The organism is Paenarthrobacter sp. RAF54_2 (assembly GCF_052113945.1).
In the GTDB taxonomy this organism is placed as follows: Bacteria; Actinomycetota; Actinomycetes; order Actinomycetales; family Micrococcaceae; genus Arthrobacter.
Genome location: NZ_JBFRDV010000011.1, coordinates 56,779 through 113,388, shown reverse-complemented (window position 1 = coordinate 113,388; position 56,610 = coordinate 56,779). Strand labels below are relative to the sequence as shown.

The following is a 56,610-nucleotide window of genomic DNA, read 5'->3' as shown; positions in this document are numbered from 1 at the left end:
CAACTCCGCCTTTTCGGCATCGTCCAGGCCCTCTCCATCACGACGTCGGGCAGCGCGCCACTGGTCGAAGGAACCGCCTGCGAGGGGCGGCGCGAGCTTGGGGTCTTCAGGGATGAGCGTCGGATAGAACGCCTGCGTGTTCATCAGGTACAGCCTGGACTGCTCCGGCTGCCACACATGGCCTGACGCGGCAGGAAAAGGATCCACAACGTGGATGTGCAGTGTGCGGGACTGTGTATCGGTCCGGTTTGCGCGGCTGGTGGCCCCCGCAGCCCAATTCGCGAGCAACCGCTCAAGGACACTTGTGCCCCGGGGGCCGGCCCCAATGAGGGCAACACGATTGATTTGCGATTTAGCCACGCTCAAGCCTAACTTCTGCGTGACTTGCTTCCAGTTGAAAAGTGTTGCTTGGATGGGGCGATGACCACCACAGAAGCTGATCAGACGCCCCTTCCTGACAATGACACGGATCCGGAGACCAAGTCCGGGCCTCGCCATGCTGCGACCATTGCACCCGAACCCACGGATGAGAACGTGTGGTTGGAGGACATTCACGGCGAAGAACAGCTGGCCTGGGTCCGCGAACAAAACGCGCGAACCGAGGATTTGCTGGAGGACACAGACTACGCAGCGGTTGAAGCCGGCATTCTGGAGGTCCTGGACTCGACGGACCGGATTGCCATGGTGAACAAGCGCGGCGATTACTACTACAACTTCTGGAAGGACCAGGAGCACCCCAAGGGTCTTTGGCGGCGAACAACCTGGGAGAGCTACGTTTCCGAGGCACCCGAATGGGACATACTGCTGGATATCGATGCCCTCGCCGCCGCGGAAGGCGTCGAGTGGGTGTTTCATGGAGCCGGGTTCCTCCGTCCTTTGGACGGGGGCACGTACCGCTTCGCGATGCTTTCGCTGTCCCCCGATGGTGGTGACGCCAACCGTCACCGCGAGTTCGACGTCGAATCCCGCACCTTTGTTGACCCTGCCGCTGGCGGATTCGATCTGCCCACGGCAAAAGGCAACGTGAGTTGGCTGGATGCGGACACGCTGCTGGTCTCCAGTACGGCAGAGGGGTTGCCTGCAACCACCTCCTCGTACGCCCGGACCGGCGTGAAACTGCGTCGCGGCCAATCCCTTGCCCAGGCCGAGCGGATCTTCGACATCCCCGAAGACCACATGCTGGCCATCGTGGCCCACGACTCAACCCCGGGCTTCGAACGGACCTTCGCCGTAGATTACATCGACTTCTACAACCGCAATACGTGGCTGCTTCGCGACGACTCGTGGGTTGCGATCGACGCGCCCACCGACGTGAACATCAGCGCCCACCGAGAGTGGCTGATGTTCCGTCCTCAGAAGGACTGGGACGTTTCCGGCGTTACCTACCCAGCCGGTTCCTTGCTCGCCGCGGACTTCGAGGGCTACTTGGCTGGATCGCGGCAATTTGTGGTGCTGTTTACCCCCGATGATCACACGTCGCTGCAGTCATGGAGTTGGACCAAGGACTATCTGCTGCTCAACCTCCTGCGCGACGTCTCTTCCGAAATCAGGGTGCTGGACCCTTCCCGTGTGGATTCCGACGCCGGCTGGGTCGCCACCGTACTGGACGCGTGCCCGCCGCTTCACGACGTCAATGCGTATGCCGTGGACGACGAAGACGATTTCGGGGCGGGAAATGACTACTGGTTGGTCGCCACGGGTTTCACTACGCCCACTACCCTCACCCGCGGCACCCTCAGCGCTGGCGAGGTTCCTTCATCCGGCGTGGCTTCATCCGGCAACCCGACTGCAGGCGTGGCGAGCCAGCATGCGGTGGTAAAGCGTTCCCCGTCGTTCTTCAACGATGGTGACTATGAGGTCCAACAACATTTCGCGGTCTCGGCGGATGGGACCAAAGTCCCCTACTTCCAGGTGGCATCCAAGAACCTGGTCCTCGATGGACAGAATCCTACGCAGCTTTCCGGCTATGGCGGCTTCGAAGTTTCACGCACCCCCGCCTACAGTGGCACCATTGGCAGGGCTTGGCTGGAGCGCCGCACTTCCGCTGCTGCCTTGGCTGACGGTCCCGGCTCGCACACACGCGGCGGCGTATATGTTGTGGCGAACATCCGTGGCGGCGGCGAATACGGACCCTCATGGCACCGGGCCGCGCTGCAGGAAAGGCGGCACCGCGCCTACGAAGACTTTGCCGCCGTGGCACAGGACCTGATCTCCCGCGGCGTGACCAGCCGCCGTCGACTCGGTTGCGTGGGCGGCTCAAATGGCGGGCTGTTGGTGGGCAACATGCTGACCCAGTACCCCGAATTGTTCGGTGCGGTGTCCTGCGGCGTGCCATTGCTGGACATGCGCCGCTACACCAAACTCTCCGCAGGATATTCATGGATCGCGGAATATGGAGACCCCGACGTGCCCGAGCAGTGGGAGTTCATCCGCACCTTCTCGCCATATCACCTGCTTCATGACGGCGTCGAGTACCCCGAAACCTTCATTTGGACTGCGACCTCGGATGATCGGGTAGGCCCCGTCCAAGCCCGAAAGATGGCAGCGCGGATGCAGGCAATGGGTATCCCGAATGTCTGGTTCCACGAGGCACTCGAGGGCGGGCATGCGGGCGCCTCGGACAACAGGCAGGCCGCCGCACTCCAAGCGCGAAGCAACCACTTCCTCTGGCGTGTGCTGGCCGGGAGCAACTGACGTTCCATTTCGATGGCTCGCTGCACGCTATGCCGTGCGAACGGCATGTCCGGCAGCGAGGCATCGAAATGGGCAGCTTATCGAAGGCGGTTTTGCACTGGACGGCACGTTCTGCGTATCCTTGGTGGGCTAGCAATAGCAAATGGAGACGTGCCAGAGCGGCCGAATGGGCTTCACTGCTAATGAAGTGTGGGGCACAACTCCACCGGGGGTTCAAATCCCCCCGTCTCCGCGAATTGGTCCCGGTTTTCGAACCGGGACCTTTTGCGTTTAAGACCCCCTGCTCCGCGAAACCTCCCATAATCAAGCGGTACCACGGGCGTGGCACCCACACGGACCACTCACACCACTTGAGCGGTACAACAAGGCAGTTCCATACGGGCTGACAGACCAAGAGCGGCAGGCTCTTGAGCCTCTGCCACAGACACACCAACAGTTCGACACCACTATCTGACACGAGACTCTCACGTCTTGATAGGCTCCGATCACCAGTCGGGGCCTTTGTCATGCCCCTGGAAGGACCAACGTGACTTCATCTTTGCCGCCCTACAGCCTGCCAATCATTGAGCCGAACGTGGACCTGATGCTGGCGATGTCAATGCTCTTGCCATGGCAATGAATGCGGCGCTTGCTGCTTTGCTCGCTGGCGCGTCGTTTTACCAGCGGACGCTGGCAGCCACAGACGACATGGACGCCCTCAAGTCTGGTGTCTATGGGGTTACCAATGGAAGGATCGCCGAGAGGCTAGGTCTGCCCAGTTCTCGCCCTGGCGCTCTTACTACGGTGTCGGTGGGTAGTTCGGGTGCGCTCACTCGCATCTACCAGTCCATTGAAGTGTCTGGCACCAGACTGTTCCTTCAGTCCCGACTCAGCGGTCTCACGTCAGCATGGACAGAGGTGCCCAGCTCAATATTCTGGCACGACACCGCACTCACCTCGACCGCCGACCTCGCCACGATTGCCCCCGGCGTCTACGTCGTGTCCAATGTAGTGGTCGCCCGCGCGCTAGGTCTGCCACGCGAACGGCCCGGAATCTTCGTGAAGTTCCCCGTCGGCGACGGAAGCATTCAAACGTTCACCTCAATGGAGGATGGCGACGTCGCACCGATTGAGTTCAAACGAGCCCGCACCCTCGCCGGTGCAGATCAGGCGTGGGCGCCAGCCGACGGCGTTGGTTCCAACGATCCCGGTCCCATTCGTCGTTCGATCCTTCAACAGCGGCTAACTGCTCGCAAAGGTGGCCGGATAGGCACCAACGGTAACGGTGCTATTGCCCTCCGCTTCGACGACGCCCCAGTGGAATTTCGTACCAGGGTCCTACCGGAACTAGTAAAGCGTGGACTTCCGTTCACTCGCGTCTCAACCTCAGAGTCGATCTGTGGGACACCGATTGATCCGTCCGAGTTCACGACAATGCAAAAATACTGCATCGAGAGCGGCGGCGAAGTGTGGAATCACGGCTCCAACCATCTCAATGCAACAGGCGACGCAGCCATCGAAACCACCCTGATCGGCGCCCTGCAGACACTCCGGGTAAAAATGCCACGCATTCCGATCGACTGTTTCGCACCCCCAGGCGGCTCGGCCATGTCCTACGACGGGTACATGCCTTCGGACACCATCGCCGGTTGGACCGACACGTACGCAGGGTCACTCATCTCGGCATATCACGCACTCGCCTCCGGGTACTTCATGGATTCCTACTACCGACCCATCGACGGCGTCCTCCGAGACGGCCAAATCCACTACAGCGTCGATTCCTACACCCTCACCGCAGCCAAAACGCTGATTGACCGATCACGGGACTGGAAGGTCGGCGTCGTGATGATGTGGCACTCCAACAACATCGGCTCCCCCGGGTATATGTCTCTGGCTGACTTCACAGCAACCATGGACTACCTCGATGCAGCGCGCGACGCCGGCCACGTCATGGTCCTGACGAAGTCCGGGCTTGCCGTGGCTGACAGCTCCACAAGTCACCGTGACGACATCCTCACCGCAACCTCAGGCAACCCCTACTCGGCAACCATCTTGTACCCGCAGTACCGGCAGAACATACCCGGATCCACGCGCGAGCTCACGGCCACGGTGACGGGCGCTGCTGGAGCAACTGTGACATCGATGGTGGGCGAGTCCACGAAAACCCACACGATCCCGGCCCGTGGCACGCTCCAGCTCAGGCACCCCGCCACGATCCCCAATGATCTAACCAGCCTCAAGGTGAGCATCGACGCGACCACCACCAATGCACACCTGTATGCGGTGTGACCCTTAGGCGGACCAGTGAACGAATGGCTCGCCAGGGCTAGTCTTGGACCTTCACGACGAGGGCCCACTCCTCGTGCAGCCCGTCCACGTCCATGTCCGAATGCACCCAATGATTGTGTGTAAGAAGCGTCCTACATGCGACATTGTCCGGATGAACGAGTGCAGTGACAGTCAGAGACTTGAAGTCCGACGCGTCTTGCGCCAGCTCAATAAGATCGCCTATCACGTGCGTGTACGTCTGTTGTCCGGCGCCCTGCCGAGTGAACAGCAGGTGTGTGGCGAGTACGTAGAACGATGCACGATGGTGTCCATCCGTAGACCCTACGAACCTGGCCCAGGCGACGGATTTCACGAGTTCATACTCATCCAGGTAGCAGATGTGCATTCTCTCCGGATACTTCGCACGGGGGCGAAGGTTGCGAACGATGGATTGGACTTCGATCGCGTACTGCTCTGGATGCGGTGTTCGGCGCTGTTTCGCTTCACGAAAAGGTATGGGACCGCACCAGAATAGGTGTAGGAACTGACGATGCTTATGCTCGGCTTCGACTAGTTCAAGCAAAGGTCTAGCGGCGACGCGGTACGGTGAGAGCTGCAGCTATGTGCTTGCGCTTCTCGATGCGGTGAGGGTCGTTGGTAATGGTATCGACTCTCTCCGCATACTGCTCAGGGGTTTCCCGCGCCGGGCCAACGTCCAGAGAGCGAGCGCGCTGGTGGTCGCATGAGGATGTGTGCGAGTGCTTGTGATCATCATCCCAATCGCTGATATCGCTCATCGTGCACCTCGTCTCGTTAGATCCTGACAGTAGTTGAAAACGCGTGTTACGGCAATGCAACATTCCTCACACGACGCCATGCACGGCGTCGAACCGCTGCCCAATCCGGCCAGCTACGAGCCTTTGAGGATCTGGCTGTATTCGTTGGCAGCCTCCACTGCTTCCAACGTCGACTTGTCGACTTCGGGGATGACTTCCACGACGAAGTCTGTTTCTGGACGACCCGTCATCAGCGCTGCCGCGTCTTTGACCATCGTTTCCACCTGTTCCAGGCGCTTTGCCTGCGTGTAGAGGCCCTGAATTTCGGGTACCTCGATTGCCCACCGGCCGCCGGAGCGCTGAGCTTCATGTCATTCTCCAATTTGCTCGATGAATTTCTTGGCAGTGATCTCGTTGTGGCGGGGAACGGGGACCGACTTTCCGTTGTCAATTCTGTGGACGCTGCGGTTGCTACCCTCGCGGACTAACTCCAGGGGGTAGCTGCGCCACGTCACCCCCGCTTGGCTCCGTGGCTGACTTCCGCGCCAGCGTGCCGGTGCAGGGTCAGGCTGTCCACTGTGCTGACCAGCATGAGGACAGCCATGGCTATGAAGGCCCCCTTGTAGGCCGCCACGTGGTCCGCCCCGAGCACATCCGTTGTCTCGAACAGCCTCAGGAACAAGGCCCCCACGGCGATACCTGCCGCAGCCGCCAACTGTACGAGCGTGGCGGAGATAGCGTTTGCCGAGGGCAGCTGCCCCGGGACGATATCGGCATACTGCACGGACGCGTAAGCGGAGAATCCGATGGATCGGAAGGCACCGCTGAGCAGCAACAGAGCGAAAATCAGGGGCTCGGGTGTTTGGGCATTAAGGAACGCACACAAGGCAAACGTCACGGCTGACGCGAACGATGCAAAGACGAGCACCGGCTTAAACCCGAAGCGCCTTATCAGGGGTGTGGTGGCCGGCTTGATCCCGATGTTGCCCACGAAGACTGCGGCGACCATAACCCCGGCCTTCAAGGGATCCCAGCCAAATCCATCCTGAAACATGAGAGGCAGCAGGAACGGAACCGAGCTGATGGTGAGCCGGTAAATGAATCCGCCCGTGGATGTCGCCCTGAAAGTCCTGGTGCCAAATACGCTGAGGTTGAACAGCGGAACCCTTGCTTTGCTCATCCACCAGACGGCGCCAGCCAGGGACACCACGCCGGCAGTCACCACCACACCAGCCAGCACATTGGATGCGTGTCCACCCAGCGTCTCCAGTCCCACCACAAGGGAACCCACGCCCAAGGTAGTCAGCAACAGGCCAAACCAGTCAAGTCGGCGGTTGGCATCAAATTGAGTCCGCGGAACCAACCTCAGTGCCGCAATGAAGGCAGCCAGGCCGAGGGGCACGTTAATGATGAAGATCCAGTGCCATGACAGGAAAGTGGTGAGCGCGCCGCCAACCATGGGAGCCAAAACGGGGGCAAGGAGGCCTGGCCATACCAAATAGGCGGTGGCGCGGAGAAGCTCGGATTTGGGCGTGCCCCGCAAAACGACCAGAGTGCCCACAGGAACCATCATGGCGCCGCCCACGCCCTGCGCCACCCGACTCAACGTCAGCATGGTCAAGTCGGTGCTTACTGCGCAGAAAAGGGAGGCAATAGTGAACACCGATATCGCCAGGCAGAATATCCTGCGGGCGCCGAACCGCTCGGCAAGCCAACTGCTCAACGGGATCCCCATAGCCACCGTCACTAAATAGGCGGTCATCGTGATGTTGATATCAGCAGGCGCCACCCGGAAATCGGCCGCAATGCTGGGGATGGCCGTGGTGAGGATAGTTCCGTCGAGAAACTCCATGAAGAACGTTGCCGCGACCAGCAGTGCCAGGCGCGGGCGCCAACTTGTTTCATTGGCCGCTTCGACGTCGGTGTTGCTCGGGTTTGTGCTCATGGCTCCGGTCCAAGTCTTGTCTGGTGGCCCGCAGCAGCAGGCGGGCGTGTTTGCTCGATCCTCGTGTTTGCTCGATCCTATAGAGACACCGTGGGAGCGTTCACAACATGACGCTTTTCAGCGCACAACCGCCCTTGAAGCACTACCCCCGTTAAACGTTTCCCAGTTGAGCGTTTCCCGCCAGCGCCCTACGCCGAGTGCGCGCTACCCCGCCTGGGCCAGGGCGAGCGGTAGCACGGCACCTACTCCGGACCGCCTGAGCGCCCTCGCCGCAACGGTCACTGTCCAGCGGCTGTCGATGAGGTCATCCACCAAGAGCACTGGCTGGTCACCAATGCCTGCCAGGGCCTGTGCCAGTTCCGGGCCGACGGCCAAACGGTCCCATACTCCCGCGAGCCTGTAAGCGCTGTTGCCGCCACGTGATCCTGTGGGACCACCGTGCTCTGGCTGCAGTTGACCCAGGTATGGCATCCGCCCTATGCCCGCGATTCCCTGCGCCAGGGAGTCCACAAGTTGTGGCTTGCTCCTTGAGGGAATGCTGACAACGGCTGCCGGGCGCCCCACCCCGCTCCAGGCAGTTCCACCGTCGGCCCCCGACCATTCGCGCAGCACCTGAACGCAGGCCTGCAGCATAGCGGGGTCCACGGCCCTATCGGGTGCTCCGGCGGCAAAGAGCTCGCGGAGCGCACCACCCCAACCCAGGTCTGTCAGCCTTGCCAGGACACGGCCTTCGGAAATGCTTTCGTCCGGCTTGATCTTGCCTTTGACTCCCACACCCAGCCTGTCCATCCCGCTGGGCCACTGGAGCCGCGGTTCCACGGCGATCCCGGCTCGACGAAGCGTCTGGCCTGCTGCATCAACCGCGGCAGCTGCGATGTCCACTGGGAACCAGCGTCCAGCACAGTTGTCACAACGGCCGCAAGGGGCGGCGGTCTCGTCGTCGAGCACCGAGGTGATGTATTCCATGCGACAACCTGCGGTGTCCTGGTAAATCACCATGGAATCCTGCTCATCCACCCGCGCTTCCGCAATACGCGCGTATCGCTCTGCATCGTAGCTCCATGACCGTCCGGTCGCCCGCCAACCGCCACCCACGCGTTCAACTGCCCCGTCAACGGCCAGGACCTTGAGGAGGAGTTCCAGAGGCGTGCGCCGAAGGTCCACGCGGGCTTCCAGCGCCACCGTGGACATGGCCGAATTCGCCTCACCAAGCACCCTCAAGACGGCGTCGGCCTTTTCTGCTGAGGGCATGGATGCGGTGGCAAAATACTGCCATATTTCGCGGTCCTCGGAGCCTGGAAGCAACAGGACGTCGGCGTTGGCGGCGCCTCGGCCAGCTCGGCCAACCTGTTGGTAATAGGCAACCGGCGAGGACGGCGCTCCGAGGTGAATCACGAACCCAAGGTCGGGTTTGTCGAATCCCATCCCTAATGCCGAGGTGGCCACAAGCGCCTTGACCTGGTTGTCCTTGAGGAGTTGCTCTGCCCGCTCCCGATCGGCAGGATCCGTGCGGCCGGTGTAGGACAAGACATTGTGTCCAGCCTCGGAAAGAAGCCGGGCAGTGTCCTCTGCGGCTGAGACGGTCAGCGTGTAAATGATTCCGCTGCCAGGGAGGTCCGCCAGGTGCGTCAGCAGCCAGCCCAGGCGATCACGGGAGTCGGACAAGTTGAGAACGCCGAGCCGCAGTGACTCGCGGCCCAGTGCACCCCGGATGGTCAACACTCCGTCTCCGAGTTGTTCCTCAATATCGTGAACCACACGGGAGTTGGCGGTAGCCGTGGTGGCCAGGACTGGAACCGACTCGGGCAGTTGGGCAATGAGATCCGCGATGCGCCGGTAATCGGGTCTGAAGTCGTGGCCCCAATCGGAGATGCAGTGGGCCTCATCAATAACGAGCAATCCGGTCCTCCGGATCAGCTCGGGCAACTGGTTCTCCCTGAACGAGGGATTGGTGAGGCGCTCGGGCGACACCAGGAGAACGTCTACCTGGTCAGCTGCCAACTGGGCCAGGACAGTATCCCACTCAAGCGCGTTGGCCGAGTTGATGGCCACTGCCCGGACTCCCGCCCGTGCGGCCGCTGCCACTTGGTCCCGCATCAGCGCGAGAAGAGGAGACACGATCAGCGTGGGACCCGCGCCCCGTTGGCGCAGCAACAATGAGGAGACGAAGTAGACGGCGGATTTTCCCCAACCCGTGCGTTGAACCACCAACGCACGGCGCCCGGCGTCCACCAATGCCTCTATGGCCTCGAACTGGCCGTCATGGAAGTCTGCTTCCGGATGCCCCACAAGCTCACGAAGACAAGCCAAAGCCTTCTGGCGGGTAGGGGATTCCACGGAAACAGCAGCATTTGGGGAGTTGTTGGCCATGGATCCAGTATTCCAGCAGCCCCTGACAGCCAGAACCGGTGGTCGCGGCTATGTGGAAAACTGCCCGTCACCGGACTGGCTTTCCACATAGCAGCTTCCCCGGTTCATGCTCAATTGCGCTGCCACAGTAGGATTGAGCCCGTGACTAGCGAGCAGAACAAGAACTTCGACCTCTCGGCTTCCTTCAAGGCGTACGACGTCCGGGGCATCGTGGGGGAATCCATCACGGCTGAAATCGTCGAGGCAGTCGGTGCTGCCTTCATCGACGTTCTGGGCCTTGAGGGTGAAACTGTCCTTGTTGGCGGAGACATGCGCCCGTCCTCGCCGGAGTTCAGCCAGGCCTTCGCGAACGGTGCTGCCAGGCGCGGCGCCAACGTCCAGTTGCTGGACCTGATCTCCACCGACGAGCTCTACTATGCCTGCGGTGCCCTGAACGCAGCCGGTGCCACATTCACCGCCAGCCACAACCCCGCCGAGTACAACGGCATCAAAATGGCCAAGGCCGGGGCTCAACCGATTTCCTCCGAGAGCGGCCTGAAGGAAATCCAGGCCCTCGCCGAGCAGTACCTGAACGAAGGCAGCATCCCCGCCGCGGCTACGCGCGGGCAGATCGGTGTTCGGGACGTGCTGAAGGACTACTCCGAATACCTGCGCCAGCTCGTGGACCTTTCCGGTTCCCGTCCGTTGAAGATCGTCGTGGACGCGGGCAACGGTATGGCCGGGCTGACCACCCCGGCGGTGCTCGGTAACAAACTCCTCCCGGCCCTGCCGTTCGAGATCATCCCGCTCTATTTCGAACTGGACGGCTCGTTCCCGAATCACCCGGCCAACCCGCTGGAACCGGAAAACCTCCGCGACCTCCAGGCGGCCGTGATCAAGCACGGCGCCGACATCGGCCTTGCCTTCGACGGCGACGCTGACCGCTGCTTCGTGATCGATGAAAAGGGCGAGCCCGTCTCGCCGTCGGCAATCACCGGCATGGTCGCGCGCAGGGAGATCGCCCGCGCCCAGGCTTCCGGGGAACAGGCCCCGGTGATCATCCACAACTTGCTCACCTCCAAGGCCGTTCCCGAACTCGTGGCCAAGGACGGCGGCCGGGCGGTCCGGACGCGCGTCGGGCACTCCTTCATCAAAGCCGTCATGGCCGAAGAAGGTGCCGTGTTCGGCGGGGAGCACTCTGCTCACTTCTACTTCCGGGATTTCTGGAACGCGGACACCGGAATGCTCGCCGCCATGCATGTCCTGGCAGCCCTGGGCGAGCAGGACGGTCCCCTCTCCGAACTCGGGCGTCAGTACGAGCCCTACGTTTCCTCCGGTGAAATCAACTCCGAGATCGACGACAAAGCAGGCGCGATCGAGCGGGTCCGCCTTGATTTCCAGAACGATGACGTCGAGATCGACCACATGGACGGCAGCACCTTCAGTGCCAAGGACGGCAGCTGGTGGTTCAACCTGCGCCCCTCCAACACCGAGCCCTTCCTCCGCTTGAACGCCGAAGCCAAAGACCTGCCCACCATGGAAAAAATCCGCGACCGCGTCCTGACTCTGGTCCGGGCATAGGGACCGGCAAACATGAGCGAGCAGCCCATCGACGACGCCGATTCCACCGGGACCGTCCAGGAGCGTGAACTCCGGGAGATTCTGGGTACTGCACTGGGAACTGCCCAGGAGCACATACTGCAGAACGGCGGCTTTCTCCCCTTTGGCATCACGCTTTCACATGAGGGTGAGGTGCGGATTGTCATGGTTTCTCCAGGAGAGCCGGACGAAGACGGTCACATTGACGCGGGGGCAATGTTGACGGACGTCGAGGAATTACTTCGCCAGGGACGGAACGATTACCGGGCCGTGGCCATCGCAAGTGATGTCGCGCTGCCCGAGCACGGCTCGGATGGCATCCACGGCACTGCCGAGCACCGGGATGGTGGGGTCATGGCAGCCGTCATCCCCTACGTCCACACCGCTGAAGGGTTCGACTTCGGCGCCCTTGAGCCTGACACCCACGAGCCCTCGCTCTGGGTGGACTAGACCTGACTACGTAGGCTGATCCCATGAAAATCAACGCGTTCGCAGATGTCAGCCTCCGCGCCGTTATGGTGTTGGCGTCCGCCCCTGAGGGCACCTTGCTGACAACCCAGGCTGTGGCCGACGCCGTGGGAACTCCGTACAACCACGTCAGCAAGGCCATGGTCCGATTGCGGAGCCTTGGATTGATTGATGTGGAACGAGGCCGCCTGGGTGGCTCGCGCCTTAATGAAGCGGGGAGACAAGCGACCGTTGGCCAACTCCTTCGCCACTTGGACAGCCGGCAGGATCCGGCGGAATGCCAGTCCCCCACCCATGACTGCCCCCTCATCACAGAGTGCGGTCTCCGTCACGCAATGAGTCGGGCCCGCGAAGCGTTCTATCGCGAGCTGGACACCGTCGTCATCTCATCCCTCCCTCATGCCCGGCAGATGAATCCGGTCTTCCAAACAATTGGCCTCCGGCCCGAATTCAGGTCCCCCGCAACCCTGCCCTGACCGGTCGTCCGAGCAGGCCTGCGCTTCGATTTGCACATCTTTTCTACAAGGAGTAGAAATTGAGATGTAAATATAGGCATTCGAAATGCTTGTATTGTGACGGTCCGAATGACCCAGCCGGGCCCCTACCTCAGGAGAACCATGCTCTCGGAAAAATCCCGCCCCATTATTGAAGCCACTCTTCCGCTGGTGGGCTCGCGTATTGGTGACATCACCGCCGATTTCTACACGCGTCTCTTTGCAGCGCACCCCGAGTTGCTCGATGGACTCTTCAGCCGCTCCAACCAGCGCTCGGGTGATCAGCAACAGGCACTCGCCGGGAGCATCGCCGCCTTCGCCACCCATCTGGTGAACAACCCGGGCACCCTCCCGGAAAAGGTCCTGGCCCGGATCGCCCACAAGCACGCCTCACTGGGCATCGCCGAAGAGCAGTACGGAGTGGTCTACGAGCATCTCTTCGCAGCAATCGCGGCCGACCTGTCAGACGTCATTACACCGGAAATCGCCGAGGCATGGACTGAGGTTTACTGGCTTATGGCAGACGCCCTGATCAAGCTCGAAAAGGACCTCTATGCCTCCCAGTCAAACAATAAAATGTGGATGCCCTGGCGCGTGGTTTCCAAGGTACCGGCTGGCAAGGACGCCATGACGTTCACCTTGGAACCTGCCGACGATACTCCGGTAACACCGGCCCTGGCCGGCCAGTATGTGAGCGTCAAGGTTGCCCTCCCTGACGGCTTGCGCCAAGTGCGGCAGTATTCATTGTCAGGCGACGCCGGCACCAGCCGAATCTTCACCACCAAGCTAAACGACGGTGGTGAGGTGTCCACCGCCCTGCATACCGCCGTCGAGCCTGGCGATGTACTCGAAATCTCCAACCCCTACGGCGAGATCACCCTCAAGGACGGCGAGGGGCCGGTTGTGCTCGCATCAGCGGGCATCGGGTGCACGCCGACGGCCTCGATCCTCCGTTCTCTGGCTGAGGCCGGCACCGATCGCCAGGTTCTTGTCCTGCATGCCGAACGCTCCATGGAAAGTTGGGCATTGAGCGGCCAAATGACTGCAGACGCCGCAAGCATTGACGCCGAACTACAGCTCTGGCTCGAGTCGCCGCAGCCCAGCAACGAAGTGCACCGCGCCAAGGCAGGCTTCATGTCCCTGAGGGAAGTCGACGTGCCGGCAGACGCTTCCCTGTACCTGTGCGGGCCGTTGCCCTTCATGAAGAAAATTCGTGACGAAGCAATCGAGGCCGGGATTCCGGCCACCCGGATCCACTACGAAGTTTTCGGCCCCGACGTGTGGCTCGGGAACTAAGGCAGAGCCGCAAACACTGCAAAAGCGCCAGAAGCACGACGGCGGCCCGCCACCTTTCATCCAAAAGGTGACGGGCCGTCATCGTTCACTTAAGAACGCCGTTGTTCCTAAGAGGTCTAGCCCAGACGGGTCTTCAGACCGTCCAGCTCCGACTGAAGTGCCGCCGGGAGCGACTCGCCGAAGTTGGCGAACCATTCCTCGATGGACGCCAGTTCTGTTGCCCATTCCTCGGGGTCGACACGAACAGCCGACTCAACCTCAGCCGGGGTCATGTCCAGGCCCTCGAGGTCGATGGATTCACCGGTCGGTACGAAACCGATCGGGGTTTCAACGGCGTCAGCCTTGCCTTCGAGGCGTTCGATGGCCCACTTGAGCACACGCGCGTTGTCTCCGAAGCCAGGCCAGGCGAAGCCGCCTTCAGTCGTGCGACGGAACCAGTTGACCAGGAAGATCTTGGGCAGACGCTCCGGGTTTGCCTTGGCGGACAGGTTTACCCAGTGGTTCAGGTAGTCACCTGCGTCGTAGCCGATGAACGGCAGCATTGCCATGGGATCGCGGCGGACAACACCGACGGCGCCAGCTGCAGCAGCCGTGGTTTCCGAGGAAAGCGTGGCACCCATGAAGATGCCGTTGGACCAGTCGCGGGCCTCGGTGACCAGCGGGATGGTGGTCTTGCGGCGGCCACCGAACAGGATCGCGGACAACTCCACGCCGTCCGGGCTGAAGTACTCTTCGGCCAACATGTCGATCTGGTCGATCGGCGTGCAGAAGCGGGAGTTGGGGTGTGCGGCCGGGGCGTCGGAGTCCGGAGTCCAGGACTCGCCGCGCCAGTCGGTCAGGTGCGCCGGAGTTTCCTCGGTCATACCTTCCCACCACACGCCGCCGTCATCGGTAAGCGCAACATTGGTGAAGATGCTGTTGCCCTTGGCAATGGCACGCATGGCGTTGGGGTTGGTGCCCCAACCGGTGCCTGGCGCGACGCCGAACAAGCCGGCCTCAGGGTTGACGGCGCGGAGCTCGCCTTCCTTGCCGAAACGCATCCAGGTGATGTCGTCACCGAGGGTCTCCACCTTCCAGCCCTTGATGGTGGGATCCAGCAGGGCGAGGTTGGTCTTGCCGCAAGCGGACGGGAAGGCAGCGGAGACGTAGTAAGTCTTCTGCTCCGGCGAGGTCAGCTTGAGGATGAGCATGTGCTCGGCCAGCCAGCCTTCGTCGCGAGCCATCACGGAGGCGATACGCAGTGCGTAGCACTTCTTGCCCAGCAGGGCGTTTCCGCCGTAGCCGGAACCGAAAGACCAGATGGAGCGCTCTTCGGGGAAGTGGACGATCCACTTGTCCGTGTTGCACGGCCACGCGACGTCGGCCTGGCCGGCTTCCAGCGGAGCGCCCAGCGAGTGGAGGGCCGGAACAAAGAATGCATCTGTTTGCGTGATGCGGTCCAGGACGTCCGTGCCAATGCGGGCCATGATGCGCATGGAAGCAACGACGTACGCGGAGTCGGTGATCTCAACGCCGAACTTCGGGTCCTCGGCATCCAGGTGACCCATCACGAACGGAATGACGTACATGGTGCGGCCGCGCATGGAGCCGGCGAACAGGCCGCGCAGCTTCTGCTTCATCTCGGCCGGGGCCATCCAGTTGTTGGTGAAGCCTGCGTCGCGCTCGTTCTCGGAGCAGATGAAGGTCTGCTCCTCTACGCGGGCAACGTCGGCCGGGTCAGAGAACGCCGCGAAGGAATTCGGGAACGTTTCCGGGTTCAGCCTCTTCAGGGTGCCGGCCTCGACGAGTTCGTCGGTCAGCTTCTTGTTCTCTGCTTCGCTGCCATCAACCCAGTGGATGCGGTCCGGCTGAGTCAGCTCGGCTACTTCCTCAACCCAGGCCAGCAGGCGTGCATGCGTAGTAGGTGCCTTCTCAAGCAGCGGCAGTCGCGCCAGATCGCCCATTGCGGTTCCCTTCCTCGGGTTCAGTGGTGTGTCCTAAACGATAGGGGTCCCGGACCAGACCAATCCCCTGTCAGACGTCAGATGTCCAGTGGGGACGAAACGAAAAACCCCTAGAATTCAAGGTTCCAGTTTCAGAGAAGCGCGATTTAAGTGAGGAAGGTCACATAGACCGGTCTAGTTGTCTAGATTACAGCTTTTCGATTTGGAACTTCACATGAACTTCTGTAAAGTTTATTGAGGTTCGAGGGGTCAGAGAAACAGACCGCCGAGAATCACACGAAATGCGCCCATAGCTCAGCTGGATAGAGCGTCTGTCTACGGAACAGAAGGTCAGGGGTTCGAATCCCTTTGGGCGCACAGATAAAGACCCGCACCGGTTCGCCGGTGCGGGTCTTTTGTTTTGCCCGTTTTGCCCGGGTTAGCCCAAGTACGTAGCAGCACTGCGCGTTTTGAGGGCTGAAAACGCGCTCACCTGCGACTTACTTGGGTGGCCGCAGCAGCAGGTGAGCCGCGCGCAGAAACGGACAGGGCCGCCGTCGTACTTTCGGAAAGTACGACGGCGGCCCTTGCCGTAAGTGCGGACGCTTACTCCCCCACAGCCTCGCTGATGCGGCGCCGGATGCCGTCGAAGTGACGGTTGAGAAGCTCGGCCGCCAGCACTTTGTCGCCCGCCGCAACGGCGGCATAGATGTTCCGATGGATGGCGGCTGTCTTGGCCAGGTCCTCATTACCGGCGCCGATCTCTACGTGGATCTTCCGGTACACCTTCCAGAAGACTCCCATCAGGTTGATCAGCAGCTCGTTGTTAAGGGGTTCGAATAGTCGGCGGTGGAACTCGGCGTCGGCGGCCACGAAGTTCTCGCCGGCGGCGGCGAGTTCCTCCATTTGCTTCACAGATTCCTCGATGGACGCGAGCTGCTCCTTGGTCATCACATCGATGGAGGAGGCGATAAGCCCGGACTCCAAGGCCTGCCGCACGTCCACCAGCTGCAAGGCTTCGAGTCCTTGGTGCCGGAGGGAAAGCCGGCCCCGGAACGTCAGGCCGTCAGCCAAAGCATCGAAATTGCTGGGAGCCACGAACATCCCGAAGCCATGGCGGATCTCGATCACACCCAGGGCCTGCAGCACTTTCAGGGACTCACGCAACGTATTGCGTCCTACACCGAGGGCAATTGAAAGTTCGCTCTCCGTGGGCAACGGGTCACCCGCCTCGAGCTCCCGCTCAAGGATGAGTTCCATAATGTCCGACTGCAATGCACGCAGCCGGGCCTGTGCACTGAACCGCGCTTGCGGAACGACACCGGAAGTTGTCATGGGCTCTCCTTGCCGATGCACTCCTCCCGCAGAGGCCAATGAACCTCGGATGCGAAGGAGTGCGGTGTTAATATTGAGGCGAGCTTAATGCCCACCGCAGAATGAGTGACTCGCAACATACAATATCGGATGTCCCACCTCCTTGATAGGTATATCTTCGGAATTCCTTGAGAATTCCGCATTCTGGCGCCCGGGCGGCGAGGAGCCCGCGAGGCTCCAGCTTCCCAGGCAGCCTCACCGTGATCCATCTCTCACTTGACGTCCCCTTGTGACCACACTTACAGTTTCAATACGAGCATCGGACGTCCTACATCCGATAACCCACGACAGTCGAATGGTGAGGCACCTTTATGAGCAAGACCATCAACAGCCTGCCGCTGGTCAATGACGCCAGCCGCCGCAATTTCCTCAAGCTGAGCGGCGCAGTTGGTGCAGCCGCCGCCTTCACGGCAACCCTTTCCGCGTGTGGCGGCGCTGCCAGCACCACCACGGGGAATGCAGCAAACACCGCGGTCGTGAACAAGGACCTCATCATCGAGGCAGGCATCTCCTACGCCCTCTCCACAGGCTTTGACCCGCTGAGCTCTTCGGGAGCCACACCGATGGCAGCCAACCTCCACATCTTCGAAGGCCTCATTGAGCTGCACCCGGCCACGCGCCAGCCCTACAACGCCCTGGCAGCGTCAGATCCAAAGAAAATCAACGACACCACCTATCAGGTGACCATCCGTGACGGCGCCAAATTCCATGACGGCTCCCCCGTCACCACCGAAGACGTGGCCTTTTCCTTTACCCGCGTCATGGACCCCGCGAACAAGTCGTTGTTCTCCCAATTCATCCCCTTCATTCAGGACGTCAAGCCTCTGGACGCCAAGACGGTGGAATTCACGCTCAAGTACGCCTTCCCGGGCTTCGGGCCGCGAATTTCGGTGGTCAAGGTGGTCCCCAAGGCACTCGCCAGCGATCTGAAGGCTTTCGACGCCAAGCCAATCGGCTCCGGTCCGTACAAACTGGTCTCCGCCGTCAAGGACGACAAGATCGTCTTCGAAGCGTTCGCAGACTACAACGGCCCCAAGCCGGCCCTGGCCAAGGGCATGACCTGGCTCCTTCTTTCGGACGCTGCGGCCCGTGTTACTGCCGTCCAATCCGGCCGCGTCCAGGCCATCGAGGACGTTCCGTACCTGGACGTCGACGGCCTGAAGTCCAAGGTCAAGGTGGAATCAGTCCAGTCCTTCGGCCTGCTGTTCCTCATGTTCAACTGCGCCAAGGCCCCGTTCGACAACAAACTCGTCCGCCAGGCATTGCACTATGGCATGGACAAGGAAGCCATCATCAAGAAGGCCCTGTTCGGCAACGCCAAGGCGGCCAGCTCCTACTTCCAGGAAGGCCACCCCGACTACGTCAAGGCCAAGAACGTCTACGGTTTTGACACGAAGAAGGCCGAAGACCTGCTCAAGCAGGCGGGCGTCAACAGCCTCGAGTTCGAACTCCTCACCACGGACACCGCGTGGGTCAAGGACGTTGCACCGCTGATCCTTGAGTCCTGGAACAAGATCCCAGGCGTCAAGGTAACGGTGAAGAGCCTCCAGTCCGGTGCCCTTTACAGCGACCGCGTGGGCAAGGGTGACTATACGGTGGTTGCGGCCCCGGGTGATCCTTCCGTATTCGGCAACGATGCGGATCTGCTGCTGAGCTGGTTCTACTCCGGTGCCACGTGGATGGAGAAGCGCGCCTTCTGGACCACTCCTGAACGCACCAAGCTGCAGGAACTCATGAACAAGGGGTCGCAGGCCTCTGGCGACGACGCCAAGAAGGTCGTGGCCGAAATCGTGGACATGGTCTCGGATGAGGTCCCCCTGTACCCCGTCCTTCACCGCCAGCTTCCCAGCGCCTGGGACGAGAAAAAGCTCAAGGGCTTCCAGCCGCTGCCCACCACCGGATTGTCGTTCATCGACGTCGGACGTACCGCCTAGAAACCTGAGTTGCGAGGCCTGCTTTGCGGCCTAAATCCCCAAAGTAGCGCGCAGAGCAGGCCCCACAACCAGCAGCACCCCCAACCAACCGGAGAACAAATTGGTCACCATATTGCGTCTGCTTGGCCGCAGGCTTGCAGCATTGCCATTGATGATCCTGGGCATTACGTTGCTCGTCTTCCTCGTCCTGCAGGCCGCCCCCGGCGACCAAGCCAGCTCCGCCCTCGGTGACGGTGCCAGCGAAGAAGCCAAGCAGCAGTACCGCCAGGAAAATGGTCTGAACGATGCCCTGATCCTGCAATACTTCCGTTTCCTGGGGAAGCTGCTGCAGTTCGATCTCGGTGTCACAACCCCGCCCGCAAAGTCAGTGGCATCCATGATCGGCTCTGCGTTCCCCCTGACGCTCCAGCTGACCTTTCTGGGCGTCATTATCGCAATTGTTCTGTCCCTGGCTTTCGGAATCCTCGGTGCCCTCTACCGCGACAAGTGGCAGGACCAGTTGATCCGGGTCTTCTCAATCGCCGCTATCGCCACGCCGTCGTTCTGGCTGGGCATCTTGCTCATCCAGTGGTTCGCACTCGGCGCCAGCCCGATGTTTCCCTCAGGCGGAATTGCGACGCCGGAATCCGGCTTTGGCGGTTGGCTGAACTCGATGGCCCTCCCGGCCCTGGCACTGGGCATCCCGGTATCGGCATCGCTGATCCGCGTGGTCCGGACCTCGATGGTGGAAGAGCTTGACCGCGACTACGTCCGTACAGCCATCGGCAACGGTGTCCCCTACCGCGAAGTGGTTTCCAAGAATGTTCTCCGCAACGCGCTCGTCACCCCTGTGACCGTGCTGGGACTCCGCGTGGGCTATCTGCTGGGTGGCGCCGTCGTGATTGAAATGATCTTCGCCCTGCCCGGCATGGGCCAGCTGATCCTCAATGGCATCACCAACCTGGACGTCAATCTGGTCCAGGGCGTGGTGCTCACCATCTCGGTCACCTTTGTTCTGGTGAACATCGTGGTTGACCTTCTCTACCTGCTCATCAACCCCCGAATCAGGACGGTATAGCTCATGCGCAGCAAGCTCGCAGAACGGCTAAGTGCACCGGGCATCCGTTTCAAGGCCCTGCCCTGGGGCTCCCGCATTGCCCTGCTCTTCCTCATCTTGATTGTCTTCGCGGCCGTCTTCGCGCCAGTCATCGCTCCGCATGATCCCCTTGAGACATTCATCCCGGCCACGCCGCCGGGCGCCGAGCACTTCTTCGGCACTGACCGCCTGGGCCGCGACATTTTCTCGCGCCTGCTCTTCGGCGCACAGTCGTCACTTTTGATCGGCCTCGGCGCGGTTGGTCTAGCCATCCTCGCCGGTGCTCTCCTGGGCTCCTTCGCGGCGACGTCCAGCAAGTCCGTGAACGAGATCATCATGCGGCTCATGGACATCCTCATGGCGTTCCCGGGTATCGCCCTTGCAGCCGTATTGTTGGCTGCCTTTGGCAACTCGGTTCCCACCATCATCATCGCGATCGCCATCATCTATACCCCGCAGCTTGCACGAGTGGTCCGCGCCAACGTGCTGGCCCAATACGGCGAAGACTACGTCCGTGCCGAACGCGTGATCGGTGCTGGCCGGTTCTACATCCTGGTCAAGCACATCGTCCGCAACACGGCCGCTCCGGTGCTGGTGTTCGCCACGGTCATGGTTGCCGACGCCATCATCCTCGAGGCCTCGCTCTCCTTCCTGGGCGCCGGCGTTCAGGATCCCGCCCCCTCGTGGGGCAACGTGATCTCCTACGGCCGCAATCTGGTTCTTTCCGGTGGCTGGTGGGCCACCACGTTCGCTGGCCTGACAATTCTGTTGACCGTCCTGTCCCTGAACATCCTCGCGGAGGGCCTCACCGACGCCATGGTGAACCCGAAGTTGCGTCGGGCCCCGGCGGTCAAGGACGACGACGGCTCTGCCGCAGTTCTGGCCGTGGACACCGAGGTTGCAACGTCCGTAGCTCAGCCGTCGGTGGTTGAGGAACACGAGCTCGACGGCGTTCGTCCGGCTTCCGATCGCACCGTCACGGAAGTCTTCGGCAAGTCAGCTCTTCTCACCGATGTGAACGTTGCAGCCGCCAACCCGCACCTCCTGCTGGACCGCGAACTGGAATTACTGGCAGCCATCGAAGCCAAGCGAACGGACCGCCTCCCCCAGGTCTCCCCCGGAGCCCACGACGTCCTTGAAGTGAAGAACCTGTCCATCCGTTTCCCGGGCCGCTTCGGCGAAACCGCGATCGTGGACAACGTCTCCTTCACGGTCCGCGAAGGCGAAACCATGGGCCTGGTGGGCGAGTCCGGTTGCGGTAAATCGATCACCTCACTCGCTGTGATGGGCCTTCTGCCCAAGACAGCCAAGGTCACCGGTTCCATCCTGTTTGATGGCAAGGAACTCCTCGACGCGAAGACCCAGCACAGCAACCCCAAGGCCTATGAGGGCCTGCGCGGTGAGCAGATCGCCATGGTCTACCAAGACGCGTTGAGCTCCCTGAACCCGTCCATGAAGATCAAGGACCAGCTGGAGCAGCTCACTAAACGCGGCGGTCGGAAGACTCCTGCTGAGCTGCTGGAAATGGTGAAACTGGACCCTGTCAGGACCCTCGCCAGCTACCCGCACGAGCTTTCCGGTGGCCAGCGCCAGCGCGTGCTGATTGCCATGGCCCTGTCCCGCTCGCCGAAGATCGTCGTTGCCGATGAGCCCACCACTGCCCTGGATGTCACCGTGCAAAAACAGGTGGTGGATCTGCTCAACGAACTCCGGGAGCAACTCGGCTTCGCCATGGTATTCGTCAGCCACGACCTCGCCTTGGTGGCCTCCCTGGCTCACCGCATCACAGTCATGTACGCCGGCCAAGTGGTGGAATCCGCACAGGCTTCCGAGCTTCTGCAGAATCCCAAGCACGAGTACACCCGTGGCTTGTTGGGTGCCGTCCTCTCCATAGAGGCCGACGCCGTCCGGCTGCACCAGATCCCCGGCACAGTCCCTTCACCACGCGACTTTGCTTCGGGCGACCGCTTCGCGGCCCGCTCACTCAGGGCTGACGCCGACCCCAACCAAAAGCTCGTCCTCACCACCGTCCCGTCTCCCAATGGCGACGCTGCGGATCACTATTGGGCCAGCCACTTGAAGGAGGACGCAAAATGAGCGAATCAGGCTCCAAGCCGGTCATCGAGCTCAAGGACGTCAAGGTCTATCACCACGCCAGGACCGGCGGATTGTTCCGGCCCAACATCGTCAAAGCTGTTGACGGAGTGGACTTCACCATCAGCCGCGGCGAAACCGTGGGCATCGTTGGTGAGTCCGGCTGCGGCAAGTCCACGCTTGCTTCAGTGCTTGTGGGACTTCAGCCGCCGACGTCAGGCAAGGTTTTGTTCCACGGAAAGCCGGCCATCAAGCGCAACGCTGCCATGCGCAAGCAGTTTGGCCGCTCGGTCTCCGTGGTCTTCCAGGACCCGGCTACGGCGCTCAACCCGCGCATGACCATCCAGGACATCCTGACCGACCCCCTTCAGATCCACGGCATCGGGAACGCGGCAAGCCGCGCTGCCAAGGTCAAGGAACTGTTGGCGCTGGTTGGCTTGCCGCAGTCGGCAGCCGAGGTGACCCCGTCGCAGGTTTCCGGTGGTCAGCGCCAGCGTGTGGCGATCGCCCGGGCACTGGCGCTCGATCCGGACATCATCGTGGCGGATGAGCCGACGTCGGCCCTGGACGTTTCCGTCCGGGCGCAGGTCCTGAACCTGTTGTCGGATCTGAAGACCCAGCTGAACCTGGGCATGGTGTTCATCTCTCACGACATCCAAACCGTCCGCTACGTCTCTGACCGCATCTGCGTCATGTACTTCGGCAAAATCGTCGAGCAAGGCACAGCCGCACAGGTCTTCGACAACCCCGGCAACGATTACACCAAGAAGCTGCTGGGCGCGGCGCCGAGCCTGCTCCACATCTAGTTTTCCCCTCACCAACACCAACAACGGAGATTTCTGTGTCCACTCAGTTCCAGGGCGTCATTCCCCCGGTCATCACCCCCCGCCACTCCGACGGCAGCATCGACACTGCGTCGCTGAAAAACGTCACCAAGCACCTGATCGACGGCGGGGTGTCCGGACTTTTCGTCCTGGGATCCTCCGGCGAAGTGCCCTACCTGACCAACACCGAGCGCGAACTCGTGGTCTCCACCATCGCCGACGCCAACGCCGGAGCGGTCCCGCTGATCGTCGGCGCCAACGAGCAAACCACCAACCGGGTGATCGAGGAGGCCCGAAAAGTGGTGGACCTGGGCGCTGACGCGATCGTGGTGACCTCCATGTACTACGCCATTGGCAACGCTGCGGAGACCGAAACTCACTTCCGCAGCATCCACGCAGCCGTCGAGAAGCCGATCTTCGCTTACGACGTCCCCGTCCGAACCCACTTCAAACTGCCAACGGACCTCTTGCTCCGCCTCGGCCGAGATGGTGTCATTGCCGGCGTGAAGGACTCCTCCGGCGACGACGTTTCGTTCCGCCAGCTGCTCCTGGCGGCCAAGGACATTCCCAACTTCGACATCTTCACCGGTCACGAAGTTGTGGTGGACGGCGCCCTCCTCGGTGGCGCCCAGGGTGTTGTGCCGGGCCTTGGCAACGTAGATCCGGCGGGCTACCGCCGACTGTTCGACGCCGCCCAAGCTGGCGACTGGGCGGGTGCCGCCCGGGAGCAGGATCGTTTGACCGACGTCTTCGAGATCGTCTACACCCCCAACGGCCGTGTCTCCGGTGGTGCCGCTGGGCTGGGAGCGTTCAAGACCGCGCTGCAGGTCATGGGCGTCATTGAGTCCAACACGATGAGCGAGCCCATGCTGTCCCTGAACTCCGATGAGACGGCGCTGGTCCGCGAAATCCTGGAGCGGAACGGGCTGGTCTAGGTTTTCCATGACCGCTTCCATGACCCACGTGATCGGCGTTGACCTTGGGGGCACCAAAACCGCCGCCGGGGTTGTTTCCGGCTTTGGTGAAGTGCTCTTCTCGGAGACCATTCCGACGTTGAACCGGGCCGGTGGCGAAGCGATCCTCGACGCCACCGCTGCGCTGATCGCGGGCCTGGTGGAGCGTGCTGCCGACGCCGGAGTTTCAGTTTCCGGCGTCGGCATCGGCTCCGCCGGAGTCATTGACGCTTCTTCCGGGGCTGTCTTGTCTGCCACGGATGCGATTCATGGTTGGGCGGGGACTGAGCTTGTTACCGGGATTGCTGCCCGTCTTTCGCTTCCGGCTGCTTCGGTGCGCGCCGTCAACGATGTCCACGCTCATGCTCTCGGAGAAGCTTGGCTTGGTGCCGCAGCTGAAACGTCCACTTCTCTGATGGTGGCGTTCGGGACAGGCGTTGGCGGCAGCTTCGTGGTGGATGGCGCTCCTGTTCTGGGGCATCACTTTGTTGGCGGTCATGTTGGACATTTTGCCTCGCCCTACGCCACATTTGATGGGGCTCCGCTGCCATGTGTATGCGGCCATGCCGGACACGTCGAGGCCGTGGCTTCCGGGCCCGCCATTTACGAGTCGTACCTGCGGTTTGGTGGTTCTTCACGCAAGGCGGCGGATACGCGTGGCGTGTTCGTGCTGGCTTCAAGTGCTGACCATGACGGGCCCGACGGCGGTGCTGCCGCCACTGTCAGCCGAGTCGCCGCCTTGCATGCCATAGGTCACGGCGCGGCCGCGGCAGGTCAAGCCGTGGGCGGACTCATCAACGTTCTTGACCCTGAAACCGTAGTCATTTCCGGTGGTCTGGCGGACGCCGGCGGGCTCTGGTGGGAGCCCATGGAAGCCGCCCTCCGCCAAGAGCTACTGGTGCCCCTTGCCGAGGTCCCCGTGGTCAGGGCAACCCTTGGCAACACCGCGGCCATCGTTGGTGCCGCGAAACTCGTCCTTTAGAAGAAAGAGACAACATGATCCTGACCCTCGAAGGCCTCGAAGCCCTCCGTTCCCAGCTGATCGTCTCCTGCCAGGCCTACCCGGGCGAGCCGATGCGTGATCCGCGAACTACGGGACAGGTGGCGGCATCAGCAGTCATCGGCGGTGCTGCGGCGATCCGAGTCCAAGGGTTGGCCGACGTACAGTTCACTCGTGCCGCCGTCGAAGTTCCCGTCGTCGGCCTCTGGAAGGACGGTCACGATGGCGTCTTCATCACCCCCACGCTCCGGCACGCGCTTGCCGTGGCGGACGCAGGCGCGCATGTTGTGGCGATTGACGGAACGCGCCGGGATCGCCCCGATGGCTTGTCGCTGGCAGCCACCGTTGCTGGCATCCACGCCGAGTCCCACGCCTTGGTCATGGCGGACTGCGGTTCCTTCGATGACGCCGTGGCAGCCGTTGAAGCCGGCGCAGACCTGATCGGCACCACCCTTTCCGGCTACACCGGCGAGCGCCCGAAGACTCCTGGCCCGGACCTGGAGCTGCTGGAGCAGATCGCCTCTGCCGATGTGGGCAAGCCCCTCATCGCCGAAGGTCGCATCCATACCCCGGACCAGGCCCGCCAAGCACTGGATGCCGGGGCGTTTGCCGTTGTTGTCGGGACCGCGATCACACACCCAGCCACGATTACGGGCTGGTTCAAGGGCGCGATGCACGCGTAGCCCTGACTTAGGCCCGCTGTGGGCCCCAAAGCCACACCAGGACCCACGCCGCCCGGGCCTCACAACGCAGAGGTAGCAGTTGTAGGCTTCTCCCATGAATGCCGAGAGCTCCCGTGAATTCGACGTAATTGTGATCGGCGCGGGCGCCGTCGGGGAAAACGTGGCGGACAGGGTGGTTCGTGGCGGACTGACCGCAGTGATTGTGGAAAGCGAATTGGTGGGCGGCGAATGCTCGTACTGGGCATGCATTCCTTCCAAAGCCCTCCTTCGGCCGGGGAGTGTTCTCCACGCGGCGCAAGGAATTCCCGGGGCTTCGGAAGCGGTCACGGGAGTTATTGACGCAGAGTCGGCCCTGAAACACCGGGACTGGTTTACGAACAATTGGCAGGACGGGAGCCAGGTCGAGTGGCTGGATAGTGCCGGCGTCGAGCTGATCCGTGGGCGGGGGCGCATCACAGGACCGCGAGAGGTCCAGGTGGACGGGCTCGACGGCAACAGCTATGCGCTCAAAGCGCACCATGCCGTAGTTGTGGCCACAGGCTCAACCCCTACCATCCCAGATATCGAGGGCCTCAAGGATGTACCCTTCTGGACCACCCGGGGCGCCACTGCCGCAAAAGTCATCCCCCAGCGATTTGCGGTGCTCGGAGGCGGAGTGGCCGGCGTCGAATTGGCCCAGGCTTTTGCCCGACTTGGTTCGGTGGTGACACTCATTGCTCGTGGTCGACTTCTGAGCAGCTACTCCGAAGAGGCGGCCGACCTGGTCCTGGCCGGGCTGCGCGCCGATGGGGTAACAGTCCATCTCCACACTGATGTGGACAAAGTGGAAAAGAACGACGACGGCTCGGTGGCAGTCACGTTCAACGGCGGGGCCGTCACGGCTGACAAACTCCTGGTCGCCTCCGGCAGGCATCCAGCGTTGGCCAATTTGGGCTTGGAAAATGTGGGCGTTGAACCGCAGAACGGGAAACCGCTCCGGCTCACTACGGACGCCAGTGGGCTGGTGGACGGTCCGGCAAGCGATGGTACCAGCGGACTGTGGTTGTACGCGGCAGGCGATGCCGCAGGCAAAGTCTTGCTCACGCACCAGGGAAAGTATGAAGCCCGGGCAACCGGTGATGCAATCGTCGCAAGGGCAAACGGTAAACTCTCCGGCGCCCCGAAACCTTGGAGCGCCTGGGCGCATACGGCCAATGAGCACGCCATTCCAAGCGTGGTCTTCACGGACCCGGAGGTTGCCTCGGTGGGCCCGAGCCTTGAACAGGCCCTGCTCCAGGGAAAGCACGTCACGGGAGTGGAGTTGCCCATCAATGTCTCCGGATCCCAGCTCTATTCCCCAGACTACAAAGGTTGGGCGCAGATCGTGGTGGATGAGGACCGCAAAGTCATTCTGGGTGCCACGTTCGTCGGGCCCGGGGTGGCTGAACTGCTCCACTCGGCCACCATTGCGATCGTCGGAGAAGTCCCCTTGGACAGGTTGTGGCACGCGGTACCGTCCTATCCCACCATCAGCGAGGTGTGGCTGCGTCTTTTGGAGAAGTACGGCCTCTGATCCTATTTGAACTGACCAGTCAGTTCAGTTAGACTTTCAGCAGACACCATTTCTGCGAAAGGCTCATTGTGCTGTCCGTACAGCAACTCCAGATCAACGGCCGCCGGGACGATCTCCTTCCGGCAACGTCACTCCAGGCCCGTCGTGGCGAACTCTTGCTCGTGGCTGGCGAAGGCCAGGATCAGCGGACCGCCTTGGCCTTGGCACTCAGTGGCCGCATGAAGCCCAGCAACGGCGTCCTCAGTTGGGACAACAACAGCAAGACCAGGAAGATCCGGCTGGCGAGCGCCTTGGTGGACTCGCCCGGCGTCAATGAGCCTGAACAGCATCTGAGTGTCCGCGACCTCGTCACAGAGGACCTCGCCCTCATCCCCCGCCGCTATCGTGGCGCCCTGCTGAGCAAGCCGTGGCTGAAGATCAACAGCTTTGAGGACATCGCCGGCCTCTGGGTTGAACAGCTTTCCGCCAGCCGCCGGCTCGAGCTCCTGACTGCCCTCGCTTTGGCAGATCCGGCAACGGACCTCCTCGTGGTCGACTCCCCCGATCGCCACAGCGCCGATCCCGCGGCATGGCTGCCCCGACTTGAGGCACTGGCGTCCGACGCCGGGCGGCCCCTCGCCGTCGTCGCCGTCGTCGGTGCCCTCCCGGACAACTGGACTGGCCCTGCTGCGGTGATTGGCAACTCAGTCGCGCACCCGCCGGAACCGGAAACCGTTGAAGTGTCCGCCCAGCCGGCAAAGTCAACGAACGTGCAGTCGACAACGACCCCAATCCCCGCCGCCGAGATTCAAGACGAAGCATCCGAACCTGAATTCCAAGACCTCCAAAGGACTGCAAAGTGACTGTTCTGCGGCTCGCCCGCTCCGAACTCAAGCGCATGACCGGCGGGCTCCTGCCCAAGCTGACCATTCTGGCCCTGACCATGGTGCCGCTGCTCTACGGTGCGGTGTACCTCTATGCCAACTGGGATCCTTACGGCAACCTCAACCAGATCGACGCCGCCTTGGTAGTAGAGGACACCGGGGCAACCTCGAAGGATGGCACCGAGCTGCAGGCCGGCAAGAAGGTTTCCGACAGCTTGGTGGACGGCCACGTCTTCAATTGGAAGCAGGTTTCCAGCGCGGAAGCGGCGGATGCCGGCGTCCGTTCAGGTGAATACGCCTTCGCGCTGCGCATCCCCAAGGACTTCTCCGCCAACCTGGTCTCCCCCGGCAGTTTCGACGCCGCCAACCAGGCAATGCTCCATGTCACCACCAACGACGCCAACAACTACCTCCTGAGCACCATCGTGGACAAGCTCACCACAGCCGTGCACTCAACGGTGGCCAAGGAGGTGGGCGAGGAAACAGCAAACCAACTCCTCACCGGCTTCGGCACCATCCACGCCTCCATCGTGAAGGCAGCGGACGGAGCATCCCAGCTCGCCACGGGCGTGGGCCAGCTCAGCGACGGCGCAGCAACCTTGCATGATGGCACCACCCAATTGGTGACCGGAGCAGACCAGCTCGTGGCGGGACAAACGAAACTGCGAGACGGAGTCGTCCAGCTGAACACAGGCGCCAGCCAGTTAAGTTCAGGACTGAACGAACTGAAGAGCAAGACCTCCACCCTGCCTGCCGATTCGAAGAAACTCGCCGACGGCGCAGCGCAAGTAGCCGCCGGGAACGCCGAGCTGAATGCAAAAGTCCAGGACGTCGTCGGGCAGCTTGATGCCGCAGACAAAGGCCTTCGCAATCGCGTTGTCGAGTCCACTGCGCGGCTGGTGAGTGCTGGCGTGCTCACCCAGGAGCAGGCTGACAAGGTCCTGGCCGATTTCGACTCCACTGCAACCTCCGGCCCGGTTACCGACGCCAAGGCCAAGATCGCGGGCGACGCCGCCAAGATCCAGCAGCTCTCGGATGGTTCAGCTGCCGTGAGCGCCGGCGCATCGAAGCTTGCTGCGGCTACACCAACGTTGACAGACGCAATTTCGCAGGCAGCGGCCGGAGCCGGACAGTTGAAAACCGGGGCGTCTGCGCTGGCCGCCGGCCAGCAGAGCGCACTGGATGGCGCCATAAAGCTCGACGACGGCGCCCATCAACTCAACGACGGCGCCGGACAGCTTGCCTCTGGCGCGGTGAAGGCCTCCGATGGCTCACACACACTGGCCACAGAACTCGCCAAGGGTGCCGGAGAAATCCCCAACCCGAACGATGAACAGAAGAGCAGTGTTTCCAAAGTGATCGCCGATCCCGTCGCCGTGGACAACGTATCGCAGGCGAAGGCAGGTTCTTATGGCGCCGGCCTGGCACCCTTCTTCCTGACGCTGGCCTTGTGGATCGGTGTGTTCATGCTGGTGCAGGCCATGCGCCCCATCACCCAGCGCGCGCTGGCATCCAACGCATCCGCTTGGAAAATCGCGGTGGGTGGCTGGCTTCCATTCTTCGTTGTCTCGGTGCTGCAGGCCACCATCCTGACCCTCGTGGTGAATTTGGGCCTCGGCTTGAACGCCGCCCACCCCGTAGGCATGTGGTTGTTCATGCTTGCCGCCGTGATGGCGTTCAGCGCGATCATCCAGGGCATCGTGGCGCTCATGGGAACCCCGGGCAAGTTCGTGGTGCTGATCCTGCTGGTCCTGCAGCTGGTGTCCTCGGGCGGTACTTTCCCTTGGCAGACCACCCCCATGCCACTTCACGTGGTGCACGAGGTCCTGCCCATGGGCTACGTGGTCACGGGAATGCGGCACCTGATCTACGGCGGGGAACTCAGCATGATCTGGCCAACAGTCCTGGGCCTGCTTGGATACACTTTGCTGGGAGCGGCACTGTCCACTCTCGCTGTCCGCAAACACAAGATGTGGACCCTCAAGACGCTGAAGCCGGAGATCGCAGTATGAGCACCACAGAGCCGGCCCCTTCAGAGCTGGGGGCCGCGGCAGGAAACGCGGAGAAGAAGTTACGCCCCGGGCGCACCAACGCCACCAAACAGCGCCTCTTCGAAGCGTCCATGGAGCTGATCGGCGAACGTGGCGCTGCAGGTGTCACTGTGGATGAGATCGCGGCCGCGGCCGGCGTGTCCAAGGGTACGGTTTACTATAACTTCGGCAGTAAATCGGACCTGATCGCGCAGCTGCTGCGGCACGGCGTGGACATTATGCTGGTACGCCTCCAGGCAATCGAAGGCCAAGCCAGCGATCCCCTGGAATCCATGAAGAACATGGTGGGCCAAGCCATGGAATTCATGGACGAATATCCATCCTTCGCGCGTCTGTGGGTAAGCGAAAACTGGCGGACGCCGGGCGAGTGGAGTGCTGTGTTCGCCGAACTCCGGGCAGAACTCCTCGCGGTCATCGGCTCTGCGGTGGAACGTGTGGCTTCCGGATACAAGGTGGACGAGTCCATCGCCCGCGGGAGCCTGGAAGCGGCCATTTTTGGAGCCATTTTCGTGGTGGGACTCGACCGGCAAACCTACAACCCGGAACGCACCCGCGAACAGAGTGTGGCCGCCGTCATGACCATCATGCACGGTTACGTCATCAAGTAGGTCCCTTTGCCGCAATCGGCAGCGGCGTGATCCAACTGCAATCTACGACGGCGTGGCGTGGCCCGCTGGTCGGCGATGATTAGACTCATGCGTCACATGGGGAACAGCGGAAAGCTTGCGGTGGTAGCCGCTTTTATGTCCCTCGGGCTTTTGGTGCTCGCAGCCGTGGTCCTCGAAGAACTCGTCCTGTACCTGTTCCTGGGAGCGGTGCTGACCTGCTATTTGGCATCGATAGTGCAGGTCTTCAACCGCCGGCGATATCTCGTGGTTCTCCTGGGCGCTGCCGGCACCAGCCTGTTCATCGGCTTCAGCATTGCATTCCTGCGCATGTGGGGCCTCGCGTTCAACCAGGACGCCAACGCCATGGGGAGTGCCGTAAGCACCGAGGATTCAGACATCTACTTCTACCTCGCCGCAGTGGCTGGGGTGGGGACCCTGGCTGTGCTCTTCCTCGGAGCGGTCTGGCCGTCCTTTGGTTCCAGGCAACCCACGCCGGTGGCCAAAAGAACCCCAGCGCAAACTAAACGAACCGCCGTCTCTCGTCCGGCAGCGCCCGCCAAACGCCCAACTACATCGACGGTACGTCCTTCGAGCGCCACCAAAGCCTCTCCGGCGAAGCGTCCCACAACACCCCGCACCCCTGCAGCGGCAGCCAAGCGTCCGACGTCGGGCGTTTCGTCTCAACGCAAACCCGCCTCCAAGCGCTAACGCCCCCAAACCCTGCGTTGCGGGGCCTACTCTGCGTGATTCCCGAGGGATTAGACGCGCAAAGCGGGCCTCACAACGGGAGTTTCCGGACGTTTTCGCGAGGCACCGAGCACGGCAGTCGCGACTCCGACGAGCAGGATCAGCCCTCCCATAATTTCGGGCGCCGTGGGGATTTCATTCAGGACCAGCCAGGCAGCCGTCATGCCAACCACTGGAACCAGCAGCGTGAACGGCACGACGTCGGAACTAGGGTAGAGCGTCAACAGCCGGTTCCAGATGCCGTACCCAATAAGGGAGGCGAAAACCGCCGTGTAGATGGCGCTCAGGATAGTGGGCATTTGGAGGTCAGTGATGGTCGCCCATACGGTGTCCGGGCCGTCCACCACAAGTGACAATCCCGCCAAAGGGAGCGGCACCACGGCCCCGGACCAGACCACGAGGCCAAGGCCCGACGCCGCTTTCGAGTGCCGCGCCACCACGTTTCCGATCGCCCAGGACAACGCAGCGGCCAGCACAATCATGAGAGGCAAGATCGCAGCAATGGCGCTGCGCCCCACGGCAACCACGCCCAGGCCCGCAAGGCCGAGCACAACCCCGAGCATCTGCCTGCGGCTGGGCCTCTCGCCTAGGAACCGCGCCGCGATCAGCACTGTGAACAGCACCTGCGCCTGCAGGACGAGGGAAGCCAGGCCCGCCGGCATACCCAGCGCCATGCCCAGGTACAGCAACCCGAACTGACCGGCACTCATGAAAAGCCCGACGCCGATGATCGCCTTCCAGCTCACGTCCGGTTTGCGGATGAACAGAATGAACGGGAACACGACGAGCAGGAAGCGGAAGGCGACGAAAAGCAGCGGCGGGACATCACGACCGTTGGCGTGGAGGCCCAGGTCTATGGCAACAAAGTTCACGCCCCAGAGGACAGCGACGAGGACGGCGAGGGCGGAGTGGCGAAGGTTCACAAGAATCACTCTGGCATTGGAATGGTTTAAGCACCAGCGTTGAATTCAGGACGAAACCACGTAGATTTACTTCATGATCGACATTTCAGCCTTGCGTGCTCTTGTAGCTGTGGAACAGCACGGATCGGTAGTGGCCGCCTCCGATGTAATGGGCTACAGTCCCTCAGCGGTTTCCCAGCAGATCAAGAAGCTGGAGAAGCAAACGGGAGTTGCCGTCCTGGAACGTAACGGCCGCGGCGTACTCCTTACCGAACGGGGCCTTGCCCTCGCTGGCTACGGGCGGCGAATCATGGACGAGCTCGAGGAACTGCAGGCAACGCTCCTCGCCGATCCCGCGAAGCCCTCGGGTCTGCTGCGGCTCGTAGCATTCTCCACTGCCTGCCGTGGCTTGGTGGGGCCAATGCTCGGACGCATCGGGACCACCGATTCTGAGCTTGAAATCAGCGTGCTGGCCGAGGACCCACGTGAGGCCGTCCAACGAGTGGCCTCAGGCGAAGCCGATCTGGCCGTGGTGCACAATTGGAACTCCGTGCCGCTGGTCATTCCGGAAAACCTGGTGCACGAGGACCTTTGCCTGGACCAGGCCGACGTCCTGGTTAACAGCACCCACGCACTCGCTGGACGGACCGTCGTCGAGCGTGAAGACCTGCTGGATGAAATTTGGGTCAGTACGCCGGCTGGCGCCATCTGCAACGAAGCCTTGCTGCAGATCTTTGCCGGGCTTGGGCGCGTCCCCGATATCCGTGTGTACGATCCCGATTTCTCCACCCACATCGCCATGGTGGAGCAGGCCGTGGCAGTAGCACTCGTGCCGCGACTCGGCCGGCCACCCCTGCCGCCTGGCGTAGTTGCCGTGCCGGTCGTTAATCCCATTCAGCAGCGGGCAGTGGGAATCGTGTATCGAAAGACCATGACCGCCAGCCCCAATATCCGGCACGCCGTCAGGCTTCTCCGCGAAATAGCGCCCGAGCACGAACTGCCAGTACGGGGTTAAACCATCCGTACGGGGCCAAACGACGGCGCTGTTACTTGCGGGGCACCTTAAAGTGCGTCAGACGGGCGTCCTGCCCATCCAGTTCCGCCCATGACTTCTCAGTCTCCAGGACAGTCAAAGCGCTGGTTGGGTACCGGCTGGCAGCGTCCATGTACGCGTCATGGTCCGAGTCGCGCGATGCGAGGTGCATGGCCAGATCCTGGACGCCGGGCATGTGCGAGATCACCATCAAGGTGGTGACGGTGTCCGGGACGTGATTGATCACGGTCAACATTCGATTCGCTGAAGCGGCGTACAAACCGTCTTCGAGCTTGGGCGTCGGGGCTTTGTCCCCCAGCTCATCGCACACCCACGTGCAGGTTTGGCGGGTCCTCACCGCAGACGAGCACAGAATGAAGTCTGGAACTACGCCATGCTTGAGCAGCCACCTACCAGCCAGCGGAGCCTCACGGTGTCCGCGTTCCTCCAGTGGACGCTCATGGTCCGGCACCCCCATGGGCCAATCCGCTTTGGCATGCCGCATAATCACCAGGCGCCTGATGTGATGGTCACTCATAAACCAACCCTATAGCCGCAAACGCCCATCCGCCGCGGAGGCCAATACTCAGGTAGCGGCCAGACGGACGCTCCGGGGCGGTGCGGTCGCTGTAGCGCAGCGGGCCATTTTGGTGAGGGCGCGGTAGCGTAGCGGGGCATCTTGCAGCGGGCGCTGTAGCGTAGCGGGGCATCCCGAAAGCGCCGTTGTTGCGTGAGGCACGAGCGCAGGCGCAAAGGGATCGTCCCGCGAAAGCGAAAGGGCCCGCGACCTGGCAGGATCGTCCCGCGAAAGCGAAAGCGCCCGCGACCTGGCAGGATCGTCCCGCGAAAGCGAAAGCGCCCGCCCTTACAGGACAGGCGCTTTCGGCTGCAGCAGCTACTTAGATCGAGTATTCCGGAGCGGCCCAAACGATAACTTCGGGGTGCTCGTAGAAGCGGTAGCCCTGGCCACGTACGGTGCGCACCGTGTTGGCGAGGCGACCCAGCTTGGAACGGAGGCGGCGGATGTGGACGTCGATGGTGCGCTCGTTCGGTACTTCCTCGGCGTTGCGCCACAGGCCCTCAAGCAGTTCGTCGCGGCCCACCGTGCGGGTGCCGTTTTCGACGAGGTAGTTGAGGAGCTCGAATTCCTTGAACGTCAGGTTCAGGGACTCGCCGTCGAGGTGGACTTCGCGGCGGGCGAGGTCGATCAGCACGCCGGAGGGGCGGGCTTCCTGCTGCGGTGCCGGGCGGGCAGCCTCGGTGCGCTGGCGGGCGGCGACTGTGGGGTCACCGAAAGTGGAACGTACGACATCGAGTGCGGACCCGGGCGCCCCGGCCGGTGCGACGGCGACTGCAGCGTAGCTCTCAGCGCCGGTGACCAAGGACTGTGCGTAGGCCCGGATTTCCTGGGCGAGCTTAGCGATGGAGGTTCCTGCCGCTGCTGCTGTCTCTTCGTCGATGCCCATGTAGAGCACGAAACCGCGTGCCACGTTGTCGTTGGCGACGGGGCGGAGGCGGTCAGACTGCGCAATGACGGGGGTAGGCGCCGTCATGGGTGCTGGCTCGTTGGTGGGAACTGCCCGCAACTGGCCGTAGGAGTTGGGGTTGTACCCCTGTGGCACGTAGCCGGGAGCCTGCTGGCCGTTGCCCTGGGGGGCGGGGGCGTAGCCGGGACGGTTGCCGAAGCCGGGGCGGAGCCCTGCGTTTGAAGCGGCCTTGTTGGCGTTTCGGACGGAGATGTGGACGTAACCGGATGCAACTGACATGGAGTGATTACCTCAAAAGTGAATAGCCGTCATCGCGGCTTCGAATGCTGGTTGTCCCCGCAATGAGTTTGGGGAAGGGCGCCCAACGCTGGGCTAGGGGGCGAATGCCTGAAACTTCTTTGGGGTGGAAAGTTAGGCTTGCATTCGACAACAGCGGGTCTCGTCGCCAGCGGGTGAGCTGGACCAGATTGCTGCGGCTGCAGGTGCTGTTGAGTTCTTGTTCACATTGGAAGTGTGCAACGTAACAATGGCAACACGCAAGTAACAAAGCGCCGAACCGTCCACATTTTGAGACAAGAGGGTCTATTGTGCTGCAGATCACAATTCTTTCACTACGGAAAATGAACGTCATTTCATTCGGTTCCGATAAGAAATATTCGGCTTATGGTGAATTTTCTTCGGCCAATGGTGCATGATGCCCTTCCTGATTCCCGGCAGGCGCAAGACGACGGAATCTCAAGATCTGAAACACTTGCTGTCCAATCGCAAGCCACTCTCGTCTCGAATTTTTCCCTCAAAATCTGCTACAAGCCGTAGAAAGGGCGCGCATGGGACGGCCATGCCCCGCAACGCCTTCCACCGAACTCCCACGTCGCTAGTGTTGACCTCACAGCGTCCTCACAGGCTCGGCAAAGCTTCGCCAAACCAGAAGAATGGAGAGTTGTCCCATGGCATCCCCGCACTCCATGACGAACAACCTTCCCCAGCTTTCCCACCCGGACGGCTCTCCTATCCGGGCCCTGGTGGTGGACGACGAACCCAGCCTCTCCGAGCTCATGAGCATGGGCCTTCGCATGGCAGGCTGGTCCGTCGCGGTAGCAGCCGACGGACCAGAAGCCGTGAAGCTTGCCAAGGACTTCCGCCCTGACGTGCTGGTGCTGGACGTGATGCTTCCAGGATTCGACGGCGTCGAGGTCCTCAACCGGATCCGTACCTTCGCGCCGGAAGTGCCCGCGCTCTTTCTCACGGCCAAGGACGCTGTCCAGGACCGCATCGTAGGTCTTGCCGCCGGCGGGGACGACTACGTCACCAAGCCCTTCAGCATGGAGGAAGTCCTCCTTCGCCTGCACAGGCTCGTCCAACGTTCGGGCGTTGCCGCCATGGACACGGCGGAACTGGTGGTGGGTGATCTCACGCTGAACGTGGATACACGGGAAGTCTCGCGCGCCGGCGAAGACATCCAGCTCACGGCAACGCAGTTCGAGCTGCTTCGTTACCTTATGGAGAACCCCAAGCGCGTGGTCAGCAAGGCGCAGATCCTGGACCGCGTCTGGGACTATGACTTCGGCGGGCAGGCCAACATCGTGGAGCTCTACATTTCCTACCTGCGCAAGAAAATCGAAGCCAACCACCCGCCAATGATCCACACCATTCGTGGCGCCGGCTACGTCATCAAGCCTGCGGACTGAATCTTGTCCACCCTTTCAGGAGTAACCCGCAAGACCCAGCGGAACTGGCTCAATCCCACCACCTGGCATCTGCGCACGCGATTGGTCCTGGTGGCCATGGCCTTGCTGGTGGCGATTTGCGGGGCAGTCGGAGTGGTGAGTTACGCCTCCATGGACATGTACTTCAACAAGCAACTCGATAAGCAGTTGGAGCAGGCGTCAAGCCGCGCGAATGACTTCGGCAGGCCGCCGTCGAACTTTCCCTCAAGCGGGCGGCCGGATCCGCTGGAGGCCCGCGGCCAAGGTGCCGGTACCCTCAACGCGAGGATTGATGGTTCCACTGTCATTAACTCCGGCCTGTTAAATTCGAATGGCCGCCGCGTCGCACTTTCGGCAGAAGACAAGCAGGTCCTGCTCTCACTCCCCCGTGACAACCGGCCTGTGGACCGTTCATTGTCCAACGGCGACTACCGGCTGGTGGGAGTAGACACCACCTACGGCGACGTGATTGTGACGGGCCTGCCGTTGGCTGATAAGCAAAATGCCGAGGCCTCGCTGGTATGGACCATGGTGTTTGTTTCCTTTGGGGGTCTGGTGCTGATCGGCCTTGCCGGTACCGTCATCATTCGCCGGACCATGCGGCCGCTGGAGCAACTATCGGAGGTTGCAACCAAAGTATCGCGCCTTCCCCTCGACGCCGGTGAAGTGGCACTCGCTGTGCGCGTACCGCCGTCGGCCTCCCATCCTGGAACGGAAGTGGGCAGCGTTGGCCACGCTTTGAACCAAATGCTCAACAACGTTGCCAGGGCCCTGGAAGCCCGTCAGGAGAGCGAAACCAAGGTCCGGCAGTTCGTTGCGGATGCCTCCCACGAACTGCGGACGCCGCTGACCGCCATTCGGGGATATACCGAATTACTCCGCATGACGGAGAACTTCACGGACGACGGCCGGAAGTCCCTGGCACGCGTCCAGAGCCAGTCCGAACGCATGACCACCCTTGTGGAGGACCTGTTGCTGTTGGCGCGGTTGGACGAAGGCCAGCCATTGAAGGTCACGGATGTGGATCTTACCCAGTTGGTGATCGAGACCGTCAGCGACGAAAAGGTGATGGCACCGGATCACATCTGGAAGCTCCAACTCCCCGACGAGCCCATCACGGTACGCGGGGACGCAACCCAGCTGCATCAGGTGCTGGCCAATCTGCTGTCCAACGCCCGCAAGCACACCGATCCAGGCACCACAGTGGTCACTGGCGTCATGCTCTCCGCGGACGGTACCGCGGTGGTCACGGTCACTGACAACGGGGCTGGCATTCCGCCTGAATTCCAGGGCCATGTGTTCTCGCGTTTTGCCCGCGCTGACGCCGCGAGATCAGGCTCTGAAGGAACCTCCGGATTGGGCTTGTCAATCGTCGAATCAATCGTCCAGGCGCACGGCGGAAGCGTGGCAGTAACGTCCAAGCCGGGGTGCACCGAGTTTATTCTGAGACTCCCCTCAGTTTCGAACGACCACGTATAACGAATCAGGCAACATGACGCGCCGTGACCGTGATCTCTGTTACCCAAATGTGACTTAAGCCGAAACCTCCTGTACCTTCGAAAGGGTGGGTCGCCCATAGTTGGCCCACACCCGGGATGCGCCGAGCTCTGCCACTTCCCGGAGTTCCGTTCTCATTCGAGGCAGAGACGGGGGACCCAGAGTCTCCGGGCACAGTACTTTCCTTGCCCTTGGGGTGAAGCCGCAGCTACGCGCGCGGCCGGATGACCTCATCCGAACCCGACAGCTAACTCCGCAGGCGCTGAGAGGTAATCACACATGTCTGAATTCAACGATCAGACGCGCCCTTCCGCGCGTCACCGTGACGAACACAACGCTCCCCTGACCAAATCGCAGTCTGTTCTGAAGACCGCTGCCCGCCGCGGCAAGACCGGTCAGCGCATGTCCGTTGTTGCAGGAGTCGTTGCCGCAGCATTGGGCGTCGCATCGCTCGGCCAGGCCGCAAACGCCGCATTCAACCTCCCGGAAACGAGCCAGGCGTCCGAGACGCAAGCCACGGCCCAGGTCAGCAACAAATCAGCGGAAATCTCTGCGTCCCTGGATGCTGCTGCCAAGAAGGGCACCGCCGATAGGGCCGCTGCAGATCAGGCAGCAGCTGCACAGGCCGCTGCCGAGAAGGCTGCCGCTGAGAAGGCTGCGGCCGAAAAAGCCGCCGCCGACCAGGCAGCAGCCGCACAAGCCGCCGCCGAAAAGGCTGCCGCTGATGCAGCCGCCAAGCAGGCTGCCGATGCCGCCGCTGCTGCAGCCGCAGCCGCAGCAGCTGTTCCCAAGGCCGTGGACGATCCCGCTGCTGCCAAGGCGTACGCCGCCAGCATCCTCGCCAGCTACGGCTGGGGTCCGGGTGAAATGACTGCCCTGAACACACTGTGGGAGAAGGAATCCAACTGGCGAACCACCGCGACCAACGCGTCCAGTGGCGCCTACGGAATCGTGCAGTCTCTGCCGGCTTCCAAGATGGCAACTGCCGGCGCCGACTGGGAGACCAACTACCAAACCCAGATCAAGTGGGGCCTGAACTACATCAAGGAACGCTACGGCTCCCCCTCGGCCGCCCTCGCCTTCCACTTGGCCAACAACTGGTACTAAGCCAACTCAATAAGCAGGTTTGAGCCCACCCCAGCGGGCTCAAACGTGCAGGGCCTGATTACCGCCCCGATTTCCGCCGTTCGCAGCAGTGATTACTGCAGCTGACAGCGGGAACGGGGCGGTTTTCGCGTTTCAGGTGACGACGGCTTGCACCTCACGTAACGTCAGGACTTAGCGTTGTGCCCATGACGGGAACAACAGGAACCGGACCGTGGAGCATCGGTGAACTGGCCACAGCATGTGGCGTCAGCGTGCGGACGCTCCACCACTACGACGAGATCGGGCTGCTGTCCGCAAGCCAAAGGACATCATCCGGTCATCGCCGATATTCGGAGAGCGACCTGCGCCGGCTATACCGGATCAGATCGCTTCAGATGCTGGGGCTTCCGCTCGCGGCCATCGGCAAGGCGCTGCAAGCACCCGAGGATGATCTGGAGTCCCTTCGAGACCTCCTCCAACAGCAGCTGGTCCATGTGCAGGAGCATGCCCAGCAACTCCAAGCGCTCCAAAACCGTTTGGGAGAGCTGTTGTCACGAATGGACGAACACGCCATGCCCACCCCTGAACAATTCATGTCAACGTTGGAGATGATTACCGTGCTCGAAAACAACTTCACAGCCGAACAACGCCAGCAACTCGCGGACAAGCGGGAAGAACTTGGCGCAGAAAAAGTCGAAGCCGCCAAGCAGCAGTGGGCCGCCCTTGTGGAAGAAGGACTGGCGCACGTGGAAGCCAACAGGCCCGTCGCGGACCCCTCCGTCCAGGAATGGGTGCGCTCATGGGACGGCATAGGTTCCATGTTCCACTCCAGTGAGGACACCAAGGCCGCAGCGCGTGCGGCTTGGCAGGAAAACACCCAAGCAATTAGCGCCGGCCTGCCTTGGAGCGCTGAGCAGTTGGCCGGGCTGATGGCATACCTGGAAAAGGCGCGCTCGGCCTTGTAACCGGACGGCCGCTATGCTTCCGGTTCGGCCTCTGCCGCACCTCGAACGGCTGCGATGGAGGCAGCGACGTCGCCTGCGTCCGTGGACCAGTTGCTCACCGAAATCCGGAGGATGTCGCGTCCTCGCCATGAGGAACCCGACATCCATACAATCCCTTCGGCCATGAGCCGCTGAGTGATGCGGTGTGTGCGGTCGTCACTGCCGAAGGCGACCGACACTTGCGTGAAAACGACGTCATTCAGAATTTCCACACCCGGGATCTCCGCGAGGCCCTCCGCCAGCGCGCGGGCGTTTGCTGCAAGCCTGTCCACCATGGCAATGACACCGGACCGGCCCAACTGTCGCAGGGCTGCCCACACCGGGATGCCGCGGGCCCTACGGGATAGTTCCGGAACTTTGTCGAACGGATCGCCCAGTCCTGTCTCCGTTGCAATGAGGTAACTCGTGTGGACGCTGAAGGCGCGTCTTAGGGCTTCCGGCCGGGACACGATGGCCAAGCCACAGTCGTAGGGGACATTCAATGTTTTGTGGGCATCGGTGGCCCACGAATCGGCCGCCTCTACTCCGGCCAGCCGCCCGCGCAGGTTTGGGCTGACCGCCGCCCACAACCCAAAGGCGCCATCCACATGCACCCAGGCCTCGCGGTCATGGGCTACTGCGATGGCTTCGGACATCGGATCGAACGCACCGGAATGCAGGTTGCCGGCCTGCAGGCACACGAGGGAAGGCCCGGGTTGCTGGTCCATGGCGTCGGCAAGGGCTTCCGGCAGGATCCTGCCTTGATCGTCCGTGTCCACGGGCACGCACGCTCCCAGCCCCAGATACCGCAGGGCGAGATCCACGGCGGCGTGCCGTTCCCGGCCGGCAAACGTTGTGATGAGCGGCGCGCCGGTCAGGCCCAGGTCCGCCAGGTCCCATCCTGCCTCGTCCATCAGGTATTGGCGCCCGGCGGCCAGGCCCGCGAAGTTGGCCGTTGTAGCGCCAGTGGTGAACCCGACGTCGGACCCTCGCGGAAGATCCAATAGTTCCAGGAGCCAAGCTGCTGAGGACTCTTCGATGGCAGCGGCAGCGGGAGTTGCAAATCTGAGTCCGGCGTTTTGGTCCCATGCCGAAACAAGCCAGTCTGCGGCCATGGCAGCGGGCAACGTCCCGCCCATGACCCAGCCGTAGAAGCGTCCGGACTGGATGGCCATCAACCCGGGCTCCGCCAATGCGGCGAGCTCGTCTACTACCTCAGCCGCGTCCGTCGCTTCGTCGGGAAGGCTCGAAAGAAGGCTCGCGGCGACTTGGTCGGCGTCGGACGTGGGCCGGACTGAACGGCTGGGCACTGACGCAAGCCAATCCGTAGCGTGCGCCATGGCCCGCTCCAGTGCAGCACCGTACGCCTCCGGCAACGCAGACATGCGCACAGCCTACTCCCGGTTCACCGGCTGGAACAGCGAAGGCGAACAGTGCTAGAGCGTGAAGGTGATGAGGTGACCGCCGTCGTCGTCTTTCACTGCTGTGACCATCACGGCTGAGTAGTCCGGGATCCGCCACATGCCCGGCTCAAGCTCGCCTCCGGCGTCGCCCACCACCACGGTTCGCATCCCGGCGGCGCGGGCTGCGGCGATACCTGCCGGAGCGTCCTCAAAAACCACGACGTCGGCCGGTTCCGCGCCCAGCAACGCTGCGGCTTTGAGATACCCCTCCGGGTGCGGCTTGCCCCGCGTAACGCCTTCGGCGGTGACGGCAGTCGATGGCATGGAAAGTCCGGCAGCCTTCATCCGGATGTCGGCAAGGATGCGGTCCGCGGACGTGACAAGCGCGATGGCGTCGTCCGGCAATGATGCAAGCAGGGCTTCTGCGCCAGGAAGGGCAATCACGCCGTCGGTCCTGGTGCGTTCCATCTCGCCCAGCTCGGCCGTCAAAGCTTCAAGATCAGCTCCTGCCGGAGCATAACGGCGCACAGTATCGCCCGCTTGCACCCCGTGTGACGTCCGCAGGATTTCGTTGTAGTCGAGGCCGTATCGTTCGGCGAACTCCAGCCATACTTGCTCGACGATCGCCGTGGAATCAACCAGTGTTCCGTCCATGTCGAACAGGACAGCACGAACCGTCAGGGTAGACGATCGCTCGGCGTGTGCGGAAGGCGAGGTTGGCTCGGCAGGATGGCTCATGCATCCATCCTGCCGCACCATGCAGGGGTTGCGGCTAACTGTGACTTAGCCGTTGGGCCGGTGCGGAATGTACTGCACAGCCCACTTATTGCCGTCGGGGTCCGCAAAATGGACGAAGTGTCCCCAGTCCTGAACGTCGATATCACTGACCTCGACGCCATTGGCCTTGAGCTGTTCGTGGGCTTTATTGATGTCGCTCACCACTATTTGAAGGGATGGCGCTGTCCCGGGAGGAGCATCGCTGAGGCCCTCCCCGATCGCGATGGAACAAGCCGATCCCGGCGGCGTCAACTGCACAAAGCGGATGCCGTCCATGGGACGCTCATCGAAATCGGCATTGAAACCAACTTTGTTGACGTAGAAATCCTTCGCGCGATCCACGTCGGACACAGGGACAAACACCAGTTCAAGTTTCCAGTCCATGCGCCACAGGCTAACGGGGCGCGCCGGAAAGCGGTAGAGGCGTACGGATTAGCCGGCCACGCCGTAGAGGCGGTCGCCGGCGTCGCCCAAGCCTGGAACGATATATGACCTGTCGTTCAGCTTCTCGTCAATCGAAGCGAGGACTACCGTCACATTGGCGTCCTGCAGTTCCTCCTCCAACTTGGCGAGGCCTTCCGGAGCAGCCAGCAGGCAGATGCACGTAACGTCGGAGGCGCCGCGTTTGAAGAGGAATTTGATGGCTTCGCGCAAGGTGCCGCCGGTGGCAAGCATGGGGTCCAGCACGAAGATCTGACGTCCGGTGAGGTCCTCGGGAAGGCGCTCGGCGTAGGTGATGATGTCCAGTGTCTCTTCGTCGCGGGCCATGCCCAGGAAGCCGACCTCAGCGGTGGGGACCAGTTTGGTCATGCCCTCAAGCATTCCCAGCCCAGCGCGCAGGATGGGAACCACCAAGGGCGTCGGCTTGGTGAACGCCGTGCCGATGGTCTTTGTGACAGGAGTCTCGATCTCCACTGGCTGTGTCTTGACCTCGCGGGTGGCCTCGTAGGCCAGGAGGGTGACGAGTTCTTCAGTGAGCTGCCGGAAGACCGGTGAAGGGGTGTTCTTGTCCCGCAGAACGGTGAGCTTGTGAGCGACCAGCGGGTGGTCCACGACGAGTGTGCGCATCGTCCAAAACTATCATTGAGACATGAGCGCCACGGAGCCGTACCACGCTGAACACATGGCCTGGATGGGCCTCGCCCTGGACGAGGCCCGATTGGCGATGGAAACAGACGACGTGCCCATCGGCGCGGTCGTTCTGGGACCCGACGGCGGTGTGCTGGGTTCAGGGCGCAACGAACGGGAAGCACACGGAGACCCGACCGCCCACGCAGAGATCGTCGCCATCCGCGAGGCCGCGGCTGCCCTGCAACGCCATGCCCTCGAATTGGGCGAAGGCGGCGACGGGTGGCGGCTCGAGGACTGCACCTTGGTGGTAACCCTTGAACCGTGTGCCATGTGCGCCGGGGCGATCGTCCTGGCACGGATTCCCCGCGTCGTGTTTGGCGCGTGGGATGAGAAAGCCGGGGCCGCAGGTTCGGTGTTCGATATCCTCCGCGAGCGCCGGCTCAACCACTGGGTGGAGGTCTACGCAGGAGTGCGTGAGGAAGAATGCGCAACGCTCCTCCGGGACTTCTTCGCTACACATCGTGTGCCGGCAGCGGAGCACCGCTCACCCGCCTGAGCTCTATGTAAGGAGCCAATCATGACAATCGCTTTCAACCACACCATCGTCTACGCCACGGACAAGCACGCGTCGGCTGCGTTTCTGGCCCGCATCCTTGGGCTTCCCGCACCACAGCTCATGTGGTCCTTCGTCACTGTTTCCTTGGAAAACGGCGTCACTCTGGATTTCCTCGATGCCACAGGAACCATCGCGCCCCAGCACTACGCCTTCCTGGTCAGCGAAGAGGAGTTCGATGCGATCTTCCTGCGGATCACCGCCGAACACATCCCCTATTGGGCCGACCCCGCACGTTCCCGTGCGCAACAGATCAACCACAACGACGGCGGCCGCGGGATCTACTTCAGCGACCCGGACGGGCACTTCCTCGAAGCAATCACCCGGCCGTATGGTTCGGGCTGAATCCCTTTTCCGGCTGAGCGCGTTACAGACCAGCGGCCTCGTTGAGGGCGTCGATACGTAGCTGGCGCGACGCCGGTGAGTCCAGGCTGAATGACCTGAAATCGCCGAGTTCGTCGCGGATCCATGCTTCGATTTCAGCGATCCGCCTGCTGACTGCTGCAGTGGGCTTGGCAAAGGTCCAGGCTGCGATGCGTTCTTTGCCGGAATCGTACTGCCACAGGCCGATGATTCTGCCCCGGTCCAGAATGGGGTGATCCGGGAGATCGGCCTGAAGCGCCAGCGTGGTGTCCAGGACCTTCTTGCCTTTGTCCTCCTCAGCGAACATGTCAGCCGAATTCCGCCTGTGGAGGACCAGTGAATCCGTGCCTGCAAGCAACTGGATCTGCTCGTCGCCCGGCTCTTGGAAGTCGGCCAAATGCTCGACGTCGTCCGGCAGCATCCACAGCACGTCACCATTTGCTGTGGGCACTTCTACGGCCCCGACGCCGGCGAGCGCCGCTTTGCTCTGGGCGACGGTGAAGGCCGTGAACCACTGGCTCTGCTTGAGAGTCGCTCCGCCAGTCCAGCGCAAGTACCGTTCGAGCAGGAGGCGGCGCGCGCCGTCGTCGTCGATTTTGCTGGGCCCAAGGCCCCACTTGGTGTAGGCATAACGCTGCTGGTCGAGGCGGCCGTTGATGGGTACCCTGCGGATGCGGCCGTCGGCCTGAAGCAGGCCCAGGGCCGTGGGCAGCGTGGTGGCTGCACCCTTCTTCTTGCCTTCCTCCCCGAGGCTCCGGACAGAATCGCCCAGTTGGTCCTTGAGCTGCTTGGGGTCCAGGGGATCGCTGGACTCCTGCAAGGCGTGCTCCACTTGGTCCTCGAGAAGGGTGATCTCGCTGCGCTCCACGCCGAGTCTGGCCAGTACCTTGAAGGGTCCGATGGCGGCGTCGCGGCCGATCTGCAGACCCCAGGCGAAATCGGCTCGGCCAAGGACGTAGGTGCAGCCACGGGCTGTGGGGAGTTCGTGGATTTTGAGTTCTTTGACGTCCTGGTCGGCCTGTTCGCGGCTGATTCCAGCCCTCGCGAACAGGGTGAGGTACGGATTGGCGCCGCCCACCGAGCGTGCCCATCCGGCGTGATCGAGGACGTCCTCGGACGTCTTTCCTGCGAGTGACCCGTCGAGGCCCTGTTTGTGCCAGGCCCAGGCCCGGAGGCGCTCCGGGGTGAGGGTTGTTGCGGCCGGAATGGTCTGGACTCTGGGCGTCATGGCCCTATTCTGCACCCTCGCCGCTGCCGAGGGCTTTTAGAACCGTTGCTGCTGTACCGTCCCAACCGGGAAGGTTGGCCCGGGCCTGGATTGCGGCAGTGCGCCAGGTCTGCTGGAGTTCGTGGTCGCTAAGCCATCTCCGGATGGTGCTGGCAAGGTTGTTGGGCTGTGTTAGGTCAAGCGCCGTCCCCGCTCCTGTGCTTCCGAGCGCTTCCACGGCACCGGTCCCCTGCCGGACAAGAACCGGTACGCCATGGGCCAATGACTCCGTCACCACCAGGCCGAACGCCTCGGACTTCGAAATGAGGATGCTGAGATCGGCTTTGCGCCACTGATCCTCCAACAATTCTCCGGTCAACTCGCCGGTGATGATGATGCGGTTTTGGAGGCCATGACGTTCGACGGCGGCCCTCACCTTCGTCGCGTACGCCGGGTCAGCGTGTTCCGTGCCGATCAGGGCCGCGGCCCACGGAAGGTCCTTCAGTGTGGCGAGGGCTTCCACCAGTTCTGATTGGCTCTTATTGGGCAGCAGCGCGGCGAGGGCGATGATGTGCGGGGGTTCCGAGCCCTTGGCAATTTCAGCCGCTTCAACACCGGGATGGGCGATCACCACGTTTTTGAGGCCATGCCTGTTTTCCAGTTCCGCGACGGCGTGGGCGCTGGGGCAGACAACGCCTGAGGCTGCAGCCAGAGCCCGGGCTTCAAGATCCGCGTGATCGGCCAGCGCCATATGAGAGAGTACCCACACCTTGGTTCCTGCACTCACCGCGCCCGCCACCTCTTCCGGGGCCCCGCTCGCAACCAAACCGTCGGCAATCACTGTAGCGCCGCCGTCGAGCACTTCCGCGAACCGGCGCCGGTCTGCCGCGCTCCCAACCGGCCAATCGCCGTCGACGATGACTGTCTCGACCCCGACGCCCAGGGCCATCAGGTGCTCGGCGAGTTTGGCGTTGTACTTGTTCCCGCCGGAACCATGCCGGACGTTTCCCGGCACCAGGAAGCGGATGTGCACTTACTTGACCGGGAGCTCCAGTGAATATCCTGCCCACGCGTCCGGATTCTCGCGAAGGACGACGTCGATACCGCTGAGGGCCGGCCCATCCTCTGTGTTCTGGATCCGGGTGGCAACGGCGTCGGCGATGTGCTTCGCCAACGCCTCCGTGGTGGACAACTTGCCCTTGAACGCAGGGTGTTCGTCGAGGTTCTTGTAGTTCAGGTCTTCAAGAATTTCCTCAAGAATGCCGCCTGCCGCGCCAATATCCAGGACGATTGCGTCCTCGTTGAGCTCGGTGCGGCGGAAGGTCACTTCGGCGACGAACGTGGCACCGTGGAGGCCCTGCGCTGGGCCGAAGGCTTCGCGGGGAAGGCTGTGGGCGATCATGAAATGGCGTCGGACGGTCAGGCTGAACATGTCTTACTCCTCCGGCTTTGGATAGGCGACCACATGGCAAAAGCCGCCAGGCTTTTCAAACAACTTAACGAGGCTGGTGGGCAGATTCTGAAATTGGCATTCGCTGCTCAGGAACGTGTCGAACACCGGGTCTCTTAATTGGTTCGCGGCGAGTTCGAGGCGCTGGGCGTTGGTTCTTCTGTGTCTCCTCGGCAGCGCCACCACGCCCACTTGGCTGGAGCGGATCGTCAGCCTGCGCGCGTGGAAATCCTCGCCCAGCGGCAGAGTGACTTCCTTGTCAGCGAACCATGAAAGCTCGATCACGTCGGAATCGTCGCCAGCAAGTTGAAGGCTCAGTTTGAGTCCCTCGTTGGCGGCGGAGCAGTGGAAAACGATGTCGCAATCGTTCTCTGCTTCGTCCGGGAGCGCGAAGTTGATGTTGAGTTTTTCGGCGAGATCTCTCTTGTCCGTATCTGCGTCCACGAGTTGCAGCCGGCCGAGCGGATACTTTCGGAGTATGGTCGCCAGAACGCCGCCCACCAAGCCACCCCCGACGACGGCGACACGGTCTCCCAGCCTGGGCCCGGCTTCCCAGAGGGCATTGATGGCCACCTCCACGATGCCCGTGAGTACGGCCCGGCGCGCAGGCACGTCGGCCGGTATGGCTGTGAGCTGATTCGTCGGGACGACATAGAAATCCTGGTGCGGGTGCAGACTGAAAACCGTTTTGCCGAGCCAGTTGTCCGGGCCTTGTTCTACGACGCCCACGGACAGGTAGCCGTACTTGACCGGGCCGGGGAAGTCGCCTTCTTGATGCGGCGCATGCATCAGATCCGCCACGCGCTCCGGGACCCGCCCCTCATGCACAACACGCTCCGTGCCGCGGCTGACGCCCGAGTAAAGGGTCCTGACGAGGGCTTCTTTGGGGCCCGGCGTTGGTATGGCCTCCGGGCGCAGCTCACCGTGCCCCGACTCAGTGACCCAGTAGGCCTGGGCCTCGTGTTCTTGTTCGCGCGAGATAGTCATGATGCTTATGAATCTATCGCTGGGTTGGGGTGGGCGGAAGCTGGCGTTGGTTGTCGGCGTTTCCTGGGTGGTTGGCTTGCGTCTGCTTGGTGGCTCGTTTGTGGCGCGTTTGTGGCGCGTTTGTGGCTCGTTTTGGGGAACGGGCCCGAACTCCGGTACCCTATTTCAGTTGGTGACGTGTCCGAGCGGCCGAAGGTGCAACACTCGAAATGTTGTTTGGTGTAAAAGCCAACGTGGGTTCAAATCCCACCGTCACCGCCACTTGAAAGGCCCTGCTTCCCTTTGTTTATGAGGGTTGCGGGGCCTTTTGCTTTGCTTGGATCCCCTTGACGTCATAACCCCGTACCTGTCCTGACAACCTGTCCAACTTCGTAGAGGGTTGAAGGACTAACCTCGAAGGATCCTACCTGGGGCTACTTCTGATGCTGCCATCACCCCGGCTGGGGGTCGTGTATAGTGAAGTCCATAAACACCGGCACCGCTTTCAGACTTTGACTGCTCGCAGATCAAGACTTGATAAGTGCCGGTCTTCATTTAACAAGCGTTCTAGGATGGCGTGTGACCTACCAGAAGCCGCACCTTCAATACAGCGAACTTAGAGCGACTCTTTCGCGTCGCGGCATGGACGTTGGCGACAGGTCGACGGCGGAAACCACGCTAAGAACCATCGGCTATTCTCGCCTGAAGGCGTACACATATCCATTTCGAGTGCCGCTGCCGTCCGCCTCCGAGCAGGAAACGCCCTATCAAATGCGTGGCAAGGATTTTTTCCCCGGAACTTGTTTGGAACATGCCTCAGCCCTATACAAGTTTGATCAGAACTTACGAAGAATCTGCCTTGACGGACTTCAGGATCTTGAAATCTCCTTCCGGGCCGCTATCGCTCACACCTTGGGGAAGCGCTCCCAGTTCGCTCACCTAAATGCCGCTCATTTGGACACTGGCGCCTGCACTGCGCTGGATATCGAGGGCAAGGCGGGTTGGGACCACTGGCTGAAGACCTACAGGGAGGCGCGGACTCAGGGGAAAGAAGAAGATTTTGTCGCCCACCATCTCATCAAGTACGGCAACGATCTCCCGATATGGCTGACGACCGAGATCCTGACTTTTGGTTCACTTGTTCGCCTCTTCAGTTTGTTGGTTGACTCCGACAAGACCGCTGTAGCCAGGTACTTTGGCGTGACCGACGGCAGACGATTTCACAAGTGGCTTCTCGCGATGAACGGGCTGCGAAATGTGTGCGCGCACCATCATCGACTATGGAATCGAATCCTCACCTATGAACTTAAGGTGCCGTCAGCAACTGTGGGCCCCGAGCTGGCGCATCTGTCGGCACTCCCAAGGGAGAAGCGCCTCTATGACGCACTGGCCCTTCTTAGCTACCTCTTGAAGTCCCGCGACTCGGGCAGCCAGTGGCCCGCGACGCTGAGAACGCAACTTAAGAAGTTCCCGAAAGCAAGCGAACTGCTGACGGAGGAAGGCCACCCCGTGCTGGATATGGAGTACAGCATGGGCTGTCCGAAGGGGTGGGAAACTCTCCCGCTGTGGCAGCCTAACTAGATCGGTTCGGGCTCCACTTCACATAGGAAGATATCGAGAGGAATTCTAGGAACTTTCCGTATTACTGGTGATGCAGGAGAGGTTTCAAATCCCACCGTCACCACCACTTGAAAGGCCCTGCTTCCCTGTGTTTATGAGGGTTGCCGGGCCTTTTCTTTGGTGGACTGGGGGCAGGAGGCATGCCAGCGGTTTGAACTCCTGACGGCACCTTACGGCAGTTGCAATAGGAGCGGATTGACCGGCTTGAACCGCAGCAATCTGATGGTTTGCGCGAGGATGGCGACGCGAAAGATCAAGCTGACGACGTTGGGCATCTCCCCTGTGGTGGTTACGGTATCAACAACGCTTACGACGTCGAGGACGAGCTCTAGTCCGACCAGGACCAGTGCCGCTACCAATGGAGTTTTGGAGTTGCTGCGCCGGGTGGCAACATTCCAGATTCCGACGGCCAGCAGGAAAGCGGTCAGAATGATGTTCTGAGCATCAGCCATCATCAGTTCTGTTCGCTCAGTCTCATTGAGAGCGGCAATTTCCGAACTGGCTCCGCCATACGTGCGCCACAAGAGCAGTACCCATGCCAGGCCGATAAAGATCAGACAGAGGCCGACGCCGGTCCGCCCGTTGCGGGATCTCTTCGCTTCCAGTGCACCGGCTTCTGTGGTTGATGGAGCAGTTGGCTCCGGAAACTGCATGCTCATGTGGGACCCCTGAAGATTCCAGGGAGTACCCGATGCGCCCCCATCGAGAACAATTTAGCAGCCTGCGTCTTATGTTCAAGGGCACGGCTGCCAAAAAGGACCCAGCCTCGCAGCGGTCCAGGGGACGCTAAACCTAACTTTCATTTCGTGACGCGAAAAACTAAAGAATTAATCAAATCGAGACTAAATCTTTAAATGCTTACCACCACCAAACTGCAAGGAAAAAGCTCGATTGTTTGAATCGAGAAAAATACATTACCTTTGAAAATCGTGCATGTAGCGCATCCAACCACGCTGAGGAGCGTCATGAACTCGCTGGATCAAGCCGAAGCATCTCCGCCCCATTTTCGAGTGCGGAGCTTGGCCATCATGTCTTCCAGGACGCTTCGAAATCCTTGGTGGATCGCGGTGTTTGTGGGATTACTGGCCCTGCTGTTCCGGGTGTTCGGCGTTCAGCGGGCGAACGATGTATTTATCGACGAGGTTACTTACGCGGACCTCGCCAGAGAAATTGCTGATGGGAAAATGCCATCAATTCTCGGCAACCCTTTTTTTCTTCATCCCCCGGCCTCGTACGCTCTGAACGCGCTCGTAATACGCGTGCTCGGTCTTGAGGGCCACCCCATGGACCTGGCTTTGCAATTGCGCTGGGTCAACACGGTCCTCGGAGCATTGACGGTGGTTGTCTGCTTTCTGTTGGTGCGCCGTCTGGTCGGAGTAGGACCAGCTGCGGTGGCTGCCGTCATACAGGCCAGTGATCCCTTTGTCCTCCGCATGGACGGGCGCTTGATGATGGAGACTCCAGCTGGCCTGGCTGTACTGTCGGGATGGCTACTCGTCCTTCACCTGATAGACCGCAAGTGGGACCGCACACGCTTGTGGCTTGAACTCAGCGCCGGGTTGGTCTTCGGGCTGGCAATCGTCACCAAAGACATGACTGCTGCGTTCACTGTCGTCCCGCTCGTGGCCGCCACGTTCTGGCGTAGAACCGTTCCACTGCTTACAGCTCTGCGAATCCTCGTCGTTTCCGCCGTGCCCTATTTGATCTATCTAGGCGTGATCGGAGCAAACGGCCTGCTTCCGCAGTTCATCGAACAAAAGTCGGTGGGCGTTCTAAGAATGATGGGAGCCGTTCAAATGACCGGCTTCAATTCAGTTCCGGGCGTGAACCTGACAGAACGGCTTATAGACATGGCTGGCCGGTTCGGCACCAGCTATCTGCTCCTGGGGCTATCGATTCTGGCCGGTGCCGTGGCCGTCACCTCACAGGTGACGAGTCGGCGCGTCATTGGCTTGTTTTCGCTTTTCACAGGTTTCGTGGGCATCTATTCAGTTTTCTTTGGGGCGGCAGAAGAACAATTTGGATACTGCGTTGTTCTTGCAGCCCTGGTTTCAACGCCGGTGGCTCTGGCGATGTTGGTTTCGTGGCGACCCCGACTTCGCAGGATCACAACTGCCGCAGTGGCAGTCGTGGCAGTTCTCAGTCTCGGTTTGGGCATACAGGCAAGGTCAGTCGTGGACGACGGGCTTGTCCGCGCACGAGATTGGATGAACGCCGAACTGCCCGGATCTTCCAAGGTGGGGTTGACGTCGGTAACCGGTGAATTCGCACTAATGCCACACGAAGGTTGGGAGGTTTTGCCCTCGTTGCAGTCGTTAAGGAACGCTGGCGCCGAGTACGTCCTGACTCAGGGAAGGCCGCTGAGCGAGGGCTACGGCTTCGCGGCTCCTGAACTCCTGGACTGGCTGGAGGGCAATGCTCAGCCGGTTTTCATTTTTACCGGACCCACTTCAGGTGAGACGGTCATTTGGAAGCTGGACCGAACTAAGCTGGACGCCGCAGTCGCCGGAGGGACGATCCTGCCACCGATAAATGGCGGATACCGGTAGAGGCAGGATTCTAATCTCATGGCCGGATCCCAGGCATGAAGCACGGCCCACGCCTGAATAGATGCCAGCCGAGACACCCTTGGGAAGTCGTTCTTCACGTCACGTTTACAGAGCTGCAGGCACTAAAGAAGTAAAGGCGACCGGGACAAGTGAACGATCCGCGTCGTAGTCATCAGCCTCGAGAATTTGATCGGACACTAAATCAATGACTTATTACATCGACAGCTCTGGGCTCCACTCGTCGCCGCCGTGTGGTGCAAATGATGAGTCTTCTCCGGCAGCTGCAAAGGTGTCAGGTAGGAGTCGGAGCAAGCGCCAGCGCCTGCTCCATTTCGTAACTTCTGCAAGCGCTACACTTCTGGTCTTGATTGCAATGACGCCGGCAGCGCCCGCCGCGACTGCGACATCGGTTCAGAATTTCGTGCCTCTTGCAGTTACGTCGTCCTGCACTTTAAGTGGTGCCACGGGTAGCAGCGCGACCAACCTTTACCCCGTCACGGCCACTCCAGATGACGCCATCGACGATACGGCCGCCATCCAAGGCAGGATCAATGTGGCAGGCGCGGCCGGCGGTGGCGTTGTGAAACTATCTGCGGGGACGTTTGTTATCAACGGCAAACTTCGCATGGCGAGCAATGTGAAACTCGAAGGATCCGGGCCAACAACCGTTTTGAAGGCCGGGCCAACCTTCATGAACAACAGCGGTCCGGCGGGCGGTTTTCCGATCGTGACGACGGCAGGGGCCGACAATACAACACTGACGAACTTCACTGCAGATCAGTCAGGTGACACTCTGAACGGCAACGTCACGGGCCGGTTGAATGAGTACATGATTGACGTCCGCGACTCGTTGAACTCGCTCGTCCAAGGTGTTCACACGAAAAACCCTTTGACGTACTCAATTGCGTTCGTCGGCGGTTCCACCTGGTGCGTCAAGGACAGCAGCACTGAATCTACAACCAACGGCAAATATGTTGAACTGGACGGCATCCACGCAATGAACACGAGTAACGGCGACATTGTTGGGAACGTCGTTGACCAACGCAAAGGCACCGATGGGGATGACGGAATCGCCATCCACACGTACGGCGCCGAGGACGTTCACGACGTCAGGATCGCGAACAACGACGTGCGCGGCGGTCGTCATGGCGCCGGGATCGACCTCGCTGGCGGATCCGGCGTGATTTACAACATTGATCTCACGGGTAACACCGTCTGGGGTTCCCCACGCGGGCTGCACGACGCTTATTACGATGGAACGCAGCAAATCCATCACATCCAGATCGTGGGGAACACCTTTAGGAACAACGACATCCAGACTGCCGGAGGGGCCATCGACTTCGAGCGCGCGGTGAGGTACGTGACAATGACGGACAACACGGCCTGCAGCTCAGGCGGTTACAACCTTCCGGCCGGCACGGGGAATGTGAACCTCAGGAACACTCTGACCGCGACGTGCGGAGATTGACTGCTCCCGGTAACTAATCCTGATAGGTTTCCCTGTAATCCTTGGGAGCTTCAATGCGTGCTAGGCGACGGTTTCTGAGAGCCACTTTGCTGGCCGCGACTTTAGGGCTTCTCGCTGTTTCTTCGTGTGCGCAACCAGGCGATCCTGCCTGTGAAGTATCCACTTCCACTGCGAACCCGGTGGAGGTGTCTTCAGGGACATCTGGGCCTGCATCCGCCACAACGATGCAATCGCCGACACCTTTGCCGAGTCGCACCCCTACGGATAAGTGCTTAGACAACACACAAGTGTTGAGATAGGACCACAGCTCAGCGCAGCGGGCCTCCCGGGGAGCCAGCATCACCGTCGATTCCTATGGCGGTGTGCTCGGTCAGGAAACTGCCGCAGTGCCAACAGCCTGGATATAACCGTTCATTTCTCATCGGTAAATTACTGCCAGGACATCGTGAACCAGATGATCGCGATGGCATAGCCCACCAGTGCAAGCAAAGCGAAGCGTCTGGGCGTGCCGACTGGGTTCTTCTTGGTAAAGCCGAAGAACGAGTTGATATTGAACAAATGAAGCAGCAACCCTCCGCCGAGCAGTCCGGCGAACATCGAGGGAGGCGCCACCAAAAGAACAGTTACGGCAAAGAACGCATACTCCAGGACGAATGCCAGTCGAGGGCGGCTCCATAAACCAAAACCTACACGTCGATCACTCCGGCCCCAGCCAAGAACTGGAAGGTCCCGGAGGTGGACCACCACATCCAGAAGCCAGTGAGACAGGACGCCAACCCAGAACAGGACACCCACAAGGACACTCTGGTAGATCACGCCAGCCAGCAGTGCAGGCACAATGCTGAGCGCACCACCGAGGACCAGCGAATGCGAGTATGGGTATGAAGTGAATTTGACGCGGGATTGCAACGGATTATTGGGGTCCACTTTCACCGACTCTTTGCCAGCGAAGACCAATGCGGGCCAAACAATGTCCGGCCACGCAACTGCGACCGCGATTGGTAAGGCGGGCGTTTCAGGCGCCACTGCGAGAATGACAGCAGCTGCGGCGAAATGACCTATGTACACAATCGCCAAGCCTAGTGTCGGCAAGATCTGCATCCTCAATCTGCCAGCGCGAGTCGCCCTTTTGAGCATCAGCAGAGAGCTCACCACAAGAGAGATCCCGGACCGCCCCCCGAAAGCTAAGGCGCCGGAACCAACCTCTCGGTACGATTAGCAGCGGAGGCACCAATGGCCAGGTCAAGGCAACGAACCAGCAAAAGCACCGACTACGAGTTCCTTACGGTCTGGAGAGTGGCCGGAACGCGCGAGGAAGTGGTGGATGTCCTCGGTAACGCGGCCACCCTCAAACAGTGGTGGCCCTCGGTGTACCTCAAGGTGACACCCGTGGCGCAAGGCAACGCGGACGGCGTGGGCGCCTCGTTCGACCTCCACACCAAGGGCTGGCTCCCCTACACCCTGCGTTGGCGGCTCACCGTTACTGAACCCATTACCCTGCACGGCTTTGCGCTCAAAGCCGAGGGAGACCTCAACGGCAGGGGCCGCTGGACATTCGAAACCGACGGCCCGGAAGTCGTCATCACCTACGACTGGCGGGTCAGCACAGCGAAGCCACTCCTGCGAAAGCTGAGCTGGCTGCTGAAGCCTGCGTTCTCGGCCAATCACCACTGGGCCATGGCGCGCGGCGAGGAAAGCCTGAAACTTGAGCTCCGCCGTCGTCGGCCCGGTGCGGATCTCAGCCGCATACCGGAACCGCCGGGACCAACGTTTGTGCGTACTAAGGGCCGACTTTCAGAGCAATAAACCCGGGGCCAGCATCCCCACACGCGCGCAAAGTATCCACATAGGCACCCATCCGAGGCCAGTCCGGCTCCGAACTCCCGATAGAATCAAGACGCTGACAACAGGCAGTATCCAGCCAGACGATCGAGGGAGGACTCCGTGCGCTCATCGCAGCCCAGGGCACCCTTCCATGCGTTGCGGTCCGGTGCGATCTCGCTCGTCATAGTGCTTCTTGCAGCTGGGGCTCACGTGATCGGCGGCGGGGAACTACCCACTACCGTGGTGTTGTTGGCCCTTGTCGCATTGACAGGATTGGCCGCGACGCTGGCTACGCGCTTCAAGCTCAACTTGACCGCCATGACGGCCTTGCTTGGAACCAGCCAGCTCGTGCTCCATGAAGCCTTCACGGCTTTGAGTCCAGTAGCGGCAACAGCTCAAGTAAACGCGCACCACGCCGCTGCCGAACCTCTGACTCCCTTGCTCTACACAGCGACGCCCCACGTCCATGAGCTCGGCACCACTCTGGGCACCGCGATGCTGGCTGGCCACATCCTGGCCACGATCGGCTCTGCCGTGATCCTGGCCAAGGGCGAGGATGCGCTGTGGCAGCTGGGGGCCTGGCTGCGTCCTTTAGTTGCGCTGCCAACCCTGCTGTTCAGGCCCGACGCCGGCGCCTCTCCTATCGCAGTCGGCGCGCCTGACGTTTTCCTGCCGCGCCCGTGGCGGAACCTGAGGCAAGACAGCCGCCGCGGCCCGCCCGCCGTCGTCGTTCTTCCCTGATTCCGCCCGGCACCAGCGCAACGCACTAAGCAGACGCCTTTGGTGACGGGCCACAAACCCGTACCCTGCGCCGACACTGGCGCCCCCGAAAGGCAATCCCATGAAGAAGTCCACCCTCCGCCGTACCCTGTCCGCGACTGCCGCCGCTGGCGGAACCGCTGTCCTGATGATGGCCGGCCTCGCCGGAGCATCCGCACACGTATCGGCCGATCCGAACAAGACTGCTGCGAAGTCGTATGCCCTGTTGACGTTCGGCATCCCCCACGGCTGCGATACGTTCGGCACAACAAAAGTCGCTATCTCGTTGCCCGAGGAA

The 56,610-nt window shown here is 61.5% G+C and carries 52 protein-coding genes, 3 tRNA genes and 1 riboswitch (2 of these 56 cut by a window edge); of the genes, 34 read left to right on the top strand and 21 right to left on the bottom strand.

Going from position 1 to position 56,610, the window contains the following annotated elements; translation table 11 throughout:
• On the bottom strand, window positions 1-360 hold the beginning of the coding sequence (locus AB4Y87_RS12970) for an FAD/NAD(P)-binding protein (RefSeq protein WP_442004746.1). Its footprint begins 1,626 nt before the window's first position; the window shows 360 of its 1,986 coding nt (coding positions 1-360); its start codon is at window positions 358-360; the stop codon falls past the left edge of the window.
• 60 nt (window positions 361-420) lie between these two features.
• On the opposite strand from AB4Y87_RS12970, the gene AB4Y87_RS12965 reads away from it, so the two are divergent.
• From AB4Y87_RS12965 to AB4Y87_RS12955, 3 genes are all read left to right on the top strand, one after another.
• Window positions 421-2,694 (top strand): prolyl oligopeptidase family serine peptidase, encoded by a 2,274-nt coding sequence (locus AB4Y87_RS12965; protein WP_442004745.1) that lies wholly within the window; start codon window positions 421-423, stop codon window positions 2,692-2,694.
• Between the two features lie 144 nt (window positions 2,695-2,838).
• Window positions 2,839-2,926: transfer RNA gene (locus AB4Y87_RS12960), tRNA-Ser, on the top strand.
• A gap of 377 nt (window positions 2,927-3,303) precedes the next feature.
• Window positions 3,304-4,962 (top strand): hypothetical protein, encoded by a 1,659-nt coding sequence (locus tag AB4Y87_RS12955; RefSeq protein ID WP_442004744.1) that lies wholly within the window; start codon window positions 3,304-3,306, stop codon window positions 4,960-4,962.
• 37 nt (window positions 4,963-4,999) lie between these two features.
• Here the strand turns inward: AB4Y87_RS12955 and AB4Y87_RS12950 are convergent, their stop codons facing one another.
• From AB4Y87_RS12950 to AB4Y87_RS12930, 5 genes are all read right to left on the bottom strand, one after another.
• Window positions 5,000-5,347, bottom strand: a complete 348-nt coding sequence (locus tag AB4Y87_RS12950) for a hypothetical protein (RefSeq protein WP_442004743.1) — start codon at window positions 5,345-5,347, stop codon at window positions 5,000-5,002.
• A 181-nt stretch (window positions 5,348-5,528) separates the two neighbouring features.
• Window positions 5,529-5,738 (bottom strand): hypothetical protein, encoded by a 210-nt coding sequence (locus AB4Y87_RS12945; RefSeq protein ID WP_442004742.1) that lies wholly within the window; start codon window positions 5,736-5,738, stop codon window positions 5,529-5,531.
• 113 nt (window positions 5,739-5,851) lie between these two features.
• Window positions 5,852-5,992 carry a hypothetical protein gene (locus AB4Y87_RS12940; protein WP_442004741.1) on the bottom strand — a complete coding sequence of 47 codons (141 nt, stop codon included), beginning with the start codon at window positions 5,990-5,992 and terminating at the stop codon, window positions 5,852-5,854.
• 236 nt (window positions 5,993-6,228) lie between these two features.
• Window positions 6,229-7,662 (bottom strand): MFS transporter, encoded by a 1,434-nt coding sequence (locus AB4Y87_RS12935; RefSeq protein ID WP_442004740.1) that lies wholly within the window; start codon window positions 7,660-7,662, stop codon window positions 6,229-6,231.
• Between the two features lie 204 nt (window positions 7,663-7,866).
• On the bottom strand, window positions 7,867-10,032 hold the full coding sequence (locus tag AB4Y87_RS12930; RefSeq protein WP_442004739.1) for a RecQ family ATP-dependent DNA helicase: 2,166 nt from the start codon (window positions 10,030-10,032) through the stop codon (window positions 7,867-7,869).
• Window positions 10,033-10,173: 141 nt separating this feature from the next.
• On the opposite strand from AB4Y87_RS12930, the gene AB4Y87_RS12925 reads away from it, so the two are divergent.
• From AB4Y87_RS12925 to AB4Y87_RS12910, 4 genes are all read left to right on the top strand, one after another.
• Window positions 10,174-11,592 (top strand): phosphomannomutase/phosphoglucomutase, encoded by a 1,419-nt coding sequence (locus tag AB4Y87_RS12925; protein WP_442004738.1) that lies wholly within the window; start codon window positions 10,174-10,176, stop codon window positions 11,590-11,592.
• Window positions 11,593-11,604: 12 nt separating this feature from the next.
• Window positions 11,605-12,060 (top strand): hypothetical protein, encoded by a 456-nt coding sequence (locus AB4Y87_RS12920; protein WP_442004737.1) that lies wholly within the window; start codon window positions 11,605-11,607, stop codon window positions 12,058-12,060.
• 23 nt (window positions 12,061-12,083) lie between these two features.
• Window positions 12,084-12,554, top strand: a complete 471-nt coding sequence (locus AB4Y87_RS12915) for an RrF2 family transcriptional regulator (protein WP_442004736.1) — start codon at window positions 12,084-12,086, stop codon at window positions 12,552-12,554.
• A gap of 141 nt (window positions 12,555-12,695) precedes the next feature.
• The gene (locus AB4Y87_RS12910; protein WP_442004735.1) at window positions 12,696-13,868 is read left to right on the top strand and encodes a globin domain-containing protein; all 1,173 of its coding nucleotides are present in this window, start codon (window positions 12,696-12,698) and stop codon (window positions 13,866-13,868) included.
• A gap of 116 nt (window positions 13,869-13,984) precedes the next feature.
• Here the strand turns inward: AB4Y87_RS12910 and AB4Y87_RS12905 are convergent, their stop codons facing one another.
• Complete coding sequence (locus AB4Y87_RS12905; RefSeq protein ID WP_442004734.1) at window positions 13,985-15,811, bottom strand: phosphoenolpyruvate carboxykinase (GTP); 1,827 nt, start codon at window positions 15,809-15,811, stop codon at window positions 13,985-13,987.
• Window positions 15,812-16,094: 283 nt separating this feature from the next.
• On the opposite strand from AB4Y87_RS12905, the gene AB4Y87_RS12900 reads away from it, so the two are divergent.
• Window positions 16,095-16,168 (top strand) — tRNA-Arg (locus AB4Y87_RS12900).
• A gap of 228 nt (window positions 16,169-16,396) precedes the next feature.
• Here AB4Y87_RS12900 and AB4Y87_RS12895 read toward each other — a convergent pair.
• Window positions 16,397-17,125, bottom strand: a complete 729-nt coding sequence (locus tag AB4Y87_RS12895) for a FadR/GntR family transcriptional regulator (RefSeq protein WP_442004733.1) — start codon at window positions 17,123-17,125, stop codon at window positions 16,397-16,399.
• Between the two features lie 350 nt (window positions 17,126-17,475).
• Between AB4Y87_RS12895 and AB4Y87_RS12890 the strand changes: the two genes are divergently transcribed.
• From AB4Y87_RS12890 to AB4Y87_RS12835, 12 genes are all read left to right on the top strand, one after another.
• The gene (locus AB4Y87_RS12890) at window positions 17,476-19,098 is read left to right on the top strand and encodes an ABC transporter substrate-binding protein (protein ID WP_442004732.1); all 1,623 of its coding nucleotides are present in this window, start codon (window positions 17,476-17,478) and stop codon (window positions 19,096-19,098) included.
• 100 nt (window positions 19,099-19,198) lie between these two features.
• The gene (locus AB4Y87_RS12885) at window positions 19,199-20,155 is read left to right on the top strand and encodes an ABC transporter permease (RefSeq protein WP_442004731.1); all 957 of its coding nucleotides are present in this window, start codon (window positions 19,199-19,201) and stop codon (window positions 20,153-20,155) included.
• Between the two features lie 3 nt (window positions 20,156-20,158).
• Complete coding sequence (locus tag AB4Y87_RS12880) at window positions 20,159-22,270, top strand: dipeptide/oligopeptide/nickel ABC transporter permease/ATP-binding protein (RefSeq protein WP_442004730.1); 2,112 nt, start codon at window positions 20,159-20,161, stop codon at window positions 22,268-22,270.
• Entirely contained in the window at window positions 22,267-23,073 is an 807-nt protein-coding gene (locus AB4Y87_RS12875) for an ABC transporter ATP-binding protein (RefSeq protein WP_442004729.1), read from the top strand. The genes AB4Y87_RS12880 and AB4Y87_RS12875 overlap by 4 nt, the downstream gene beginning before the upstream one ends.
• Before the next feature lie 35 nt (window positions 23,074-23,108).
• A complete protein-coding gene (locus tag AB4Y87_RS12870; protein WP_442004728.1) occupies window positions 23,109-24,026 on the top strand; it encodes a dihydrodipicolinate synthase family protein in 918 nt (305 codons plus the stop codon).
• Window positions 24,027-24,045: 19 nt separating this feature from the next.
• Window positions 24,046-25,026, top strand: a complete 981-nt coding sequence (locus AB4Y87_RS12865; RefSeq protein WP_442004797.1) for an ROK family protein — start codon at window positions 24,046-24,048, stop codon at window positions 25,024-25,026.
• A gap of 14 nt (window positions 25,027-25,040) precedes the next feature.
• Entirely contained in the window at window positions 25,041-25,727 is a 687-nt protein-coding gene (locus AB4Y87_RS12860; protein ID WP_442004727.1) for an N-acetylmannosamine-6-phosphate 2-epimerase, read from the top strand.
• Window positions 25,728-25,821: 94 nt separating this feature from the next.
• Window positions 25,822-27,279, top strand: coding sequence for a dihydrolipoyl dehydrogenase family protein (locus tag AB4Y87_RS12855; protein ID WP_442004726.1), 1,458 nt, complete (start codon window positions 25,822-25,824; stop codon window positions 27,277-27,279).
• A 68-nt stretch (window positions 27,280-27,347) separates the two neighbouring features.
• Window positions 27,348-28,121 carry an ABC transporter ATP-binding protein gene (locus AB4Y87_RS12850; protein ID WP_442004725.1) on the top strand — a complete coding sequence of 258 codons (774 nt, stop codon included), beginning with the start codon at window positions 27,348-27,350 and terminating at the stop codon, window positions 28,119-28,121.
• Window positions 28,118-30,154, top strand: a complete 2,037-nt coding sequence (locus AB4Y87_RS12845) for a YhgE/Pip family protein (RefSeq protein WP_442004724.1) — start codon at window positions 28,118-28,120, stop codon at window positions 30,152-30,154. Before AB4Y87_RS12850 ends, AB4Y87_RS12845 begins: the two co-directional genes overlap by 4 nt.
• Entirely contained in the window at window positions 30,151-30,801 is a 651-nt protein-coding gene (locus tag AB4Y87_RS12840) for a TetR/AcrR family transcriptional regulator (protein ID WP_442004723.1), read from the top strand. The genes AB4Y87_RS12845 and AB4Y87_RS12840 overlap by 4 nt, the downstream gene beginning before the upstream one ends.
• A 96-nt stretch (window positions 30,802-30,897) precedes the next feature.
• On the top strand, window positions 30,898-31,509 hold the full coding sequence (locus tag AB4Y87_RS12835; protein WP_442004722.1) for a hypothetical protein: 612 nt from the start codon (window positions 30,898-30,900) through the stop codon (window positions 31,507-31,509).
• A 50-nt stretch (window positions 31,510-31,559) separates the two neighbouring features.
• Here AB4Y87_RS12835 and AB4Y87_RS12830 read toward each other — a convergent pair whose 3' ends face one another.
• Window positions 31,560-32,471, bottom strand: coding sequence for an EamA family transporter (locus tag AB4Y87_RS12830; RefSeq protein WP_442004796.1), 912 nt, complete (start codon window positions 32,469-32,471; stop codon window positions 31,560-31,562).
• 73 nt (window positions 32,472-32,544) lie between these two features.
• Here AB4Y87_RS12830 and AB4Y87_RS12825 point away from each other — a divergent pair, with 73 nt between their 5' ends.
• Complete coding sequence (locus tag AB4Y87_RS12825; protein WP_442004721.1) at window positions 32,545-33,465, top strand: LysR family transcriptional regulator; 921 nt, start codon at window positions 32,545-32,547, stop codon at window positions 33,463-33,465.
• A 31-nt stretch (window positions 33,466-33,496) separates the two neighbouring features.
• Here the strand turns inward: AB4Y87_RS12825 and AB4Y87_RS12820 are convergent, their stop codons facing one another.
• Together AB4Y87_RS12820 and AB4Y87_RS12815 are read right to left on the bottom strand one after the other, a co-directional pair.
• Window positions 33,497-34,021, bottom strand: coding sequence for a SixA phosphatase family protein (locus AB4Y87_RS12820; protein ID WP_442004720.1), 525 nt, complete (start codon window positions 34,019-34,021; stop codon window positions 33,497-33,499).
• A 361-nt stretch (window positions 34,022-34,382) separates the two neighbouring features.
• Complete coding sequence (locus tag AB4Y87_RS12815; protein WP_442004719.1) at window positions 34,383-35,249, bottom strand: winged helix-turn-helix domain-containing protein; 867 nt, start codon at window positions 35,247-35,249, stop codon at window positions 34,383-34,385.
• A gap of 668 nt (window positions 35,250-35,917) precedes the next feature.
• On the opposite strand from AB4Y87_RS12815, the gene AB4Y87_RS12810 reads away from it, so the two are divergent.
• The 4 genes from AB4Y87_RS12810 to AB4Y87_RS12795 all read left to right on the top strand — a co-directional run bounded on the left by AB4Y87_RS12810 (window position 35,918) and on the right by AB4Y87_RS12795 (window position 40,224).
• Window positions 35,918-36,658 (top strand): response regulator transcription factor, encoded by a 741-nt coding sequence (locus AB4Y87_RS12810; RefSeq protein ID WP_431118309.1) that lies wholly within the window; start codon window positions 35,918-35,920, stop codon window positions 36,656-36,658.
• Between the two features lie 3 nt (window positions 36,659-36,661).
• A complete protein-coding gene (locus tag AB4Y87_RS12805) occupies window positions 36,662-38,155 on the top strand; it encodes a sensor histidine kinase (protein WP_442004718.1) in 1,494 nt (497 codons plus the stop codon).
• 134 nt (window positions 38,156-38,289) lie between these two features.
• Window positions 38,290-38,447, top strand: a riboswitch (cyclic di-AMP (ydaO/yuaA leader).
• 5 nt (window positions 38,448-38,452) lie between these two features.
• Complete coding sequence (locus AB4Y87_RS12800; protein WP_442004717.1) at window positions 38,453-39,280, top strand: hypothetical protein; 828 nt, start codon at window positions 38,453-38,455, stop codon at window positions 39,278-39,280.
• A 185-nt stretch (window positions 39,281-39,465) separates the two neighbouring features.
• Complete coding sequence (locus tag AB4Y87_RS12795) at window positions 39,466-40,224, top strand: MerR family transcriptional regulator (protein ID WP_442004716.1); 759 nt, start codon at window positions 39,466-39,468, stop codon at window positions 40,222-40,224.
• Window positions 40,225-40,235: 11 nt separating this feature from the next.
• On the opposite strand, the gene AB4Y87_RS12790 is transcribed toward AB4Y87_RS12795, so the two are convergent.
• The 4 genes from AB4Y87_RS12790 to upp are packed head-to-tail and all read right to left on the bottom strand — an operon-like array spanning window position 40,236 to window position 43,490.
• Window positions 40,236-41,627, bottom strand: coding sequence for a pyridoxal phosphate-dependent decarboxylase family protein (locus AB4Y87_RS12790; RefSeq protein ID WP_442004715.1), 1,392 nt, complete (start codon window positions 41,625-41,627; stop codon window positions 40,236-40,238).
• A gap of 51 nt (window positions 41,628-41,678) precedes the next feature.
• The gene (locus AB4Y87_RS12785; protein ID WP_442004714.1) at window positions 41,679-42,383 is read right to left on the bottom strand and encodes an HAD-IA family hydrolase; all 705 of its coding nucleotides are present in this window, start codon (window positions 42,381-42,383) and stop codon (window positions 41,679-41,681) included.
• Window positions 42,384-42,428: 45 nt separating this feature from the next.
• On the bottom strand, window positions 42,429-42,806 hold the full coding sequence (locus tag AB4Y87_RS12780; RefSeq protein WP_431118300.1) for a VOC family protein: 378 nt from the start codon (window positions 42,804-42,806) through the stop codon (window positions 42,429-42,431).
• Between the two features lie 48 nt (window positions 42,807-42,854).
• Window positions 42,855-43,490: a uracil phosphoribosyltransferase gene (gene upp, locus AB4Y87_RS12775; protein ID WP_442004713.1), complete on the bottom strand. Its 636-nt coding sequence runs from the start codon at window positions 43,488-43,490 to the stop codon at window positions 42,855-42,857.
• Between the two features lie 22 nt (window positions 43,491-43,512).
• On the opposite strand from upp, the gene tadA reads away from it, so the two are divergent.
• Window positions 43,513-44,049 (top strand): tRNA adenosine(34) deaminase TadA, encoded by a 537-nt coding sequence (gene tadA, locus AB4Y87_RS12770; protein WP_442004712.1) that lies wholly within the window; start codon window positions 43,513-43,515, stop codon window positions 44,047-44,049.
• 21 nt (window positions 44,050-44,070) lie between these two features.
• On the top strand, window positions 44,071-44,451 hold the full coding sequence (locus AB4Y87_RS12765) for a VOC family protein (RefSeq protein WP_442004711.1): 381 nt from the start codon (window positions 44,071-44,073) through the stop codon (window positions 44,449-44,451).
• Between the two features lie 22 nt (window positions 44,452-44,473).
• Here AB4Y87_RS12765 and AB4Y87_RS12760 read toward each other — a convergent pair whose 3' ends face one another.
• From AB4Y87_RS12760 to AB4Y87_RS12745, 4 genes are read right to left on the bottom strand one after another with little or no spacing between them, the layout of a single operon-like run.
• Window positions 44,474-45,697, bottom strand: coding sequence for a DNA glycosylase AlkZ-like family protein (locus AB4Y87_RS12760; RefSeq protein WP_442004710.1), 1,224 nt, complete (start codon window positions 45,695-45,697; stop codon window positions 44,474-44,476).
• Between the two features lie 4 nt (window positions 45,698-45,701).
• Complete coding sequence (locus AB4Y87_RS12755; RefSeq protein WP_442004709.1) at window positions 45,702-46,709, bottom strand: glycosyltransferase family 4 protein; 1,008 nt, start codon at window positions 46,707-46,709, stop codon at window positions 45,702-45,704.
• The gene (locus AB4Y87_RS12750; RefSeq protein ID WP_442004708.1) at window positions 46,710-47,108 is read right to left on the bottom strand and encodes a 6-pyruvoyl trahydropterin synthase family protein; all 399 of its coding nucleotides are present in this window, start codon (window positions 47,106-47,108) and stop codon (window positions 46,710-46,712) included.
• Window positions 47,109-47,111: 3 nt separating this feature from the next.
• Entirely contained in the window at window positions 47,112-48,113 is a 1,002-nt protein-coding gene (locus tag AB4Y87_RS12745) for a zinc-dependent alcohol dehydrogenase (protein WP_442004707.1), read from the bottom strand.
• A gap of 171 nt (window positions 48,114-48,284) precedes the next feature.
• On the opposite strand from AB4Y87_RS12745, the gene AB4Y87_RS12740 reads away from it, so the two are divergent.
• Window positions 48,285-48,374 (top strand) — tRNA-Ser (locus AB4Y87_RS12740).
• Window positions 48,375-48,671: 297 nt separating this feature from the next.
• Window positions 48,672-49,673 (top strand): Abi family protein, encoded by a 1,002-nt coding sequence (locus tag AB4Y87_RS12735; RefSeq protein WP_442004706.1) that lies wholly within the window; start codon window positions 48,672-48,674, stop codon window positions 49,671-49,673.
• Window positions 49,674-49,882: 209 nt separating this feature from the next.
• On the opposite strand, the gene AB4Y87_RS12730 is transcribed toward AB4Y87_RS12735, so the two are convergent.
• Entirely contained in the window at window positions 49,883-50,371 is a 489-nt protein-coding gene (locus AB4Y87_RS12730) for a hypothetical protein (RefSeq protein WP_442004705.1), read from the bottom strand.
• A gap of 306 nt (window positions 50,372-50,677) precedes the next feature.
• Here AB4Y87_RS12730 and AB4Y87_RS12725 point away from each other — a divergent pair, with 306 nt between their 5' ends.
• Complete coding sequence (locus tag AB4Y87_RS12725; protein ID WP_442004704.1) at window positions 50,678-52,261, top strand: ArnT family glycosyltransferase; 1,584 nt, start codon at window positions 50,678-50,680, stop codon at window positions 52,259-52,261.
• A 373-nt stretch (window positions 52,262-52,634) separates the two neighbouring features.
• Window positions 52,635-53,729, top strand: a complete 1,095-nt coding sequence (locus tag AB4Y87_RS12720) for a glycosyl hydrolase family 28-related protein (protein WP_442004795.1) — start codon at window positions 52,635-52,637, stop codon at window positions 53,727-53,729.
• A gap of 429 nt (window positions 53,730-54,158) precedes the next feature.
• On the opposite strand, the gene AB4Y87_RS12715 is transcribed toward AB4Y87_RS12720, so the two are convergent.
• Entirely contained in the window at window positions 54,159-54,821 is a 663-nt protein-coding gene (locus AB4Y87_RS12715; RefSeq protein ID WP_442004703.1) for a hypothetical protein, read from the bottom strand.
• A gap of 141 nt (window positions 54,822-54,962) precedes the next feature.
• Here AB4Y87_RS12715 and AB4Y87_RS12710 point away from each other — a divergent pair, with 141 nt between their 5' ends.
• From AB4Y87_RS12710 to AB4Y87_RS12700, 3 genes are all read left to right on the top strand, one after another.
• The gene (locus AB4Y87_RS12710; protein ID WP_442004702.1) at window positions 54,963-55,535 is read left to right on the top strand and encodes an SRPBCC family protein; all 573 of its coding nucleotides are present in this window, start codon (window positions 54,963-54,965) and stop codon (window positions 55,533-55,535) included.
• A gap of 138 nt (window positions 55,536-55,673) precedes the next feature.
• Complete coding sequence (locus tag AB4Y87_RS12705; protein ID WP_442004701.1) at window positions 55,674-56,294, top strand: hypothetical protein; 621 nt, start codon at window positions 55,674-55,676, stop codon at window positions 56,292-56,294.
• 100 nt (window positions 56,295-56,394) lie between these two features.
• Window positions 56,395-56,610, top strand: the 5' end (the start) of a protein-coding gene (locus tag AB4Y87_RS12700; RefSeq protein ID WP_442004700.1) for a YcnI family copper-binding membrane protein. The gene runs 522 nt beyond the window's last position; the window shows 216 of its 738 coding nt (coding positions 1-216); its start codon is at window positions 56,395-56,397; its stop codon lies off the right edge, out of view.

What these genes read in the sequence shown, in the direction of transcription:
- AB4Y87_RS12765 (WP_442004711.1), top strand. Translation starts at nt 44,071, where the DNA reads ATGACAATCGCTTTCAACCACACCATCGTCTACGCCACGGACAAGCAC.
- AB4Y87_RS12920 (WP_442004737.1), top strand. Translation starts at nt 11,605, where the DNA reads ATGAGCGAGCAGCCCATCGACGACGCCGATTCCACCGGGACCGTCCAG.
- AB4Y87_RS12935 (WP_442004740.1), bottom strand. Translation starts at nt 7,662, where the DNA reads ATGAGCACAAACCCGAGCAACACCGACGTCGAAGCGGCCAATGAAACA.
- AB4Y87_RS12720 (WP_442004795.1), top strand. Translation starts at nt 52,635, where the DNA reads ATGACGCCGGCAGCGCCCGCCGCGACTGCGACATCGGTTCAGAATTTC.
- AB4Y87_RS12875 (WP_442004729.1), top strand. Translation starts at nt 22,267, where the DNA reads ATGAGCGAATCAGGCTCCAAGCCGGTCATCGAGCTCAAGGACGTCAAG.
- upp (WP_442004713.1), bottom strand. Translation starts at nt 43,490, where the DNA reads ATGCGCACACTCGTCGTGGACCACCCGCTGGTCGCTCACAAGCTCACC.
- AB4Y87_RS12710 (WP_442004702.1), top strand. Translation starts at nt 54,963, where the DNA reads ATGGCCAGGTCAAGGCAACGAACCAGCAAAAGCACCGACTACGAGTTC.
- AB4Y87_RS12780 (WP_431118300.1), bottom strand. Translation starts at nt 42,806, where the DNA reads ATGGACTGGAAACTTGAACTGGTGTTTGTCCCTGTGTCCGACGTGGAT.
- AB4Y87_RS12910 (WP_442004735.1), top strand. Translation starts at nt 12,696, where the DNA reads ATGCTCTCGGAAAAATCCCGCCCCATTATTGAAGCCACTCTTCCGCTG.
- AB4Y87_RS12745 (WP_442004707.1), bottom strand. Translation starts at nt 48,113, where the DNA reads ATGACTATCTCGCGCGAACAAGAACACGAGGCCCAGGCCTACTGGGTC.
- AB4Y87_RS12890 (WP_442004732.1), top strand. Translation starts at nt 17,476, where the DNA reads ATGAGCAAGACCATCAACAGCCTGCCGCTGGTCAATGACGCCAGCCGC.
- AB4Y87_RS12815 (WP_442004719.1), bottom strand. Translation starts at nt 35,249, where the DNA reads ATGTCAGTTGCATCCGGTTACGTCCACATCTCCGTCCGAAACGCCAAC.
- AB4Y87_RS12945 (WP_442004742.1), bottom strand. Translation starts at nt 5,738, where the DNA reads ATGAGCGATATCAGCGATTGGGATGATGATCACAAGCACTCGCACACA.
- AB4Y87_RS12790 (WP_442004715.1), bottom strand. Translation starts at nt 41,627, where the DNA reads ATGTCTGCGTTGCCGGAGGCGTACGGTGCTGCACTGGAGCGGGCCATG.
- AB4Y87_RS12855 (WP_442004726.1), top strand. Translation starts at nt 25,822, where the DNA reads ATGAATGCCGAGAGCTCCCGTGAATTCGACGTAATTGTGATCGGCGCG.
- AB4Y87_RS12730 (WP_442004705.1), bottom strand. Translation starts at nt 50,371, where the DNA reads ATGAGCATGCAGTTTCCGGAGCCAACTGCTCCATCAACCACAGAAGCC.
- AB4Y87_RS12810 (WP_431118309.1), top strand. Translation starts at nt 35,918, where the DNA reads ATGGCATCCCCGCACTCCATGACGAACAACCTTCCCCAGCTTTCCCAC.
- AB4Y87_RS12955 (WP_442004744.1), top strand. Translation starts at nt 3,304, where the DNA reads ATGGCAATGAATGCGGCGCTTGCTGCTTTGCTCGCTGGCGCGTCGTTT.
- AB4Y87_RS12785 (WP_442004714.1), bottom strand. Translation starts at nt 42,383, where the DNA reads ATGAGCCATCCTGCCGAGCCAACCTCGCCTTCCGCACACGCCGAGCGA.
- AB4Y87_RS12760 (WP_442004710.1), bottom strand. Translation starts at nt 45,697, where the DNA reads ATGACGCCCAGAGTCCAGACCATTCCGGCCGCAACAACCCTCACCCCG.
- AB4Y87_RS12865 (WP_442004797.1), top strand. Translation starts at nt 24,046, where the DNA reads ATGACCCACGTGATCGGCGTTGACCTTGGGGGCACCAAAACCGCCGCC.
- AB4Y87_RS12840 (WP_442004723.1), top strand. Translation starts at nt 30,151, where the DNA reads ATGAGCACCACAGAGCCGGCCCCTTCAGAGCTGGGGGCCGCGGCAGGA.
- AB4Y87_RS12750 (WP_442004708.1), bottom strand. Translation starts at nt 47,108, where the DNA reads ATGTTCAGCCTGACCGTCCGACGCCATTTCATGATCGCCCACAGCCTT.
- AB4Y87_RS12820 (WP_442004720.1), bottom strand. Translation starts at nt 34,021, where the DNA reads ATGAGTGACCATCACATCAGGCGCCTGGTGATTATGCGGCATGCCAAA.
- AB4Y87_RS12725 (WP_442004704.1), top strand. Translation starts at nt 50,678, where the DNA reads ATGAACTCGCTGGATCAAGCCGAAGCATCTCCGCCCCATTTTCGAGTG.
- AB4Y87_RS12825 (WP_442004721.1), top strand. Translation starts at nt 32,545, where the DNA reads ATGATCGACATTTCAGCCTTGCGTGCTCTTGTAGCTGTGGAACAGCAC.
- AB4Y87_RS12860 (WP_442004727.1), top strand. Translation starts at nt 25,041, where the DNA reads ATGATCCTGACCCTCGAAGGCCTCGAAGCCCTCCGTTCCCAGCTGATC.
- AB4Y87_RS12950 (WP_442004743.1), bottom strand. Translation starts at nt 5,347, where the DNA reads ATGCACATCTGCTACCTGGATGAGTATGAACTCGTGAAATCCGTCGCC.
- AB4Y87_RS12905 (WP_442004734.1), bottom strand. Translation starts at nt 15,811, where the DNA reads ATGGGCGATCTGGCGCGACTGCCGCTGCTTGAGAAGGCACCTACTACG.
- AB4Y87_RS12835 (WP_442004722.1), top strand. Translation starts at nt 30,898, where the DNA reads ATGGGGAACAGCGGAAAGCTTGCGGTGGTAGCCGCTTTTATGTCCCTC.
- tadA (WP_442004712.1), top strand. Translation starts at nt 43,513, where the DNA reads ATGAGCGCCACGGAGCCGTACCACGCTGAACACATGGCCTGGATGGGC.
- AB4Y87_RS12940 (WP_442004741.1), bottom strand. Translation starts at nt 5,992, where the DNA reads ATGGTCAAAGACGCGGCAGCGCTGATGACGGGTCGTCCAGAAACAGAC.
- AB4Y87_RS12930 (WP_442004739.1), bottom strand. Translation starts at nt 10,032, where the DNA reads ATGGCCAACAACTCCCCAAATGCTGCTGTTTCCGTGGAATCCCCTACC.
- AB4Y87_RS12880 (WP_442004730.1), top strand. Translation starts at nt 20,159, where the DNA reads ATGCGCAGCAAGCTCGCAGAACGGCTAAGTGCACCGGGCATCCGTTTC.
- AB4Y87_RS12915 (WP_442004736.1), top strand. Translation starts at nt 12,084, where the DNA reads ATGAAAATCAACGCGTTCGCAGATGTCAGCCTCCGCGCCGTTATGGTG.
- AB4Y87_RS12800 (WP_442004717.1), top strand. Translation starts at nt 38,453, where the DNA reads ATGTCTGAATTCAACGATCAGACGCGCCCTTCCGCGCGTCACCGTGAC.
- AB4Y87_RS12895 (WP_442004733.1), bottom strand. Translation starts at nt 17,125, where the DNA reads ATGACAACTTCCGGTGTCGTTCCGCAAGCGCGGTTCAGTGCACAGGCC.
- AB4Y87_RS12795 (WP_442004716.1), top strand. Translation starts at nt 39,466, where the DNA reads ATGACGGGAACAACAGGAACCGGACCGTGGAGCATCGGTGAACTGGCC.
- AB4Y87_RS12965 (WP_442004745.1), top strand. Translation starts at nt 421, where the DNA reads ATGACCACCACAGAAGCTGATCAGACGCCCCTTCCTGACAATGACACG.